At 44.4% G+C, this 52,661-nt stretch carries 50 protein-coding genes and 4 tRNA genes (1 of these 54 only partly in view); 16 read left to right on the top strand and 38 right to left on the bottom strand.

The window, feature by feature from the left end; all coding sequences use genetic code 11:
• Positions 1 to 179: 179 nt before the first annotated feature.
• The 4 genes from ACIFSR_RS25400 to ACIFSR_RS25385 all read right to left on the bottom strand — a co-directional run bounded on the left by ACIFSR_RS25400 (position 180) and on the right by ACIFSR_RS25385 (position 3,330).
• Complete coding sequence (locus tag ACIFSR_RS25400; protein ID WP_339208797.1) at positions 180 to 821, bottom strand: hypothetical protein; 642 nt, start codon at positions 819 to 821, stop codon at positions 180 to 182.
• A 137-nt stretch (positions 822 to 958) separates the two neighbouring features.
• A complete protein-coding gene (locus tag ACIFSR_RS25395; RefSeq protein ID WP_076268227.1) occupies positions 959 to 1,393 on the bottom strand; it encodes a CoA-binding protein in 435 nt (144 codons plus the stop codon).
• Positions 1,394 to 1,447: 54 nt separating this feature from the next.
• Positions 1,448 to 2,743, bottom strand: coding sequence for a 3-phosphoshikimate 1-carboxyvinyltransferase (gene aroA / locus ACIFSR_RS25390; RefSeq protein ID WP_339208794.1), 1,296 nt, complete (start codon positions 2,741 to 2,743; stop codon positions 1,448 to 1,450).
• A 77-nt stretch (positions 2,744 to 2,820) separates the two neighbouring features.
• Complete coding sequence (locus ACIFSR_RS25385) at positions 2,821 to 3,330, bottom strand: shikimate kinase (protein ID WP_339208792.1); 510 nt, start codon at positions 3,328 to 3,330, stop codon at positions 2,821 to 2,823.
• A gap of 160 nt (positions 3,331 to 3,490) precedes the next feature.
• Between ACIFSR_RS25385 and ACIFSR_RS25380 the strand changes: the two genes are divergently transcribed.
• The gene (locus ACIFSR_RS25380) at positions 3,491 to 3,814 is read left to right on the top strand and encodes a hypothetical protein (RefSeq protein WP_430060900.1); all 324 of its coding nucleotides are present in this window, start codon (positions 3,491 to 3,493) and stop codon (positions 3,812 to 3,814) included.
• Between the two features lie 12 nt (positions 3,815 to 3,826).
• Here the strand turns inward: ACIFSR_RS25380 and gndA are convergent, their stop codons facing one another.
• The 6 genes from gndA to ACIFSR_RS25350 all read right to left on the bottom strand — a co-directional run bounded on the left by gndA (position 3,827) and on the right by ACIFSR_RS25350 (position 11,700).
• Positions 3,827 to 5,239, bottom strand: a complete 1,413-nt coding sequence (gene gndA / locus ACIFSR_RS25375; protein ID WP_430060898.1) for an NADP-dependent phosphogluconate dehydrogenase — start codon at positions 5,237 to 5,239, stop codon at positions 3,827 to 3,829.
• A 284-nt stretch (positions 5,240 to 5,523) separates the two neighbouring features.
• On the bottom strand, positions 5,524 to 6,120 hold the full coding sequence (locus tag ACIFSR_RS25370; protein WP_076268222.1) for a hypothetical protein: 597 nt from the start codon (positions 6,118 to 6,120) through the stop codon (positions 5,524 to 5,526).
• 244 nt (positions 6,121 to 6,364) lie between these two features.
• Positions 6,365 to 8,068 carry a proline--tRNA ligase gene (locus ACIFSR_RS25365; protein WP_430060896.1) on the bottom strand — a complete coding sequence of 568 codons (1,704 nt, stop codon included), beginning with the start codon at positions 8,066 to 8,068 and terminating at the stop codon, positions 6,365 to 6,367.
• A gap of 364 nt (positions 8,069 to 8,432) precedes the next feature.
• Positions 8,433 to 9,587 (bottom strand): ABC transporter permease, encoded by a 1,155-nt coding sequence (locus ACIFSR_RS25360; RefSeq protein WP_430060894.1) that lies wholly within the window; start codon positions 9,585 to 9,587, stop codon positions 8,433 to 8,435.
• The gene (locus ACIFSR_RS25355; RefSeq protein WP_430060892.1) at positions 9,580 to 10,743 is read right to left on the bottom strand and encodes an ABC transporter permease; all 1,164 of its coding nucleotides are present in this window, start codon (positions 10,741 to 10,743) and stop codon (positions 9,580 to 9,582) included. The genes ACIFSR_RS25360 and ACIFSR_RS25355 overlap by 8 nt, the downstream gene beginning before the upstream one ends.
• A 12-nt stretch (positions 10,744 to 10,755) precedes the next feature.
• Positions 10,756 to 11,700: an ABC transporter ATP-binding protein gene (locus ACIFSR_RS25350; protein WP_339208784.1), complete on the bottom strand. Its 945-nt coding sequence runs from the start codon at positions 11,698 to 11,700 to the stop codon at positions 10,756 to 10,758.
• Positions 11,701 to 11,920: 220 nt separating this feature from the next.
• Here ACIFSR_RS25350 and ACIFSR_RS25345 point away from each other — a divergent pair, with 220 nt between their 5' ends.
• Genes ACIFSR_RS25345 through ACIFSR_RS25335 form a run of 3 tightly spaced genes read left to right on the top strand, consistent with a single transcriptional unit; the run spans position 11,921 to position 14,408 of the window.
• Entirely contained in the window at positions 11,921 to 13,051 is a 1,131-nt protein-coding gene (locus tag ACIFSR_RS25345) for a sensor histidine kinase (RefSeq protein WP_430060889.1), read from the top strand.
• A 41-nt stretch (positions 13,052 to 13,092) separates the two neighbouring features.
• A complete protein-coding gene (locus tag ACIFSR_RS25340) occupies positions 13,093 to 13,734 on the top strand; it encodes a response regulator transcription factor (RefSeq protein WP_339208782.1) in 642 nt (213 codons plus the stop codon).
• Positions 13,735 to 13,760: 26 nt separating this feature from the next.
• Positions 13,761 to 14,408, top strand: a complete 648-nt coding sequence (locus ACIFSR_RS25335) for a DUF1054 domain-containing protein (RefSeq protein WP_339208781.1) — start codon at positions 13,761 to 13,763, stop codon at positions 14,406 to 14,408.
• Between the two features lie 80 nt (positions 14,409 to 14,488).
• Here ACIFSR_RS25335 and ACIFSR_RS25330 read toward each other — a convergent pair whose 3' ends face one another.
• Complete coding sequence (locus tag ACIFSR_RS25330; protein ID WP_339208780.1) at positions 14,489 to 17,518, bottom strand: efflux RND transporter permease subunit; 3,030 nt, start codon at positions 17,516 to 17,518, stop codon at positions 14,489 to 14,491.
• Positions 17,519 to 17,772: 254 nt separating this feature from the next.
• On the opposite strand from ACIFSR_RS25330, the gene ACIFSR_RS25325 reads away from it, so the two are divergent.
• Genes ACIFSR_RS25325 through ACIFSR_RS25315 form a run of 3 tightly spaced genes read left to right on the top strand, consistent with a single transcriptional unit; the run spans position 17,773 to position 20,269 of the window.
• Complete coding sequence (locus tag ACIFSR_RS25325) at positions 17,773 to 18,534, top strand: ABC transporter ATP-binding protein (RefSeq protein ID WP_430060886.1); 762 nt, start codon at positions 17,773 to 17,775, stop codon at positions 18,532 to 18,534.
• Positions 18,531 to 19,550, top strand: coding sequence for an ABC transporter permease (locus tag ACIFSR_RS25320; RefSeq protein WP_430060884.1), 1,020 nt, complete (start codon positions 18,531 to 18,533; stop codon positions 19,548 to 19,550). Before ACIFSR_RS25325 ends, ACIFSR_RS25320 begins: the two co-directional genes overlap by 4 nt.
• Before the next feature lie 56 nt (positions 19,551 to 19,606).
• Positions 19,607 to 20,269: a TetR/AcrR family transcriptional regulator gene (locus tag ACIFSR_RS25315; RefSeq protein ID WP_430060882.1), complete on the top strand. Its 663-nt coding sequence runs from the start codon at positions 19,607 to 19,609 to the stop codon at positions 20,267 to 20,269.
• 60 nt (positions 20,270 to 20,329) lie between these two features.
• Here the strand turns inward: ACIFSR_RS25315 and ACIFSR_RS25310 are convergent, their stop codons facing one another.
• On the bottom strand, positions 20,330 to 21,523 hold the full coding sequence (locus tag ACIFSR_RS25310; RefSeq protein ID WP_339208775.1) for an MFS transporter: 1,194 nt from the start codon (positions 21,521 to 21,523) through the stop codon (positions 20,330 to 20,332).
• Between the two features lie 175 nt (positions 21,524 to 21,698).
• On the opposite strand from ACIFSR_RS25310, the gene ACIFSR_RS25305 reads away from it, so the two are divergent.
• Positions 21,699 to 23,168 (top strand): aminotransferase class I/II-fold pyridoxal phosphate-dependent enzyme, encoded by a 1,470-nt coding sequence (locus ACIFSR_RS25305; protein ID WP_339208774.1) that lies wholly within the window; start codon positions 21,699 to 21,701, stop codon positions 23,166 to 23,168.
• Between the two features lie 132 nt (positions 23,169 to 23,300).
• Entirely contained in the window at positions 23,301 to 23,717 is a 417-nt protein-coding gene (locus tag ACIFSR_RS25300; protein ID WP_076268208.1) for a DUF1885 family protein, read from the top strand.
• 79 nt (positions 23,718 to 23,796) lie between these two features.
• Here the strand turns inward: ACIFSR_RS25300 and ACIFSR_RS25295 are convergent, their stop codons facing one another.
• The 3 genes from ACIFSR_RS25295 to ACIFSR_RS25285 form a co-directional block, all read right to left on the bottom strand.
• A complete protein-coding gene (locus ACIFSR_RS25295; RefSeq protein ID WP_076268207.1) occupies positions 23,797 to 24,105 on the bottom strand; it encodes a DUF1292 domain-containing protein in 309 nt (102 codons plus the stop codon).
• A 120-nt stretch (positions 24,106 to 24,225) separates the two neighbouring features.
• Positions 24,226 to 24,789, bottom strand: coding sequence for a stalk domain-containing protein (locus ACIFSR_RS25290; protein ID WP_076268206.1), 564 nt, complete (start codon positions 24,787 to 24,789; stop codon positions 24,226 to 24,228).
• Positions 24,790 to 24,958: 169 nt separating this feature from the next.
• Positions 24,959 to 25,162: a hypothetical protein gene (locus tag ACIFSR_RS25285; protein ID WP_430060879.1), complete on the bottom strand. Its 204-nt coding sequence runs from the start codon at positions 25,160 to 25,162 to the stop codon at positions 24,959 to 24,961.
• 132 nt (positions 25,163 to 25,294) lie between these two features.
• Here ACIFSR_RS25285 and ACIFSR_RS25280 point away from each other — a divergent pair, with 132 nt between their 5' ends.
• Positions 25,295 to 26,023, top strand: coding sequence for an MBL fold metallo-hydrolase (locus ACIFSR_RS25280; protein WP_430060877.1), 729 nt, complete (start codon positions 25,295 to 25,297; stop codon positions 26,021 to 26,023).
• Positions 26,024 to 26,088: 65 nt separating this feature from the next.
• Here the strand turns inward: ACIFSR_RS25280 and ACIFSR_RS25275 are convergent, their stop codons facing one another.
• Together ACIFSR_RS25275 and ACIFSR_RS25270 are read right to left on the bottom strand one after the other, a co-directional pair.
• Positions 26,089 to 26,340 carry a DUF3892 domain-containing protein gene (locus ACIFSR_RS25275; RefSeq protein WP_076268203.1) on the bottom strand — a complete coding sequence of 84 codons (252 nt, stop codon included), beginning with the start codon at positions 26,338 to 26,340 and terminating at the stop codon, positions 26,089 to 26,091.
• A gap of 136 nt (positions 26,341 to 26,476) precedes the next feature.
• On the bottom strand, positions 26,477 to 26,644 hold the full coding sequence (locus ACIFSR_RS25270) for a hypothetical protein (RefSeq protein WP_430060875.1): 168 nt from the start codon (positions 26,642 to 26,644) through the stop codon (positions 26,477 to 26,479).
• Between the two features lie 190 nt (positions 26,645 to 26,834).
• Here ACIFSR_RS25270 and ACIFSR_RS25265 point away from each other — a divergent pair, with 190 nt between their 5' ends.
• A complete protein-coding gene (locus ACIFSR_RS25265) occupies positions 26,835 to 27,008 on the top strand; it encodes a YjfB family protein (RefSeq protein ID WP_076268202.1) in 174 nt (57 codons plus the stop codon).
• 207 nt (positions 27,009 to 27,215) lie between these two features.
• Complete coding sequence (locus ACIFSR_RS25260) at positions 27,216 to 27,386, top strand: aspartyl-phosphate phosphatase Spo0E family protein (RefSeq protein ID WP_339208765.1); 171 nt, start codon at positions 27,216 to 27,218, stop codon at positions 27,384 to 27,386.
• A gap of 361 nt (positions 27,387 to 27,747) precedes the next feature.
• Here the strand turns inward: ACIFSR_RS25260 and ACIFSR_RS25255 are convergent, their stop codons facing one another.
• A complete protein-coding gene (locus tag ACIFSR_RS25255) occupies positions 27,748 to 28,347 on the bottom strand; it encodes a DUF5067 domain-containing protein (RefSeq protein WP_430060873.1) in 600 nt (199 codons plus the stop codon).
• Between the two features lie 375 nt (positions 28,348 to 28,722).
• Here ACIFSR_RS25255 and ACIFSR_RS25250 point away from each other — a divergent pair, with 375 nt between their 5' ends.
• On the top strand, positions 28,723 to 29,097 hold the full coding sequence (locus ACIFSR_RS25250; RefSeq protein WP_430060871.1) for a winged helix-turn-helix transcriptional regulator: 375 nt from the start codon (positions 28,723 to 28,725) through the stop codon (positions 29,095 to 29,097).
• Positions 29,098 to 29,159: 62 nt separating this feature from the next.
• Here ACIFSR_RS25250 and ACIFSR_RS25245 read toward each other — a convergent pair whose 3' ends face one another.
• Together ACIFSR_RS25245 and ACIFSR_RS25240 are read right to left on the bottom strand one after the other, a co-directional pair.
• On the bottom strand, positions 29,160 to 29,702 hold the full coding sequence (locus ACIFSR_RS25245; RefSeq protein ID WP_430060869.1) for an NAD(P)H-dependent oxidoreductase: 543 nt from the start codon (positions 29,700 to 29,702) through the stop codon (positions 29,160 to 29,162).
• Positions 29,703 to 30,000: 298 nt separating this feature from the next.
• A tRNA-Val gene (locus tag ACIFSR_RS25240) sits at positions 30,001 to 30,076 on the bottom strand.
• Positions 30,077 to 30,276: 200 nt separating this feature from the next.
• Between ACIFSR_RS25240 and ACIFSR_RS25235 the strand changes: the two genes are divergently transcribed.
• Positions 30,277 to 31,239: an S-layer homology domain-containing protein gene (locus tag ACIFSR_RS25235; protein ID WP_430060867.1), complete on the top strand. Its 963-nt coding sequence runs from the start codon at positions 30,277 to 30,279 to the stop codon at positions 31,237 to 31,239.
• Positions 31,240 to 31,297: 58 nt separating this feature from the next.
• On the opposite strand, the gene ACIFSR_RS25230 is transcribed toward ACIFSR_RS25235, so the two are convergent.
• From ACIFSR_RS25230 to ACIFSR_RS25220, 3 genes are all read right to left on the bottom strand, one after another.
• Positions 31,298 to 31,990, bottom strand: coding sequence for a uracil-DNA glycosylase (locus ACIFSR_RS25230; protein WP_430060865.1), 693 nt, complete (start codon positions 31,988 to 31,990; stop codon positions 31,298 to 31,300).
• Between the two features lie 52 nt (positions 31,991 to 32,042).
• Positions 32,043 to 32,528, bottom strand: coding sequence for a hypothetical protein (locus ACIFSR_RS25225; protein WP_430060863.1), 486 nt, complete (start codon positions 32,526 to 32,528; stop codon positions 32,043 to 32,045).
• A gap of 171 nt (positions 32,529 to 32,699) precedes the next feature.
• The gene (locus ACIFSR_RS25220) at positions 32,700 to 33,095 is read right to left on the bottom strand and encodes an RDD family protein (protein WP_339208756.1); all 396 of its coding nucleotides are present in this window, start codon (positions 33,093 to 33,095) and stop codon (positions 32,700 to 32,702) included.
• 220 nt (positions 33,096 to 33,315) lie between these two features.
• On the opposite strand from ACIFSR_RS25220, the gene ACIFSR_RS25215 reads away from it, so the two are divergent.
• Positions 33,316 to 33,831, top strand: coding sequence for an RNase H family protein (locus ACIFSR_RS25215; protein ID WP_430060861.1), 516 nt, complete (start codon positions 33,316 to 33,318; stop codon positions 33,829 to 33,831).
• 199 nt (positions 33,832 to 34,030) lie between these two features.
• Here the strand turns inward: ACIFSR_RS25215 and ACIFSR_RS25210 are convergent.
• From ACIFSR_RS25210 to ACIFSR_RS25200, 3 genes are all read right to left on the bottom strand, one after another.
• Positions 34,031 to 34,116, bottom strand: a tRNA-Leu gene (locus ACIFSR_RS25210).
• 21 nt (positions 34,117 to 34,137) lie between these two features.
• Positions 34,138 to 34,214: transfer RNA gene (locus ACIFSR_RS25205), tRNA-Ile, on the bottom strand.
• A 37-nt stretch (positions 34,215 to 34,251) separates the two neighbouring features.
• Positions 34,252 to 34,328: transfer RNA gene (locus ACIFSR_RS25200), tRNA-Met, on the bottom strand.
• 415 nt (positions 34,329 to 34,743) lie between these two features.
• On the opposite strand from ACIFSR_RS25200, the gene ACIFSR_RS25195 reads away from it, so the two are divergent.
• Positions 34,744 to 35,256: a 2'-5' RNA ligase family protein gene (locus tag ACIFSR_RS25195; RefSeq protein ID WP_339208753.1), complete on the top strand. Its 513-nt coding sequence runs from the start codon at positions 34,744 to 34,746 to the stop codon at positions 35,254 to 35,256.
• A 67-nt stretch (positions 35,257 to 35,323) separates the two neighbouring features.
• Here the strand turns inward: ACIFSR_RS25195 and ACIFSR_RS25190 are convergent, their stop codons facing one another.
• From ACIFSR_RS25190 to ACIFSR_RS25135, 12 genes are all read right to left on the bottom strand, one after another.
• Positions 35,324 to 36,829, bottom strand: a complete 1,506-nt coding sequence (locus ACIFSR_RS25190) for an ABC transporter substrate-binding protein (RefSeq protein WP_430060859.1) — start codon at positions 36,827 to 36,829, stop codon at positions 35,324 to 35,326.
• A 6-nt stretch (positions 36,830 to 36,835) separates the two neighbouring features.
• A complete protein-coding gene (locus tag ACIFSR_RS25185) occupies positions 36,836 to 37,726 on the bottom strand; it encodes an ABC transporter ATP-binding protein (RefSeq protein WP_076268354.1) in 891 nt (296 codons plus the stop codon).
• 8 nt (positions 37,727 to 37,734) lie between these two features.
• Positions 37,735 to 40,665 carry an ABC transporter permease gene (locus ACIFSR_RS25180; protein ID WP_339208750.1) on the bottom strand — a complete coding sequence of 977 codons (2,931 nt, stop codon included), beginning with the start codon at positions 40,663 to 40,665 and terminating at the stop codon, positions 37,735 to 37,737.
• A 3-nt stretch (positions 40,666 to 40,668) separates the two neighbouring features.
• On the bottom strand, positions 40,669 to 41,733 hold the full coding sequence (locus ACIFSR_RS25175) for an efflux RND transporter periplasmic adaptor subunit (RefSeq protein WP_339209586.1): 1,065 nt from the start codon (positions 41,731 to 41,733) through the stop codon (positions 40,669 to 40,671).
• A complete protein-coding gene (locus ACIFSR_RS25170) occupies positions 41,705 to 42,436 on the bottom strand; it encodes an ABC transporter ATP-binding protein (RefSeq protein WP_430060857.1) in 732 nt (243 codons plus the stop codon). Before ACIFSR_RS25170 ends, ACIFSR_RS25175 begins: the two co-directional genes overlap by 29 nt.
• Positions 42,437 to 42,613: 177 nt before the next feature.
• Positions 42,614 to 44,341 carry a methyl-accepting chemotaxis protein gene (locus ACIFSR_RS25165; protein WP_430060855.1) on the bottom strand — a complete coding sequence of 576 codons (1,728 nt, stop codon included), beginning with the start codon at positions 44,339 to 44,341 and terminating at the stop codon, positions 42,614 to 42,616.
• 174 nt (positions 44,342 to 44,515) lie between these two features.
• Positions 44,516 to 45,163: an orotate phosphoribosyltransferase gene (gene pyrE / locus ACIFSR_RS25160; protein ID WP_430060853.1), complete on the bottom strand. Its 648-nt coding sequence runs from the start codon at positions 45,161 to 45,163 to the stop codon at positions 44,516 to 44,518.
• Positions 45,156 to 45,893, bottom strand: coding sequence for an orotidine-5'-phosphate decarboxylase (pyrF, locus tag ACIFSR_RS25155; protein WP_430060851.1), 738 nt, complete (start codon positions 45,891 to 45,893; stop codon positions 45,156 to 45,158). Before pyrF ends, pyrE begins: the two co-directional genes overlap by 8 nt.
• Positions 45,894 to 46,030: 137 nt before the next feature.
• Complete coding sequence (gene carB / locus ACIFSR_RS25150; protein WP_430060849.1) at positions 46,031 to 49,255, bottom strand: carbamoyl-phosphate synthase large subunit; 3,225 nt, start codon at positions 49,253 to 49,255, stop codon at positions 46,031 to 46,033.
• Positions 49,242 to 50,387, bottom strand: a complete 1,146-nt coding sequence (carA, locus tag ACIFSR_RS25145) for a glutamine-hydrolyzing carbamoyl-phosphate synthase small subunit (RefSeq protein ID WP_339208742.1) — start codon at positions 50,385 to 50,387, stop codon at positions 49,242 to 49,244. Before carA ends, carB begins: the two co-directional genes overlap by 14 nt.
• Before the next feature lie 60 nt (positions 50,388 to 50,447).
• Entirely contained in the window at positions 50,448 to 51,734 is a 1,287-nt protein-coding gene (locus ACIFSR_RS25140) for a dihydroorotase (protein ID WP_339208741.1), read from the bottom strand.
• A 40-nt stretch (positions 51,735 to 51,774) separates the two neighbouring features.
• Positions 51,775 to 52,661, bottom strand: the 3' portion of a protein-coding gene (locus ACIFSR_RS25135) for an aspartate carbamoyltransferase catalytic subunit (RefSeq protein ID WP_076268183.1). Its footprint extends 13 nt past the window's final position; 887 of the gene's 900 nt are visible here — the last part of the coding sequence; its start codon lies beyond the right edge, outside the window; its stop codon occupies positions 51,775 to 51,777.

Here is a 52,661-nt window from a genome sequence, read left to right as displayed (position 1 = left end):
GCAAAACTACTTCGTAAGCATAAGCTTCAAGTTTTGCAAAACAAAACTAACTCCGTAAGCATTATTCAACACATCTATATCGATGTTAAGCGTTTGCTGCGTTTTTGTCAAAGTAAAACGGCGAGCCTGTAAAGGCCCGCCGATGTTGATGATTCTTTTCTAATTGTATTAAAAAAGTGTTATCGATTACCGCCTGAATAAGGAGAAGAATTGACTGCACTCGTCGACTGCCAGCCTACATGAGAAATGACAGGCCCTGCGTTTTGATAAGCATTCGTTGCTTCATATACAGGGTGAAGCGACGTGTTTGAGTGCGTTTGTGTCATACCGCCATATCCATTTTGGAATTGAGATTGGCCGTAACCTCCATAATTGGATGCTGCATGCTGAGCATACTGCGCCCCATTATTCGAGGATGGCTGGTAGTAGGAATGTTGTTGGTTATGCTCAGAACCAGCTTGATAACCTACATGTGCGATAACCGGACCTACGTTGCCAAACGCCGTTGCTGGCGATTGCGCGTAGCTGTGAACCGGTTGATGCGACATGAATGAATTGTTCGTTCCCACCGGATGCGTCATATTCGAATAGTTGTTAGGAGCATAATGTTGTGTTTGTGCTCCTTGGCTATAAGCATTAGACGATTGGTAACCGCCTGGCGAGTTAGCAACAATTGAGTGCGTTTCTCTGCCAAAAGTCGGTTGGCTTAGCTGCCCTTGATAGTGCGATTGCACATGGCCAGATGGCTCAAAATGTGCATTTTGGTTAAGGTAGCTCTGTTGGCCTTGGTAATTACCCGGTTGTTGCGAAAACTGATTCACGTCGTGTCCTCCTTGAATTACAATCGTATTGTCTTCAAGTGAATGCCGCTTGTTTCGCTTTCTACATGCGAAAAACAAGTACGCAATCGCTCTTGAAGCTTTCTTATTGTGTAGGAGTGACCTGTTTTTTATAACTGTTATCTTTTGGGTTTCCCGTTCGGAAGCAAGATGGAATCCTCCACCTTGATACAACGATCCATTATAACCTCTAGACCGCCTGCTGCAGCAATCGCAGCCGCTTCCTCGTTTGCAATGCCAAGCTGCAGCCAGAAGGTTTTTGCGCCGATGGCAACCGCCTCTTCAGCTACAGGCGGCGTATGCTCGCTTCTGCGAAAAACATTTACGATATCTACTGGCACGGGAATATCTTTTAGAGAGGCATAACTTTTTTGTCCCAAGATTGAATCGGCGTTAGGATTAACAGGAATAATCGTATAGCCCTTCGCTTGCATCGCTTCAGATACCATATAGGATACGCGCTCTGGATTGTCTGACAAGCCTACAACAGCTACCGTCGTGCTATTCTCCAAAATACCCTTAATATGCTCGCGAGTTGGATTCTCAAATGCCATGATCATACCTCGATTCATTATTTTGTGAACAAGCTTCTAAACGTCAACTAATAATTAACCTTCAATCCATTCAACCTTAGCGCCTAAAGCTTGCAAATGATCGAAGAATATCGGATAGGACTTCGCTACATGATGTGCATCACGAATTCGAATAGGCTGTTTCGCACGCAATCCAACGACCGATAATGCCATGATGACACGATGGTCGTAATGCGCATTGATTTCGACACCGCCCTCTACACCTTCAGGACGTCCATGCACGATAATCTCAGCTTGGCGTTCTTCGACATTGGCTCCAGCTTTTCTTAATTCATTCAAATAATCGGTAATGCGGTCACACTCTTTGTAGCGCAAATTTTCTACATTATAAAATCTAGATGTGCCTTCAGCAAAAACAGCCGCTGCAACCATTGCAAGTACAGCATCCGTTGCATGATCGCCATCGAACTCGACTGCTTTGAGCTTGCCATTGCCCTTCACGTGGACAATGCCATTCTCATGCGTAAGCGGAACTTCCATCATTTTCAACACATCAACGACAGCGCGTTCGCCTTGCTTGCTCTTCTCTTCCAAACGGTGTACGATGACATCCGATTCCGTTACAGCCGCAGCTGCTAGAATGGCTGCAGACCCCGGGTAGTCGCCTTGCACAGAATAAGTTTTTGCTTCATAGCTTTGACCGCCTGGGATGCGGAACCGCATATAGTCCTCATCTGCATGGATAACAATACCCGCTTGCTCCAATACTTCTAGTGTCTGGCCAACTACTACTTTTGACTTCAAATCATGCAGCACTTCAATTTCACTGTCCTCTTCGAGAAGAGGCGTCAAAAACAGCAGCGCACTCAAAAATTGCGAGCTTATGTTGCCTGAAACTTGAATTTTGCCGCCCTTTGGAGCGCCGCCTTGAATTCGAATAGGCAGCTTGCCTTCATTATGCTCAATAGAAACGCCCATCGCTGTCAAAGATTCAATGAGGTCGCTATGAGGTCGTTTACCTAGAGAATCTGGATAACGATTAATAAAGGTTACGTCTGGGCAAAGTGCCGCGATGGCCATCAAAAACCGCAAAACCGCACCTGCGTTACCTACATCCAGCTGCTCAACTGGCTTAGGATTGCGGCCAAAACCGGTAATAACGATTTTCTCCTCGTCTTCCTCAACCGTTGCTCCCAAATCCCGAATGCAGCGGCGCATTGCATCGCTGTCTTCACTGTGGGCTGGGAAATAAATCGTACTCGTTCCTTCAGCTAGAGCGGCTACCAGAAGGTAGCGAGTGGTATAATTTTTTGAAGAAAGCGCTTGAAGTTCACCTTCAAGTCTTGGCGTTGGTGTCACTAAAACGTCCATAGTTCGTATGATCTCCCTTTACAATAATATATACACATCTACAGCTGATCGGCTGATTGAGGTGATGATGATCTCAGTTATTTATGAAGCGACCATTGCTCGAGTATTGCAGCAACAACTTCTTCCACACTCATATTTGTCGTATCGATCGTAAAATGAGCAAAATCGTAAGCATGCTCACGCTGTTTAAGCAGCAGATTAACTCGCTCCTCTGCATCGCCTTGAAGCAAAGGCCGCTCTGTGTCCGTCTTTACCCGAGCGATGATTTGATCTGGGCTCGCCTTTAAAGCTACGACAAAACCGTTTTTAAGCATTAGCTCACGATTAATGGGACTTAGCACTGCGCCGCCGCCTGTTGCAACCACACAGGTATCCTCGCGCTCCAAAATCGTTCCCAGCACTTTGGTTTCAATGATCCGGAATCCTGCTTCGCCATCCGATGCAAAAATATCAGAAACCCGCTTGTTTTCCAGCTTTTCGATTTCTTCATCGCCGTCGATGCGCGTGCAGCCCACCTTCTCGGAAAGCAGCTTGCTGACGGTTGATTTGCCGGTTCCCATAAACCCGATAAGCACTAATTTACTCAATTGTTGCCTTCCCATCGTAACCGTTTCACCCTTTTCGTTCTTGTTAAACCAATTTTTCTACAATATCATATCATTTTTTTGTAATACTAGGGTATAAAAAAGTTATATATGCCGTATGGATGATAAAGATGTTTATTCGAGAATAGGAGTGACATTAGCGATGAACAGTGAACTTCAGTTGCCTGATCAGAGTCCAACTCAAAAACGCTTCAATCGTATTCTCGATCCTGACCATACCCTTTGCCGGGAGGATGTGGTCTGGATGCTTGAATTTATTAAAAAAAAGGTGGCTGACGAAGATCCAGCCTTAAAGGATCTTACGCAGCCACGCTTATTGCAAAATTTTCATTTCTTTGCCGAAGCGGCCATGTCGCTCATCCATCGCAGACATTATTCCAATCAAGAGGCCGATCGGCTGCGCGACTGTTTGCGTCAAGCAGCTTATGGCTTAAATAAGGACAATCCTCGCGAGACGAGGAACTAATGGCTGATCTAATTAAGATTGCATCCAGTTAAAGTGGAAGCTTCCTTCTTTGTCTACACGTTTGAACGTGTGAGCACCGAAGTAGTCACGCTGCGCTTGAAGCAGGTTTGCAGGCAAACGCTCCGTACGGTAGCTGTCGAAGTAAGCAATTGCACTTGAGAATGCAGGAACCGGCACTCCGTTCGAAACTGCAGCGGAGATCACTTCACGCCAAGCCCCTTGGTACGACTCAACGATGTTTTGGAAATAAGAATCAAGCAAAAGGTTGCGCAGGTTAGGATCACGGTCGTAAGCGTCTTTGATATTTTGCAGGAAGCGAGCACGGATAATGCAGCCGCCGCGGAAGATCATAGCGATTTCGCCGTAGTTAAGATCCCAGTTAAATTCTTCAGAAGCTGCACGCATTTGAGCAAATCCTTGAGCGTACGAGCAAATTTTACTTGCGAACAATGCTTTGCGAACAGATTCGATAAATGCTGCTCTGTCACCTTGGAAAGGTGTTTTTGCAGGTCCGTTAAGTACTTTGCTTGCCGCAACGCGCTCTTCTTTCATAGCTGACAAGAAACGAGTAAATACGGATTCTGTAATGATTGAAAGCGGTACGCCAAGATCTAGCGAGCTTTGGCTTGTCCATTTTCCAGTACCTTTTTGACCAGCGGAATCCAAGATAACATCTACCATTGGCTTGCCTGTCTCAGGATCGTATTTGGAGAAGATATCTCTAGTAATTTCGATTAGATAGCTGTCAAGCTCGCCTTTATTCCACTCGGAGAAAATTTCGTGCAGCTCTTCAGCACTAACATCAAGTACGTTTTTAAGCAGATCATAAGCTTCGCAAATCAGCTGCATATCGCCGTATTCGATTCCGTTATGTACCATTTTCACATAATGACCGGCGCCATCTGGTCCGATATATGTGCAGCAAGCATCGTCTCCAACTTTAGCTGAAATAGCAGTAAGAATGGGTTCAACCAGCTCGTAAGCGGATTTTTGTCCACCCGGCATGATAGAAGGTCCTTTTAGTGCTCCCTCTTCGCCGCCAGAAACGCCAGTTCCGATAAAACGGAAGCCTTTAGCTTCAAGATCTTTGCTGCGACGAACAGTATCAGGGAAATAAGCGTTGCCGCCATCGATGATGATATCGCCTTCAGCCAAATGTGGAACAAGCGAATCAATCGTTGCGTCTGTTCCTGCACCTGCTTGTACCATAATCAAAATTTTGCGGGGAACTTCCAATGATTGAACAAATTCCTCGATTGTATAAGTAGGAACAAGATTTTTTCCAACTGCTTCTTGAACAAGATCATCAGTCTTCTCGCGGGAACGGTTGAACACCGATACCGTGAAGCCTCTGCTTTCAATGTTAAGGGCAAGGTTTTTACCCATTACGGCTAATCCAATTACACCAATTTGCTGTTTTGACATCTGGTTCTTCCATCCTTCATCATCTATTTTGGGTCACAATAGTTTCATTTTACTCTTTTTGCGGCAAGAAGAAAACTATCTGCAAGGAAAAATGTCGCAATAGTCGCATCAATTATATTGAGAGAACTAAAAAGTTTATCTTATATATACCGAAAAGCTTAGACATTTTTATAATAAAAGGAGTCTTTTTTAATGGTAAATGAACAACATAAAAACGATCAAATGCTGTTAGAAGGCAGCTTTTGATCGTTTTTATGTTTTCAAATGGGGGCTAGCATCTATCATCAGAGTTCCAATTGCAACATTTCCGAGCGAAGAGTATTCAGCCGCTCTTTAGACTCAGTAACCGCTTCCTCATCCTTGCTCTCTAACGCGTCAAACAGCATCGATAGCTCATAATCCAGCTCATAACGCAGTACAACCGCTCTTTCCTCAGCACGCTTTGATTGAAATGCTCTAATCATTTCTTCTATTGTAACGAAAGGCTTCTTCTGATAAATAATCCGATGTTCCATACCGGACACCTCCACGAGTCGTATAATCTCACCGAACATAATACTCTCAATGACGATTTGACGATCTTTAATGCGCTTCACAATCGCATGTCCACGTGTGTCATTAATCAGCTTTTCAATTAATTCTGACAGCTTCTCATCTTTAATAATGTAGTCCCCGACAATTTTGTAACGGTTCTTCATTCGCTGGAACTGAAGCTTAACGAGCTTGCGGCCAGTTCGAATGGATACAAGAAACTGCCCCTCCGTCTCACTCCAGTACAAGGAGTACCCTTCCTGAATAAGATCGCGGATGAGATTTTGGATTTGCCGCCGGTCAAATCGCAGCTCCAAATTGCAATATTCGACTTCATGGCTTTTGTTCACGGCAATCCCTCCCTTACCTCAGAATAGTTGACGAAATGTTCTGATAATTTGTTCTTACTTTTATCTTATACTCCATCTTATGTTATGGCAACTTGGATTATTGACTAATTTTACGCTTATAGCCGACTTATCTCAAAAAAGGGCGCGAGCGTCTTCATATGAAGCGGTCTCGCACCCTTTTGATCATATATTCCATAGGCCTTCATGGATTTTTCAAACCCATTTCATGCATATGTTTTCAACTTTAGCTACGCAAAGCAAAAGCGATAGCTTCTTCTAATTCTAGCTTTTGCGCTTCTAATTCGTTCCTTTGCTTAAGCTCTACGATTCCATCAGCAGCATGTTTCCCCACTACAATGCGCAGTGGTATGCCGATAAGATCGGAGTCCTTGAATTTGACGCCTGGGCGCTCGTCACGATCATCGAGCAGCGTATCTACCCCAGCCTCAAGCAATCTTGCTGTAATATGTGCAGCCAAATCCATTTGGACCTGATCCTTCGCTGATACAGGTACCACATGAACTTGGTAAGGTGCGATCGATTTAGGCCAAATGATGCCATTGCTATCGGAGTGCTGTTCAAGTACCGCGGAGAGCAAACGTGAAACTCCGATACCATAACAGCCCATTATTAACGGCTGTTCTGAGCCCGACGCATTTAAAAACTTAGCATTTAGCGCTTCACTGTATTTCGTTCCCAGCTTAAACACATGGCCAACCTCAATGCCGCGGTAAAATACCAAGCTGCCTGTCTCGCATCGCGGGCACCCGTCGCCTATTGCTGCATTTCGATAATCACCTGCCTGCACATCCTTCAAATGAATGCTTGGGATAACATTTCCGATATGATAATCCTGCTCATTCGCTCCTGCAATTCCTGATTTCATCGCAAGAACCGCATGGTCAGCATAAACGGGAATTTGCAAGCCGATCGGCCCAGCAAAGCCGGTAGGTGCGCCAGTTACCCGCTCTGTCGTAGCTTGATCCGCAAGCTCCAGATGTGCTACAGCAAGCGCATTTTTCACTTTTATTTCATTTACCTCATGGTCTCCCCGAACAACAACAGCAACCGGAGCACCGTCTGCAACATAAATCAGTGTTTTCATAAAAGCATCTGCCCCTTGGCCAAAAGCCTCCACAAGCTGGTCAATCTTCTTGATATCCGGTGTATGATGACGCACTAACGCAGCATCATTATTCTGCACTGTATCCGTTGGTTGTTCCGACAGCTTGTATTCAGCTTTTTCCAAATTCGCCGCATAGTCGCATGAATTGCACACAGCAATCGTGTCTTCACCAATATCAGCGAGTGCCATAAATTCATGTGTTCCGCCTTCTCCGCCAATTGAACCTGCATCAGCTTCAACCGGACGGTAATTTAGACCACAGCGTGTGAAGATGCGATTATAAGCCTCGTACATGCTCGTATAGCTGCGATGAAGCCCATCAAAGTCCTCATCAAAGGAATAAGCATCTTTCATTAAAAACTCTCTGCCGCGGAGCAAGCCATAGCGCGGACGCTTCTCGTCGCGGAATTTAGTTTGAATCTGATACAATGTCATTGGCAGCTGTCGATAAGAGCTTACCTCGCTGCGCACCAGAGCTGTAATCACTTCTTCATGCGTTGGTCCAAGCGTAAACTCGCGATCATGGCGATCTCGCAGCCGCATAAGCTCAGGTCCGTACACCTCATATCGACCCGATTGCTGCCACAGCTCTGCCGGCTGCATAGAGGGCATTAATACCTCTTGAGCTCCGGCTTGATCCATTTCTTCTCTTACGATTTGCTCGAGTTTTCTGAGCACGCGCCTGCCAAGCGGCAAATACGTATAAATACCTGCGGCAAGCTGTCTAATAAGACCTGCACGCAGCATTAATTGATGGCTGGCTGCTTCCGCTTCTGACGGCGCCTCGCGCAAGGTAGGCATTAAAAGCTTACTTTGTCTCATGATAGATAACCCTCCGATGATTAGATTTAAGCCATAAAAACAAAAAAACGCATTCGTAAGGGACGAATGCGTTCGTGGTACCACCCTCAAATAGCCGCCAAATGATCTGGACGACTCTCAATAGATAACGGAATGAATATTCCGGCAGCGGAAGAAGCATTAGCTTCCCGCTGCAGCTCGCAAGATAGGGATTAATCAATCGTTCATAGAAGCCTTCCAGCCTTCGGGCTTCCTCTCTGATAGAAACGTTTGCTGATTAACATAGTCTTGGTCGACGCTGTTGCGATGTCATTAACTTTTGACAAATTTACAATACAACGATGATGAAGTCAAGCCAATTTTCAAGTGATTGCTGCTTAGCATTTTAGCTTATGCGATTTGGTCTGAGCACGGCCGAACCAAAGGCAATCAGCACAGCAGCGAATAAAAGCAGGATAAGAAGCGGAAGCAAGACGTCACTAAAGCTGCCCCCGCCGCCTAGACGATCAATTGCTGTAAGCGCCCATTTTTGCGGAAAGAAATTAGCAAGCTTTTGCATAAAATCAGGTAGCATGGAAAGTGGAAAGAAACAACCGCTGATCATGCAGGACGGAGCGATGATAATGTTGTTGATTTGAGACAGCTGCGTGCTATTTCGCACCAGACCCGCTACTGCTGAAGCAAGGCCGACAATTGCAAGCAAGAAGAATTCCAATACGAGCAGCATCCATCCAAACGAGATACCAGGTGAATAGTCAAATACAAAATAAGTTAAGCCTAGAACAATGACAAGTTGAATCGTGCCCACAAGCATGCTGCCCAAAAAATTTCCAAAAGCAATATCAAGCGAGCGAAGCGGCGCTGTGTACATCCTTGCCATGGTGCGCTGCTCTCGATCTTCCATAATGAAACCGATAGACTGGCTGACAAGCAGCATAACAAACATAAGGATGAGACCGATCATCGTTGGATCGGATACAATTTTGCCAAGCTCCATTTCCGTATTTACAAGGACAGCTTTAGGTGAGGCTTGCGCTTCCAGCAAAGCGGTCAGCTTAGATAAATCCACTGGAGATTTAGGGTCAGTCCCTCTTACAAGAGCGGCAGAGGAAGACAGCTTCTGAGCTTCTGTCTGAAGTGTCGCTTCAAGCGAAGCATTCCAAAGCTGCGTATTCATTCGGTAAAGCTGAGCTGATGAAGGGCCTCCCTCCATCATTTTTGCTGAGAAATCCGAAGGAATATAGATGGCAGCATCCGCTTTGCCCTCTAGGACTCGATCCTTTAATTGCTGTTCATTCATCGCCGGCTCCGAATGAATCTCATACAATGGCTCTTTCTGTAACGATGAGGCCAAATATTCGCCTAATATTCCTGTGTCAGCATTATTCACGATAATAATAGCCTTATCTCTATTCGTACTAGCGAACAACCCTGCCATAATTGATAAAATAATCGCTGGGACAAGAACATTCATAATCAATCCGCGACGGGAACCCATGGTGCGTCGTACGAGATGCGCAGCAATTTGCAAACTAGGCATGCTGTCTCACCACCTTTGGCAGTCTAATGACTGCGATTATTGTTATACCTAATGCGATCGCTCCAAGAACACCGATTCCATTCCAAACCGTTGCTGAAGCTTCACCGTTCATGATGGCGCGAAGTGCATCATTTGCCCAATAATTAAGCGTCCACTTATCGAGACCTCCTACAATCTTCTCAATGTCTGGAATCATTCCGCCGCTAATAAAGGTCATGCTAAATACAATGATGCTGAACAGCGTTTGTGTCGTTTTTTTGGATCGTACGAAGGATGAGACCGTAATAGCAAGTGCAGCCCCAGCAGCAGTCGTAAGAAGACAAGCCAGCGCAATAGCTCCAAAGTTATTTCCCCAATCAACGCCATATACAAATGCTGTAAATGCGATAATCACTGCCGCCTGCAGTGCTGCAAGCATGAGTCCTCCTAAAATAATGCCAAATACAATGGCTCTAAATGAGCCTGGAATTGCGTACATACGCTGCAAGGTTCCCGCTTCCCTCTGATTGAGCAGCGCGATCGTCGCCGTCATGCCGCCATAGAGCAAAAACATAATTAAGTAGGCCACAGAATAGTATTGCATCGCTGATTCTTTGCCAAAGGCTTGATTATCTCCTGAGCTCAAATTTTTCGTCTCAATATGTGATTGTCCTGCTGGCGCTTGACTTTGAGCTGCACCCGCACTTAGCTCTGGTCCAAGGATTTGCAAAGCTGCGGCTTGCAAATTTACAGCAGCCATATATTTATTGATAAAAGCAGAAGCAGCAATATTTTTTTCTTCATAGCGCCCTTCAAACGTTGACCAATTCGCCGTTTCCCCTGAGCTTAACTCACTGGAGAAGTTTTTCTGAATCGATACGCCATAATCAGCAACACCCTCGCGTATCCAGTCCTTTACCTCCTTCTCTGACTTTGCCTCTAGAACCTTCACATATGGTTTTACTGCTTCATTGCTCCAGAAAGCATCGATGCTAGCTCGCATTTCCCCCTGATCCGCATTATATAGGGCAATTTTAGCCGGCTTTATTTCTGTGTCAAATGCGCTGCCAAGCAGCAAAATCAACAATAAGGGCAAACCGATTAAAATAATAAGAACGGAACGCATCCGTGTATATTTTATAAGCTCATAATAAGCAGCTGTCCACCATGCTGGCATCACCATCATCTCCTATTCGTCACGTAATGTGCGTCCGGTCATTTGCAAGAATAGAGATTCGAGATTCGGCTCTTCCCGCGTCAGCTTGCGAATATTAATATCATGCTTCTGAAGGATAAACAATAAATCCTGTAATATAGACAGAGATTCCTTCACCGTCACTTCAAGCGTCAAGCTATTATCTCGTTCTGCAAGCTGAAGCACGCCTGGATGCTCAGCCATCTCTGTCATTGCCGGCGCCGATTTTTTATCAATTTCAAAAATCAGCTTCTCTTCTTGGCCAACCTGACGTTTTAATTCATCCTTCGTCCCGCATGCAATAAGCTTGCCTTTATCAAGAATGCCGATTCTTGTGCAAATCGCTTCTACCTCTTCCATGTAATGGCTGGTGTAAATGACGGTAGAGCCTAACTTATTTAATTCCCTTACGGACTCCAAGATATGGTTCCGTGACTGAGGGTCGATTCCAACCGTTGGCTCATCCATAATGATCAGCTTTGGGCGGTGCATGATGGCGCAAGCAATGTTCAGTCTCCGCTTCATACCACCTGAGAATGTGCTTGGTTTATCCTTCGATTTGTCCAGCAACCCTACGAATTGCAGCGCCTCATCCACACGATCGCGAAGCAGCGAACCTCTGAGACCGTAAAGCTTTGCAAAAAAAGTAACATTTTCGCGAGCGGTCAACGTCTCATAGATAGCCAGCTCCTGCGGCACTAAACCAATCCGTTTCTTCACTTCAAGCGGATGCTTGCGAATTGAAAAACCTTCGACCAAAATATCTCCGCCGTTTGGCTTCAGCAAACCAGCCAACATATGAATCGTTGTACTTTTTCCCGCTCCATTTGGACCAAGTAAACCAAAAATTTCACCCTGATCAATATTGAAGCTAAGATGATTAACCGTTATCGTTGTGTCGTATTTTTTGACAACCTCGCGAAATGTAACTAGATTCATATTTATTCATCCTTTCAGTTCGTTTCTGATAAACCAATTGTACGTCATGAAAGGCAACGAAACAGGTCTAAAAAGTCATCTTATGAAGGTGACTAAAGTCATCTCTTTGTAAAATGGCTTCTATCCGCATGAAGGTTGGATGAAAAGCGGTTTCAGTCTCGTTCGCTCATTAAACAATGTGCTATAATAAATCAAATTCAGCTGCAGGAGCTGCTCGGATATGAAGAAACAATTGAATCAAATTCGTTCCTTGTTAGTAGCGATTCCTTCTATTATTAGTATCGTTCATGTCGAAGCAGGTTTATATGCTCATTACACCGCCTCTGTACTCCTTGCTCTGCTCCTAACGAAAGCTGGCTCCATGTATCCTAAATATCGAATTTTATTGCTGGTGCTGGAGTTAATCGCTTTTTCATGGTTTTCCTATTCGTACGGCGGAGTACTGTTTCTATTGCTTTTCTCCACCCTTATTGCCTCATTTCAACAAAGGCCGACTCGCATGGTAAGCACAGCTTGGACCATCGCTGGCTTAGCTGCTTTATTGACAGGTATGTATGGCAGAGAACCCGAAATCATATTTGCCGTATCGGTACTATGGATAACTACAGCAGCCGTCCTCTATGCTTCCAACGAGTTTGAGGACAAACATCATCAAATAGAAGATTTATACGGAGCACTTGCTGCCAGCCATGCAGAGCTTGACTCAGCCAGGCGCAGAATGCAGGATTACGCTTTGCAGGTTGAGTATCAAGCCCAGATCGAAGAGCGAAACCGCATCGCCAAAGATATTCATGATGATTTGGGGCACCGCCTCATTCGCGTCAAAATGATGTCCGAAGCGGCTTTGCATTTATTCGATGCAGATACCGCAAGAGCTCGCAGCACGGTTGAGCAAATGCGTGATCAGCTGCAGGACAGCATGGAGCTGATGCGCAGAACGGTACGAAGACTTGCATCAGATGCGGAAAAGGACGTTAGGCAATATGCCCTCGACCGTCTGGTTGAAGAATCCGCTTCTGCTCTAGGCATATTCGTAAGCTTCCATGTAACGGGTCATCCCAGACCGCTTTACCCCAGCATCGAGCTCATTTTATTCAAAAATGCCCAAGAAGCGATTACGAATGCTGTTCGGCATGGAAAAGCGACGTCGGTTTCGGTTACTTTAAATTTTTTAACTGCGTACGTAGCGCTGACTGTATCCAATAACGGCAGCTTGCCCGACGAGCCTATCGAAGCTGGACTTGGCATGAAGGGGATGCGAGAGCGGATTGCCTTAATTGGGGGCCAAATGGACTGGCAGAAGGCCGATCAGTTCTCAATAACGACAACACTTCCGCTGCTTGGCGGTTAACGACGATTCTGCTCTTTTTAGAAATGGAGAGATTTGAGCAAATGATTGAAGTGCTGATAGTGGATGATGATCCTTTTATTCGAGAGAGCATGAACGTTATTTTAGGATTGGATAACGAATTGCATGTCGCTGGCGTTTGTGCAAACGGTCTGGAGGCTGAACAATTTGCCCGCCAACATCCCGTCGATGTCGTGCTAATGGATATTCGAATGCCGCTCTGCGATGGTGTGGAAGGAACGAAGCTGCTTCGCGCACTTGATCCCCCACCTGCCGTGCTTATTTTGACGACATTTGATGATGACGAGTACATCGCGCAAGCCATCCGAAACGGAGCCAACGGCTATTTGCTCAAAAATGTACCGCCAAGCCGTATTATAAGCGGCATAAAGACTGTTCATGAGGGTTCTGTGCTGATCCATCCCGACATCGCCCGTAAATTGGCTGGGATGCTGGAGACGCCACGAGCCGATTCAACCAAATCAGTAATGATTTCAGGACTTACACAAGCTGAGGTACAAATTGTTCGTCTGATTGCGGACGGTCAATCCAATAAAGAAATTGCCGCTACCCTTTTCTTAAGCGAAGGTACAATTAAAAATTATATTACTGAAATACTTAATAAACTCGAGCTTCGAGACCGAACGCAAATCGCCATTTTTTATTTGAAATTATTGCACCAATAATTGTTTGATTGAAGGAGATTAATTTAATGACAACACAGACTACTTCTACCCAGCTTGTTGGCTTTACACAAGCCGATTTCGATGTTTTTGCGCTTCAAGGGCTTGAGGAGCGTATGGCTGCTATCCAAAATCAGATTCAGCCTAAATTCCGAGCGATCGGCGAGCAGCTCAGCGTCGATGCAGCTGTTCATGCCGGCAATGAAATGTACTTGCATGTTGCAAGGCATGCTCGTCGTAAAGTGAATCCGCCAAAGGATACTTGGCTCGCCATTTGCGCTAGCAAACGCGGCTACAAGGCACATCCGCATTTTCAGCTTGGATTGTTTGATGATCATCTATTTATGTGGTTTGCACTCATTTACGAGGTTCCTCATAAATCCAATATCGCAACGGCCTTTCTGAACCAAATTGATGAAGTTATTGCAAATGTACCTAAGGATTATGTGCTTTCACTTGATCATATGAAAAAAGAGTCCACCGCTGTCAGTACGATGTCAAAACAAGATTGGAACGATGCGCTCGTTCGTTTCCGTGATGTTCAGAAAGCTGAACTGCTTATCGGCCGTCATGTGCAAGCGAGCGATCCGATTCTCAAAGACGGCGATGCACTGCTTGAGCTTACTTCCTCCACTTATAAAACGCTTATGCCGTTATACCATATGGCTAATGTATAAGAATGGATTTAATATCTATTCAAAAAAGGCAGTACCTTTAGGTCCATTCTGACCTAAAAGTACTGCCTTTTGTCGTTTAATTACACTTGCTGTGATGCAGCCGCTTCCGCATGGGCGGAGGAAGCCAAATTGCGACGTTGCTTGCGTGAAGTACGGAAAAATAACAGCTCATAGACACAAGGAACGATAATTAGCGTGAGCAGCGTAGCCGCAACTAGCCCGCCAATAACGACGATCGCTAAACTTTGGGAGACGATGCTGCCCGATTCATGCGAACCGAATACGAGTGGCAGCATCGCGGACACTGTCGCCACCGCAGTCATTACGATTGGACGCATCCGTGTCGTAGCCGCTTCAATCAACGCTTCACGAATCGGCATCGTCAGCTCGTTTTGCTTCACACGATCAATTAATACGATAGCATTCGTGACGACAATTCCGATAAGCATCAGCGCTCCGAACATGGCTGTGAAATCCGGCGTTACGCCTGATACGAGCAAGCCTGTTACTGCACCGATTGCTGCAAGCGGCAAGGAGATCATAATCGCCAGCGGAGCACGAAGCGTCTTGAACGTCAATACCATGATCAGATAAACAATACCGATGGAGATAAGCGCTGTTAAGCCCAAATCTGCAAAGTCGCTCGATTGGTCAGCCGACGCTCCGCCTACTGCAAGGCTGACGCCATCAGGAAGCTTGAGATCCTTTGTTGCTTTTGATATTTCATCGCCGACGACCGATAGTTCTTTTGGTTCGGCGCTCGCTGTGACGCGGATATACGTTTTGCCTTCTTTATGATAGTACAAAGATGGCTCCTCAGTACGAACCAACTCCGCTACCTTCGACATCGGTGTTGGACCAGACTCTGTCATTACGGTTAATTTCTCTAGTTCTGCCTTTGAATCTGGGTTTACAACAGGCAGCATAATAACCGGAATTTCACTGCCTTCTTGCTGGATCGAACCTATCGGCAATGGATTAAGCATGCTTTGCAGCTGCATGGCTACCTCTTGGCCTTTGGCAAGGGTAGGATCAACATGGAAGGAATAAACCGACTTTTTCTCCTCTTGATTGCTCTCAACCTTGAGCACACCGTCGATAGGTTTAATCGCTGCGATCAACTGGTCTGCGGTTGTAGAGAGCTGCTCCAAGTTTTCACCAGAGACATCAATGTAAATTTGCGATGATCCGCCGCCCATAATTAGATCGGCCGCATCAACCGTCAAGGTTGCGTCCTTATAATTATCCTTCTGAGTCTTGATATTATCCATCAAGAGTTCTGCGTCAACGCCTTCCTTCAAATCTACCATATAAGTAATGAGCGTTGGCGAAGTCACCGAGCCATACTTAGCCGCATCTGCACTATTGCCAAGCATCATCATGACCCATTCAATATCTGGATTTGCAGTTAGATAGGATTCGAATTTCTTCCCTGCTTCGAGTATTTGATCCGCAGGTGTATCGCTCGGATATTGCAGTGCTACATTTAAATTCCCCGCGCTCGAGGAATCAAGCGCTCCTTTTGGCATGAACATATAAGCGCCGATCGATCCTGCAAACAGCAATACCGCAATGATTAACGGCACTAATTTATGAGCAAGATTCCAACGAATGAAGGAAGCGAATTTTGGAGAACCAGCATGCTCCTTCTCCTTTGTGCCGCGAAGCAATATTGCACTTAAAAGAGGTACAACCGTCAGCGCTACAAGTAGAGAAGCGAGCAATGAGTAAGCGACTGTCAGCGCGAATGGGAGAAGAAATGCTTGCAATGAACCGCGCAGAAGGCCCATTGGCAAAAATACTGCGACTGTAACGAGCGTTGACGAGGTAATGGCCGAAGCCACTTCCTTCGTTGCATCCGTAATTAGCTTAATAGAGAAGGACTCCTTCTGCAGCCTTCTATAAATATTTTCAATAACGACGATACTATCATCGACGAGCCTTCCAACCGCGACGGCTACGCCTCCAAGTGTAATAATGTTAAGTGACACACCAGAGAGCTGGAGCAGATACAGCGTTATGCCGAGCGACAACGGAATCGAAACAATCGTCACGAGCGTTGCTTTAAAGTTGCGCATGAACAATAAAATGACGATGGTTGCGAACAATGCGCCAAGCAAAACCTCTCGCAGCATACTATTAACAGAAGATACGACCGAATCAGATGTGCTCAAAATGATGGAAGCATCGATTCCTTCCACATCTGCATTTAAACGATCAATCGTTTCTTTGATTGCTTTGCCTACATTCACAGCATTCGCATCAGCAGATTTAGAGACCGTGAACATAATCGCATCTTTGCCGTTCATACGGCTTATGCTTTCTTGGTCTTTGGCGAGTTCAACCGCTGCAACATCCCCAAGCTTCACACCTGCTGCAACAGGAAGCTTGCGCAGTGTTTCCACATCAGATACTTGATCGTACACGTTAATATTGCCATCTGCGCCATCCAACGTGCGTTCCCCGAGTGAAACCGACGCTCCCCTGCCTTGAAGCACGCCCATTAACGCTTGTACCGAAATTCCTGCCTGTGCAAGCTTCTCCGTATCTGGTACGACATGAACCGATGGCGACGATTTGCCGCTAATGCTAACCTCGCCCGCACCCTCGGTCTTTTTAAGCTCCGCCGTTACTTCTTTCAGCTTTGCGTCTTTTTGCTGCTCAGATAATCCTTCATCAAAGGTCAACGTCACCCATGAGATTGGAATCATTGAAGTATTCAATTGCAAGACGAAAGGCTTCATTACATTTGCCGGAAGCTGTACCTGAGCGACCAATTGCTCGACTTCCGTCTTCGCTTCCTTCATATTCGTCTTCGAATTGAAATTCAAGCTGATTTGAGCATAACCATCACCTGATGTAGAGAACATATCCGTTTTTCCTTTAACGAGCGTTACAGCTTCTTCCAAAGGATTTGTGACCATCTGCTCCATCGTCTTCGCGTCATTCCCCGGCCCTATTGCCGTGACCATGACCTGTGGATTATCTGCAGCAGGCAGAAACTCCATCGGCAGCCTCAGATAGCTGATTACCCCCATCACTAAAGCCATAATGACGATCAGTATAATAGCCGCCTTATTTCGGAACGACCATTCCGTCAATTTACTCATTTGTTTCCGACTCCTTCTCCGATTACGGATTTCTTTTTTTGTCTTTTCTAATCATAGAGGGAAAGTATGATTACCAAAAACGTCCAGAGAAGGTAATTGGTTCACGGCTTTAGTCTTAATTCATCTACGACCAGAGACTGAGGAGGTGGACAGCCTGGAAGAAAAATGAGTAAGTACTCACTTTTATTTATGGCATTCTCTGTATATAATTGGGGGAGTGATTACTCATTTGAGAAAGTGGAGCGTGATCGAAGATGACTAACAGTCCAGCAATATTAGCTGAAACAACCTTCGCCGTAGAATTGCAAGACATTAACCGTTCATTTGGGGATCGTACCGTTCTTGATGGCATTACACTTTCTATTCCGCGAGGTGAACTATTTGGTTTATTAGGTCCTTCGGGCTCGGGAAAAACAACGTTGATCAAGGTCATGACTGGAATAGACAGGGCAAATGCCGGATCGGTCCGAATGCTTGGCGAGCCCATGCCGCAGTTGAAAATGCTGCAAGCCTTTGGGTATATGGCTCAATCAGACGCTTTGTATAGTGAATTGACTGGCAAGCAAAACTTAGCGTTTTCTGGGGCCATGTTTGGATTAAAGGGAGCCATACTGCAAGATCGAATTCAAACGGTCTCCAAGCTTGTTGCGCTAACCGATCATCTTCATAAGCAAACGGTTGCTTATTCTGGCGGCATGAAACGCCGGCTTTCGCTAGCAATTGCGCTATTGCATGAGCCTGAGCTTCTCGTACTCGATGAACCAACCGTTGGCATTGATCCTGTTTTACGCCAATCGATTTGGAAAGAGCTATCTGCACTGAGCAAACAAGGCGTGACCATTATTATAACAACCCATGTCATGGACGAGGCCGAGAAATGTGATCGGTTAGGGCTCATACGAAGCGGAAAACTTACAGCCATCGATACGCCTGAAGCACTGAAGCAGCAAGCAGGCTGCGCCACACTCGAAGAGGCGTTCATTGCGCTTGGTCAAAGCAAAGGAGCGGAACAATGAGAATACGTGCGCTCGCCATTCGAATTATTAATCAATTTTTGCGTGACAAACGAACGCTTGCCTTATTATTTCTTGCTCCCCTGCTCATCTTAACTTTAATGAAATTAGTTTTTGATGGGCAAGCTGTCTCTCCAGCAATCGGAATGGTTAATGTGCCTGCAGCTTTAACAGAAAAGTTTGAGCAGCTTAATGCTGAAATCACACTTTATGATGAAAGTGCTGCTGCTCAAGCTGCTTTACAAGACGGCAAGCTCGACGCGATATTGGAAGCGAGCGGCGGCATGCCTAAACTAACGCTTGAGGGCAGCGATCCCTCCATCAATAGAGCGGTAATATTGCTTATTCAAAGCGTGATGCAACAAGGCTTAGATAAATCCGCCCCAGCTATATCATACTTGCACGGCGGTCCTGACATGGCTCCATTCGACTCCTTTGGGCCTGTCTTAATAGGCTTCTTCTCGTTTTTCTTTGTTTTCTTACTTGCAGGTGTCTCCTTCCTGCGCGAGCGAACGAGCGGTACTTTGGAGCGCTTATTAGCAACGCCAATTAGGCGAAGCGAAATCGTAGTCGGTTATTTAGCCGGTTTCGGAATTTTCACCCTAATTCAAGCCTGCTTGATCGCCTGGTATTCCGTTCAAGTTCTTGGGATGTACATGGAGGGCAGCATTTTGTATATGCTGGTCATTAATTTATTATTATCATTAACAGCGTTAACACTCGGAACACTGTTGTCTTCTTTTGCAAGCAGTGAATTTCAGATTATACAGTTCATTCCTATTGTCATCGTGCCGCAAGCCTTCTTCTCAGGGTTGTTTAACCTTGATGCCATGAACCCCTGGCTGCAAAAGCTAAGTTACCTAATGCCTCTTTACTATGGTGCAGATGCTATGCAGGGAATAATGATACGCGGCGAGAGCTGGGGTGATTTTCAGGTAAATGTATATGTGTTGGCGGGATTTTCCTTATTGTTTGCAGTATTGAATGTACTGGCTCTAAAGAAGCACCGCCGTATGTAGACAATAGAACAACTGGTATAATCAAAGGAATGGGTTAACGCGAAGGAGTGTCTTGCATGTCAGAACCGGTCGATCAATGGCTGCAGAAGCTATTGCAACTAGATAATGAAGAAGAAAAAATGACGGAAAAACAATTGAAAATCGTGCAGGCTGCCTCCGAAATCTTTGCTGAGAAGGGCTTTGCCGCCTCTTCTACAAGTGAAATCGCCCAGCGAGCCGGTGTGGCAGAAGGAACTATTTTTCGTCATTATAAAACCAAAAAGGATTTGCTTTTCTCGATTGTTGCGCCTGTTATGGCAAAGTTAATCGCTCCTTTTGTACTTCGCGATTTCTACAAGGTTCTCGAGAGCCGCTTTGACACATTAGATCTTATGCTGCGCGCAATTATAGAAAATCGCATTGCATTTGTTGAGCGTCATGTTCAGGTGTTGAAAATTTTTGTTCAAGAGATTCCTTTTCATCCCGAACTGCTGGACCAATTCCAGAAGCTCATCCTCTCAAAAGTGGTACAAAAATTCAGTATTAGTATTACGCAATTTCAGCAGCAAGGCGTAATCGTTAATTGGGCCCCATTTACTGTCATTCGATTAATCGCCTCATCCTTAATCGGTTATGTCCTTAGCCGTACGTTCATCGGAAAAACAGATGGCATTCACTGGGATGATGATTTAGAGAAAGAGGCGACTATTACTTTTATTATAAAAGGGCTTGCCTCTTAAGCTCCAAAAGAAAACAAGCCGGTCACCCATCGCAAAATGAGGAACCGGCTTGTTTTCATTTTATTTTGCAGCGTTAACTTCTGTTTCCGAGGCGCTAGTTTTGTCCATTTGACGGAAACGAAACAATAGCAGCAGTGCAGCTAGACATAGTATGCCCCCGAGCAAGTATGGTAGTCCCATTTCTATCGTGAAGAAAAATGAACCTAGCAGCGGGCCGGCAATACGTCCCAAACTGTCCATCGAAGAGCTTAGACCGGATGCTACCCCTTTGCCAACAGTCGTCTTCTGAGTGATGAGCGAGGTGACACATGGCCTAATTAAGGCATTGCCGATTCCGAATACAGCAAGTGACAACGTAGCCCACCAAAGGGAATGTGCGCCTAGAAGCATAAAAAAACCAAGTGCCGAGATGACAAGTCCGATCGCAATATATTTCGGCTCCTCGCCTGTCTTAATTCTCCGTCGCACAACTCCGCCTTGAACGAGTGCTCCCACAAAGCCGCAAACAAAAAATAAGATTCCGACCTGAAATGGAGTCACATCAAAACGCCGCATGCCAAAAAACTGCAGGGTCGCTTCCATTCCAGCGAGAGTGAATGTTACAAAAAAGGCTAACACATACAAATATTTAAGCGGTCCTGTAAACGCAGCCCAGCGTGATACACGCTTCTCTGATTGGCTGCTCCGCTGCTCAGGCGTTAGTGATTCCTTGAGCTTTGATGCAGCCAAGATGAACGTTAACAGTGCTAACGCTGATGCTGCATAAAATGGCGTTTCCAGTGAGATCACGCTTAATAAACCGCCAACGCCAGGACCGATCGTAAAGCCTAGCCCGATGGACATCCCAACGAGCCCCATCCCCTTAGTTCTTTCCTCAGGCGATGTAATATCAGCGACATACGCTACAATAACGGAAGCAACCGCCCCCGAGAACAAGCCCCCTAGCACCCTTGAGAGGTACATGAGCGTTAAGTTTCCTGACGATAAACCAAATAACAAGAAACTTGCGGCGAAGCCAAGAATACCTATTAAAATAATCGGCCGTCTGCCGATACGGTCGGACAAGCTTCCCCAAAATGGTGATAAGAAAAAGGAAACTGCAGAATAAACAGCAAGCATCCAACCTGTATGGAGTTCCGCTTTGCTCGGATCTGCGGCTTGAATAATTTCTGGCATAACCGGGATGATAATGCCGAACCCTATAAATGTTGTCATTAAAGTAGCCATTACAATTAGCATTCGTTTATCTTTCATAATACAACCCCTCCACCAACCTATGTTACCATATCCATTTATCACACATGTATGAACAATTGAAGAACAAATTGAAAATGATGCTCCTATCTCAAAAATGAAGCTTGCATTCCCCCCTGTATTTGCTATACTCAACTTTGTTTGTAAACTTTAAAGAAAGGCAGGGATGAAAGCGATGGATCACAATTTAACCCCGCTCTTCACCGCGCTTCGTAAGCATGCGGAGCAGGATCCCGTTCAGTTTCATATTCCCGGACATAAAAAGGGATTAGGCAGCGATTCCGAATTTCGCGAATTTATCGGCGATAACGCGTTGTCGATCGATTTAATCAATATAGCACCGCTTGATGACCTGCATCAGCCAACCGGCGTTATTGAGGAAGCGCAGAAGCTAGCTGCTGACGCTTTCGGAGCAGACTATACTTATTTCTCTGTACAAGGAACAAGCGGCGCAATTATGACGATGATTTTAACCGTATGTGCCCCGGGAGACAAAATCATAGTGCCCCGTAATGTTCACAAATCCATTATGGCCGCTATTATTTTTGCAGGTGCCAGACCAGTATTCATCTCACCAGCCCGTGACAATACGCTTGGTATTGATCATGGCATAACGACCCGCTCCGTCCGTAAAGCGCTTGAGCGCCATCCGGATGCAAAGGCCGTGCTTGTCATTAACCCAACCTATTTCGGTATTTGCGCCAATCTTAAGGAGATCGTTGATCTCGTTCATAGCTTTGATATCCCTGTTCTCGTGGATGAAGCACATGGCGTACTCATTCATTTCCATGAGAAGCTGCCAATGTCAGCGATGCAAGCAGGCGCGGATATGGCTGCGACAAGTGTTCATAAGCTCGGCGGTTCTATGACGCAAAGCTCGGTTCTTAATGTGCGCAAAGGAAGAGTTAACCCGCATCGTATTCAAACCGTTATCAGCATGCTTACCACAACGTCGACTTCGTATATTTTGTTAGGCTCGCTTGATACGTCTAGACGCAACCTTGCTTTGAACGGACATGCAATCGCTGAGCGCGCGATTGAGCTTGCTCAATCCGCACGCAAACAAATCAATGAAATCCCAGGTCTTTATTGCTTCGGAGAAGAAATTCTCGGCGATGAGGCTACTTATGATTTCGATCCTACTAAAGTTTCCGTTCATGTTCGCCACCTTGGCATCACAGGATATGAAACGGAGAACTGGCTTCGCGACAACTATAATGTGGAAATTGAAATGAGCGATATGTATAACATTCTTTGCTTAGTTACGCCTGGAGATACCTCTGATTCCGTGTCTAAATTGTTAACTGCCCTGCGTGGATTGTCTGAACATTTCCATGAAGGCGCTGAAGCACGTGAATTAGTGGTCAAAATTCCAGATATTCCACAGCTGTCCTTAACGCCTCGTGATGCTTTTTACGGTGAGACAGAAGTTCTTCCGTTCAAAGAATCAGCTGGCCGAATCATTGCTGAATTCATTTATGTATACCCGCCAGGCATCCCGATTCTGCTGCCAGGCGAAGTCATTACCCAAAAAAATATCGATTATATCGTGGATCATGTCCAAGTTGGATTGCCTGTCAAGGGGCCGGAAGATCGCAGCATCGAGTTCGTTAAAGTAATCGTTGAAGAAACAGCCATTTCATAATAAATAATAAAACCGATCTTCAGGAATCTTATAGAAATCCTGAGGTCGGTTTTTTTCTAATTATTTTTACGGAATACCACTTATTGTCAACCTATTTCGAGCATGCTATGATGTTGGCAGAGGTGAGATGCGATGAGTCAAAGCGCTTATATCAAATTTGTGCAAGGATCATCCGTGGAGAAACTGACGCTGCAAGAAATTAAGAACGAGCTTATAGGTTACCGGGAGCAAACAAGCCTTACCGGCTCGCAATTGGATTGGGACTATGCCGAAGCCGCATTTCCTTATACGATCGAATCGAAGGATGATGATCGTTGGTTTTATTTAAAGGGTATTAACCACCTTTATAAGCATATCATCTTTGGACCCGGCGAAACGGCAAGCGCAGCAGGCCAAAACGTCCCTTGCGTTCAAGTCGTGTTACCAGAGGAAGCTACGCACGGAGACAAATCGAAAGCAAATGAACTATGCAAATATATAGCGAAGCAGTTGAAGGCAGAACTGACCATGTTTAATGGAAGAACGATTTATTTTAATCCACGCAAATAAGTTAATAAAAAAAAAACGATCCGCAAGCGAAACTCGCAGATCGTTTTTTTAGTACTTGATCGTTTAAAGCTTAAGAGAACTAGTTCTCTTCGCTTTCCGTACGAGCAATTTCTTCGTAAATCGCTGTTACGCGATCCCATTCCGCATCATCTTCGATGCCAACTAGGAAGGACTCATCGTTTTCTTCTTCAATACGGAAGATAACGCCGTCTGCTTCTGGATCGTTGCGATCCAGCAATACAGCGTAAACTTGGCTTTCGGATTCAAACGTATAAACCATGACCATTTCACGTTCCTGGCCCTCGTCGTCAGTCACGATAAAGACATGCTCTTCATGCTCGTGGTCTTCACCACAGCCGCAATCATCGCCATGCTGATGTTCGCTCATGTTATTACCCCATTTCAATAATGTTTACAGACTATCGTATATTAACATGACACTCTATCAACGGTCAAACGAAGACGCCCCTATGAAGAAAAGGAGCGCCTTAGGTAGACCATTTGATTACTACAAAGAAGAAATTAGTTTTTCTGAAACAACAGTCCACTCATCTGAGCCCTTAAGCTTAAGGTAAAAACGAATCGGATATTTCCCGCTAGATTCGAATTTATATGAGATATCTTCTGTAGCGAACCAGAAATTATCTTTTGATGTTTTGACACTTTCCGTTTGAATCACTTTCTCTTTACCATTCGGATCGAAAATGGAAACCTTGACGGCTACAATATCCGTCATCAAGTTATCGATCTGGGCAAACACTTTAAACTTCGCTTGATAGCCTTTTGCTACGTTTCCGAATACCGCATTATTTTGGAACAGAAACATATGCACGTTAGGTTTATAAACGGTCGCTTTTTTCGTTTGATTGTCCCATTCCACAATGGCCTGCATAGATGTGGCTAATTGACGAAGCGGCAAATAAGTTTTGCCATCGGTCATTATTCCACCGTCATCCTGATCATCTCCGTTAATGAGAACGCGAACCTTCTGTATAGCCGAGTCTGCGAACATCATCGATCCACCCCAAAGAGATAGCAGCAGAAGCAGAATAACGATTTTTCTGATTTTCATAGTTGTAAGCCCTCCATCCGATAGCCTGGATGAAAGGTTATACTCGTCAACCCGAGCAAAGTTGCGCGATTTATGAAACATTTTTAATCCCATACTACAACTTAACCATTATTGTCAAATGCTGTTGAAACCTGCGCTTGCCTGGGAAATATTAATGTGGAAATAATAATTACCCATACGTTCTTGTTAAAATGCAAGGAACACCTTTGCCGACTGTACCAGGATTTTTCATTCTTGCAAGGTATGCCATCCCTCTTGTACACGGTGTTTTACATACTGCACAGGTATCCGAAAGTACAAGTTTATAATTATACTGTTTCCGATCGCTTGCCGGCTGTTTCTTCTTTATAACTTTGCCTTTTCCTTTGCTCATCACTTGTTCGCCTCCACTGTACGTATCGCTTTAGCATTGTATGTAGACACGGGCGAATGTGCATCTTTATTTGTCAGATATATTTTAAATTTGGTACATTAAACAATATAGAAAGCTGAGGAGGTGTGATTCATGAAAATAAAAATGATTGGGACAGGCAGTGCCTTTGCCAAAAAATACGATAATAATAACGCTATTATTGAAGTGAATGGCTTCCGATTGCTCGTAGACTGCGGAATCACTTTACCGAAGGCTTTACATCAACAAGGACTTGCCTTCTCTGACCTGGATGCTGTTCTCATCAGTCACATTCATGGGGACCATGTAGGTGGATTAGAAGAATACGCCTTTCAAATGATGTTTAAATATAATCGAAAGCCTGTCCTATACATAGCAGAGTCGTTAGTTGAACCGCTTTGGGAGCAAACGCTTCGCGGAGGTTTAACGCAGGATCCTTTAACCAAGCTTGAAGATTTTTTCGAGGTCCATCCGATTCAGCCAAATAACGTATTTGAGATTCATCCTGGTTTGACTGTTAAGCTGTTGCAAACGAAGCATATTCCTAATAAGCCAAGCTATTCCTTTATTTTTAACAACAGCTTCTTCTACTCTGCCGACATGCGATTTGATCCAGAGCTGCTTCAGCAATTAGTTGATGATGGCGTAACGACTATTTACCATGATTGCCAGCTTGAAGCGCCAGCTGTTGTTCACGCAAGCCTGGAGGAGCTTCTAAGCCTTCCTGAATCTATTCAAAGTAAAATATGGCTTATGCATTACGGGGACACCATAGAGCAATATGAAGGTCTAACCGGCCATATGCGAATCGTTAGGCAGCATGAAAGCTATGAGATCAACTAAATACAAAAAAGGCGCCGACATCTAAGAAGTGCGGCGCCTTTTTATTAATGTTGTTAACATTTCATTTAGAACATTGGAAGCTGATCCAAATTGTTTGTTGGATCTCCATCTGCGTCGCCTCGAATATAGATGTCGCCATCTTTTCCTTTAAAGGCATTTACCCCTGCAATATGACCTGCTTGTACCTCTTGAAGTGCCGTTGCATAGTCAAGCACTCGGCCGCTATTCGTTTTGAATGCGGTAAGATCACCGTCTCCATCCTTTTGTACGGCAACAATTTGCTCCCTAGTATCTTGTCCGCCAACCTCGTGACTCATCTTTGTTAGCCCCTCTCAACTTATAAGAATGTACAGCCAATTTATATCATGCCTTGCGTGTGCAATAATTATGCACAATCGCTTACAAAAAAAATCCAGCGCTATCGCATGAGGAGCGAATGCTGGATTTTTGTTTTTATTTTCTTTTGATTGCGTCAGCTGGAAGTTCCCTTCGCCAAACAAACTGCTCGTCATGCGACAAGGAATCATGTATTGCGAAATTTGCTACAGAACCAATAACAATGCCAATAATTCCAAACATCCCCAATAGCCAAATGGCTAAATAGGCATACTCTGCTGCCAACAGCAACCGCCTCCTGCGCGCTTTCTATCATCGTATGCTGAAAATCATGCCTTTAGTATTGTTTAAATTAAATACACAATTAGGTCGCATGAATTAGCTTTATGCAGCATATCAGCGCAGATCCAGCGAGCAACGATTTATTGTAAAGAAGTTGATCGTTTTTGCCGATAATGGAATAAGGAGGTGTTTTATGGATATAGCAGCAGCATCTATTGCGATGAATCAGAACAGCTTAGCACTTGCAGCGAGCATCCGAGTGATGTCTTTAGCAAAGGAACAAGCTACTCAGCAAGCCCAGGATATGGTTCAAATGATGAAACAAGCACAACCTCATTTAGGCCAAAGCATCGATATACAAGTTTAAACTAAACCCCCAAAGGCATGAATCGCTACTTGGGGGTTTTCCATCTTGAAACTGTTTCAAATGAAACGGATATGTTTAGTAAATCTAATACGAAGGCCTGCTTATTTGAGATTGTTCAGAAAACTAACATTATCCTAATCTCATTGTTAAAAAATTCTAACAACCTTCGTTTATCCTTAATTTAACAAATGAAAAGTTGGAGGGATTATGATGAACATTTGCTTTTATCAACAAAGAATTGAAGAAGTACGAGCTGAAATGGTTGAAATATTTGGCGCATGCAATAATTTTACAGATCAAGCTGTTCTCAAAATTAGCCAAGAACTGGATTATCTCTTAAATCAATATTCTGGATGTTTAACAAATCATTCAAATTAGCCCTTTCACATGAAGAGGTTTTCTTATATGGCATGAACGAATATGAAATTACGTTTTGGAGGTTTGATTGTGGAGATAAAATAAAAAGGACCCTTGCTATGCAAGGGTTCTGAACGTGCACCTAGCTTATCCAAATTTTGCAGCATTCTCCTCTTCACCTCATAAGGCTCACGATCCTAACTGCCACAACGACATTCGATTTCCCTGTTTTGATTTTCCCTCCTGCTTCCTCTAATTAACTACTTTACCTTGCCATGTTCGGCGCAGCTCTCTCTTAAAAAAATGGAACAATCAACAGCCGCGATTAAAGTTAGCTTATTCGGGATAAAAAAACACCCACAATAATGGGTGCTTGTTTCTACTATTTTAAAACGATTTGAGCTTTTTTCCCATCATCTTCAAGCTTAATTATAAGACTTTCATTGGAACTAGCTACCGAGTCTGGAACTTCGATTACAACAAAACCTTTTTTGCTCGCTAATGGTTTAATACTATTTTGACTCAAGTCTCCATCGATCATAGTTACAGTGTAATCATATTCATACTCGCCTTTAAAAATAGCTTTCATTCGAATACCATTTATCATTGCAGTAAAATCATTTGCCTCTTTGCCATTATTGGTAACATTATAATTTAATACAATAAATTTATTGCCTTCATCAGCGCTTGAGGAAAACATATCACTACTCACTTTTTGATTAAACTCAAATGATTCAAGGGTAATTTCCCAAGTGCCTAATTTGAATTTATCACCTGGCTTGAAGGATGCTTCTTTCGGTTCCTCCGTAGGCGGAGTTTCCGTTTCTTTGGGTGTTTCAGTAGCCTCAGTCTCCTTGCTATCCACCGTGCTTGCTTGATTGTTATTCGAAGATTTGGCTGCATTATTTGTTTGTGATCCCCCGCATGCTGATAAAACAAGCAATATGAGTGCGAGTAATGTAAAGATTTGAACTTTTTTCATCAAACTTTCCCCCTTCAACAATTTTCTACATATTACCACAAATTATAAGGATTGTCTTAGAAATATTTGTCATACTACGTCAATTCTTTTTCAAGTAATTGATACCTATAATAGATTGCTAAAAAATACTTTTAATAATTGCTCCATTTAATATCCATAAAATGGTAGTTGTTGATGTTTCTCATTTGCTATATCAAGCACCTTTTTACTGCCAGAGTGTTTTGAACTAATCGTTTCGAAATGGTATAGTAAGTTTATTGCTCCCAAGTTGACTTTTCAGCGAATTGTCAATTTCAGAAAAAGCGAATTCTTAGCATAGAGACGCGGCAGCACCTGCCTTTTTCGTCGAATATCTCAAAAGGAGGATAACAGCCCATGCAGGTTGAAAACTGTGTACCATCTGGCATTCAACCCAAAGACACTGGCTTCGGCTACACATTGTCTGTTATTGGCGGCAAATATAAAATGACCATACTGTACTGGCTCTCCGAAAACAAGGTCATGCGTTTCAATGAGCTGCAACGGAGAATCGGCACTATATCCTTTAAAACATTAAGCGTGATGTTAAAAGAGTTGGAGACAGACGGCATTGTCAGTCGCGAGGAATTCCCACAAATCCCTCCCAAAGTTGAGTATTCCTTGACCGAGTTGGGGCAAACGATTATTCCGGTACTGGATATCATGTGCCAATGGGGAGAAAAAAACGGCATACCAGCCGCGCAGGCGGCGACAATCCCGCTTTCGATATAAACACTCAAGAAGAAAAGCAGCATTTCCATGGATGGAAATGCTGCTTTTCGTTTCACCACTAATTAAAGACTATCAATAAAATCAACATAACCCTGCGCGCTAATATCTAATTTCCTTAAGTAATCTGGATTTCCTTCCGTCTCGTATTCTGCGCCATAGAAGGCATAGAAGGAACGATAATCGGCGCCGCAATACAAAAATGTCGTGTCAAAGGGAGATAGGAGTTGGTCAAGTCCGTAACGGAGTTTCCCTTCTTCGGTAAAGTCTTTTTCCCTTCCACCGGCGGTTACAGCTAGAGTGGTTTTTCGATTTCTTAATTTATCGCCCGTTGACCCGTATGCCCACCCGTAAGTTAGCACCTCGTCAAGCCATTGTTTAAGCAGCGGTGGAGAACTGAACCAGTAAACAGGGAACTGCAAAACTAAATTGCTATGCGCTTCAATCAATTGTTGTTCCTTTTCCACGTCGATTTTTCCGTCGGGATAGGCTCTGTGCAAATCGTGAACCGTATATTTGTCGGGATATTTACGAAGCTCTTCCGCCCAGCGTTTATTGACGATGGATGCTTCCATGTTTGGATGTGTAATGATAACAAGTGTTTTCAATGTATTGCCCTCCTTGAGCGGTATTTGTTTCTGAACTAGAGTATAGATCGCATCGCCGCATTGCGGAAGTATGCACTTTTAGTTCACCTACTTACCATAAGGTAAGTACTGTACCGAACAGCTAGTTCCAAATGTTAATCGAATCTTTTAAAAAATCTTTACTGATTTGAATCGGAAATGGAATGCTTAATGTGGTCAAGGAGAGAATGTTGAGGAGAATCTGAGGGTTAAGGTATCGCAGTTTTGATTATAAAAACAAAAAAAGCCTTGATTATCAAGGCTTCCGAAGTTTAAGTTATGGTGATCTGAACAGGGTTCGAACCTGTGACCCCTACCCTGTCAAGATAGTGCTCTCCCAGCTGAGCTACCAGATCATGTTAGCGACAATTAATAATATATCAGGTGCAAGACGCCAAGTCAACATATTTCTTTACAGATTTTTCTGACTCTCCACTCTCATCGCGATGTCTCCACAAAAGTGGAATCGGTCATAATGATTGTATAATAATTGCAACAATTTGTCTTTTAACGACGTCAAGTAAGTGCTGCAGCAAATAAAAGAAGAGGTGACCGTATGAAAAGACGATTGATACTGACAATGACACTGGTTGCAATGATGCTCTTCACTCTTGGACAATCCGTATGGGCATTCAAGGACGTTAAAAATGACGTAAACGAGTCTAAAATTAACGAGCTTAAGAAGATGGGCATTATAAGCGGAGATAAACATGACAAGTTTAATCCTAAGGGCAAGCTCACTTATGCCGAAGGCGTTTCTTTGATCGTTAAAGGGCTAGATATTAATATCAACCACATCCGCTTCATTAAAGAACCTAAAGCAAGCGACTATTTTACAAACATAAAAGACAACGCTTGGTATTCGCAAGCTTTTATCATCGCGAGCATTAATGGTCTAGAAATTCCAAAAACGGTCAAAGCTAACGACATCATGACCCGCGAGCAATTTGCTCATCATTTGTTTAAAGCTATGATGACGAAAGGCGATTACGCCTTTATTGAAATTTTCATGCAGTTGGAAGATGCGGCTGATGTGAACAAAACCTATATGGACAGCATTCAAAAGCTTCTCATAAGCAAAATCGTCACATTGGATAGTGCGAACAAGTTTTATCCTAAAAAAGCTATTTTGCGCGGTGAAGCAGCAGGCTGGCTTTATGACGCCATTACATTTGTAAAGGAGACGGCTCCAATTCCAACTAAGCCTGAGCAACCGAGCCTCGACCTGAAGCTTTCAATTGAGGCGGTAAACCCGCAAGTCAATAAAGTAACCGTAAGCACTCAAGTCGGACATCCCGGTTATGGTTTCCGTATTACTTCTATTGCTTTCGAAGGAGATCAAGCTTTCATCAATGTAGAATTGGTCATGCCTGATCCTGATAAAATGTATCCTCAAGTTATTACAGACGTATCCGCCTCCACTTATATTGATGCTAAGCTAAAGCCAGTACTCACCCAATCCTCGCAATCTACGGGATCAAGTGAATCATCAACAGGCAAAGCGATCATCATCAATTAGAACAAAAAAGACTTCTCTACCTGTCTTATAACCATCAGACAGTTGAGAAGTCTTTTTTTTATTTGCTTTCAAGCTCATTCAGCATCGGAATCGACCAGTCAATCGGCTCGCTTCCAATCGATTCTAGGAAACGATTTGTCCTGGAAAATGGTTTGCTTCCAAAAAAACCTTTGCGAGCTGCAAATGGGCTCGGATGCGGTGAAATAATTAAATGATGCTTGTCCCCATTAATATGCTTCGCTTTCGCTTCTGCATTCTTGCCCCAAAGTATAAATACCACGGGCTTCTCCCTATCGTTTAGAGCGGCAATAATCTGATCGGTAAATTGCTCCCACCCTATCCCTTGATGGGAATTAGGATTGCCATCCTCCACCGTAAGCACTGTATTAAGAAGCAGCACTCCTTGCTTAGCCCATGAAAGCAAGCTTCCATGGTCAGGCACAGTGGCCCCTACATCCGACTCCAGCTCTTTGTAAATGTTTTTTAATGAAGGAGGTACCTTTAATCCTGGCTGCACGGAGAAGCTAAGCCCATGCGCCTGCTTTGGTCCATGATAAGGGTCTTGTCCTAAAATGACCACTTTCGTCTGCTCATAGGATGTATGATGAAGTGCATTGTATATATTTTCTGCTTCCGGATAAACCGTGGCCGTTTTATATTTCTCTGCCAATATGGCAAAAAGTTCTTGCATGTAAGGCGCTTCAAGCTCACTTTGCAATTTCTGCGCCCAATCATTTGCTAATGTATTCATAATCATTAATATCCCCTTCAAACGCAATCGTTTGTTGAATAAGCAGCCTTTATTAGCTCTGCTTATCAAACCAATTATAAAAAACTTGATTAATATATTGTCCAGTAAGCAAATATGGAACCGTCTCTTCTTCTACAAACGACTCTTTTCCTTGAATACTAAAATAAAGCCATAAAGCGATTCCTTCGGAGAATGAATCAGGCTGGTAATCAGCTTCATTTAATAAGCCTGAAATGACAGACATACAGTCCTCTATCGCTGCCTCCCCTTCAGAATGATACGTTTTAAGCTTTATTTTCAAATAGGAATAGACATAAGGAAACTCCTTGTTTCCGCCCAGAGAAGAGCTGTAGAGCGCTGTAGAGATCGCAGCTGCCATTATGCCGGTTTTCCACTGCTCCGCTTTTTCCGTGAGTGAAACATCATCCTTAAACCGATGTAGAAGATCATTGTAAAGCGTGTCCTTTAAAGAGAATATCTCCGCATAGAGTCGACGCGCGCTTAGCTTAAGTGAATTCTCCTCGTTCTTGTGCTGCATCAACCATCCACCAACTTCCCTTATTGCTCAGGTATTTCAATACAACTCTTAGTTTACTTCATTCAAAATAGAGAAAGCAAAAAAAGTTCCCGCATTAAATCTCGTGGCAAATGCCAAAAATATAATAAAAAAAGCCCGCTGCATGATATCGCAACGAGCTCATAAGACAGCTTAATCAGAATGCACCACTTCTGTTCCTGCTATAAAATCATGAATCGCTCTTTTGTCCTCTCGTAAACCGACCATAAAGGCGCTGACGATCACAGCAATACCTAATGTTAATCCATAAACGAGTCCACCGACAACATTACGCAATAACATGGTGCCTATACCTGGAGGTGAGCCATCCAGCTTTCTAATCTGTACGCCGCATATCCTTTTCCCAATGGTATAGCCGCTCCAAAATACCGGAACCAGTAACGAGTAAAGGAATGAGACCACATCTGTAAAATAATCTCTACCTTCATTACCTCCTGTAAATAATAATGAAATAATGGCTAATGGAATGCCAATAATAATGCCATCCAGCAACGAAGCTCCTAATCGAATCCAAAAACCTGCGTTCATGCCGAGTCCCCTCCAGTATTACATCATTAATGTTACTCCCTTATTCAGACACATTCCTATTAAAACTTACGCTTATCAGCTCCGATGTATACCTTAATCCATTCGCCTATCCTTAAAGTAAAAAATATTTCGAGGCATTCCCGTTTGAAGACTAACCCATCTCTTTTTTGACGATGATTAAAATAATGAAAGAAGGAATATAATCTGGAGGATAGATTTTGTGGATACTACAACAGAATTGCTAATAAAAAGAGCATATGCCAATCCCCGTTTAAGACAAAACATTGTGAACAAGAGTATGATTTGTTTGTATTGTGACTACTCCGGTTTCGTTGCGCAAAATAATCATGGAGCTGCTTGTTGTTTTGTCTTCAATAGAACAATACGCGTTACCGCCAAAAAAATTATGATGGAATATATTGAAGGTTCCAATTACGGTGAATTGCTTGCTGTTCGTTACAGTCTAGAAATACTTGCAAGTGCGCTGACGGAGTATGAGCCGAAGTTCGCTATTATCTATACTGATTGCAGTCAAATCGCAAACATTTTATCAAAAGATTATTTTTCTCATTCACACTATAAAGATGCTAGAGATGAAATATTGGCAGTTCTACATCATTTAAATAATATGTATCCCAACGTTCACATACAAATAAAATACATAAGCAAGCACAAGAAAAACAATACACTCCATAGGTTAGCCCATAATGCTGCGAGACAAGCTGCTATAAATTAATTACTGCCAGCCTATAATTTACTTAACAGCTTTAGAAATTAACATATTAAATTAAATTGCTAGATATTAAGTACCTAACGATAAAAAAACCTCCTTTGCTTAGAACTGACAAGTCAGATTCTATAAAGGAGGTTCTTTTATCGTTTGTACATCTTATGTACTTCGTGAAAACCATTGACTCGTCAATGTCTTCGAGGTATGCCGAGGACGGGAATCGAACCCGTACGGTGGTCACCCACCGCAGGATTTTAAGTCCTGTGCGTCTGCCAGTTCCGCCACCCCGGCATGTTGTAAAGGTTTTGCTTATGGTGGGCCCTGAGGGACTCGAACCCCCGACCAATCGGTTATGAGCCGACCGCTCTAACCAACTGAGCTAAGGGCCCTCGAAAAACGTATATTTCAACGTATTCATCGAAAGGTTGGTTGCGGGGGCAGGATTTGAACCTGCGGCCTTCGGGTTATGAGCCCGACGAGCTACCGGGCTGCTCCACCCCGCGACGTATATCCATTTGAGCAAAGCCAGTTGAATTGGCGACATAAAATAATATACTATATAGGTGTGTTTTAAGTCAAGCAAAATATTCTAATTTATTTTCTTTTTATTTTTTATGGTATAAACCTCACTCCGTATCGCCCTTTTCGGGATCGAAATACCTCTACCTCATGCGGAGTTTCATAGCCATACATCCAACCGTCATTCTCCATTCTCCTAACCAAACAACCCGCTTGAAATTTGGTTTCATATAGGCGAACCCAATATACCCATCTCATGTCATCCCTCCACTATCTTATTGGAGAAGCTGATGCTTATCACTCCAATAAAAGCTGTATACATTAGAATACCCCAAAATTGGGATCATACATGCAAATGGGGTATACTCAAAATAGGTCATTTCGAAGGAGCTGAAGACCATGTTATATGGAATTGTTGTTTTCCCCGAAAAGCATGTACAGGACTTCGCTAATAGCTGGCGAAGACGCCATGATCCGCATTACACAGCTGTGCCTGCTCATTTGACAGTACGATACGCAGAAGATTGGTCAGACGATGAATTGCAGCTTGCAGTCGCTCATTTAGAGCAAACAACATCTAAGCTGCCTGCTTTCTCTATCCATTTGAACCGTGTATCTACTTTTTTCCCTGTAAGTCATGTGCTCTATTTAGCGCTTGAAGACACCGTTTCCATGCAGAAGCTCCAGGAGAGCGTATGCAGCGGTCCGCTGGCCATTGTCGAGCCCAAATATGTTTTCACGCCACATGTCACGATAGGGCAAGAAATCTCAGCTGATGAGCTGCATGATTTATTCGGAAATCTGCGCATGCAGTCCATTGATCTTACTTCGAGAATTGATCGCATACACCTGATGTATCAGACCGAGAACGGCTCTTGGACCGCTTACCAGTCCTTTCTATTACGAGGTTAGACAAATATTAAGGAAAAAGCCCGCAAACGACGCAGAGGTCGATTACGGGCTTCTTTCTTATTTCAAATTATCTTGGCATTGGCATAATTTCGACTCCGCCGCCGTTGCCTTCTCCAGTTGGATTGTTTTTAATTTTTTCCAAAACCGCGTTTCCACGTGTTTCCCACTCAGCTAGCGCTTCACGAGCAGATTTTTTCTTCTCGATTACAGCCTGGAACAATTCATAGCCAGGTTGTTGAGCTTCCCATACGCCTGGTTTCTCACGGAAGATTTTGTCCGTATCTACAGCCGGCATTGGCTTAAGTGAAGTAAATGCGTCAATATTGTATTGCAAACCGCCGATTGGCGTCAAAAATTCCTTACGTGCAACCATTTCATATAGACTTCTTGATTTCAGCTTAGCCCATTCCTTGCTATTGGAGAACTTGATGAAATCCCAAGCGTCTTTATCGTTTTGAGCTTTGTTGTTAATACCCATCAACTGGCTCAATGAAATACTGCTGCCTACTTCTGGATCGCTTGGAGAAACGGGAACTGTCACAACGTCCCAATCAACAGCTTCAAAATCTTTAATTTTCGAAGCGTTGTCCGAAGCTCTCTTAAGCTCATTGATATAACCATAATCACCGATCGTCATCGCAATTTTGCCTTTGATGAACAAATCACCATAGAATGGGTCATTGCCGCCTTCGGAATTTTGCTTTTCATACATTTTATTCATAAATTCTTGTGTAGGAATCACTTCTTCTTGATACAGCGATGCAACAGTGCTCCATACATTTTCCCACTGATCGCTATTGACGAGCATTTTCTCGCCTTTGTCATCCCACATTTTTAGCTGCAATGCTTGGCTATAAGACTGCGCATTGCTAAAGCCGTCATTGGACCAACGATTGAAAGAGAATCCAAATTTACGGTCCACGCCTTCACCTTTAGCGACTTGACGTGCCAGGTTAAGAACTTCAGTCCACTCCATTTTGTTTGTCGGAGGAGTTACACCAGCTTCAGTAAACATTTTTTTGTTGTAGTAAAGTGCAGAAGAGTTGAACGTTGGCGTCAATGCATACAATCCGCCGTCACCAGCAGCTTTAATGCCTTCAACAACAGTTGGAACATAATCCGACAAGTCGAATTTATCTTGTGCTACTAGCGGATCCAGCGGTTGCAGCAAGTTGTCTTGTGTCATCCGACGAAGCATATTGTAATCCAGAACAACCACATCGACTGGATTTGATCCAGTTAGCATTTCTTTCATTTTTTCATACGGATCTGGCTGCTTTGTTGGCTTTGCAGGATCTTGCTGTTCAAAGCGTTGATCATCATAGTTGATTGCGCCTACGATTTGGAACTCAATGTTAGGATGAGACATTTCATACATATCCGTGTATTGCTGACGGAAATACGGCTCATTATCCGCACCGCCATAAAGCACGCCAATACGTAAAACCCGTTTTTCTGTAGAGCTGTCTGAGCCGCTGCTGCACGCTGCAAGCAGGCCAATAAGCAGGGTAAGTGTTAACGATACTAAAGTAAATTTGCGAATTCGCTTGCCTGACAATCTTTTATTATTCATTTGGTTTTAACCCCCTAGTGATTTAGGCGGAGTAATAATAATCCGCTCGCCGTCAAATTCCATCGTTGCTTTGTCTTTAATATTAAGAGCAGATAAATATTCCTTAGGCACTTGTAAACGTCCAACGCGATCTACCACGACATAGGCTTCATGCACAGACTGCAGTCCGCTGCTAACAGCTGGAAGCTCTGCCTCACCTCCATCAAGATTAATATTCGGATTGCGTTTAATAAACTCGGTGCTCGTCAAGCCATCGCGAATGGCAACCACTCGGTCTACCTTGCCTGCAAGCGTCAAGTCATGCGTTACAATGACGATGGTAATACCGATCTCGCGATTCAACCTGCGGAAAATACCCATAATCAAATCGGAGGTAGCCGTATCAACCGAACCTGTCGGTTCATCCGCAAGCAGAAGCTTCGGGCGATTCGACAATGAAATGGCAATGGCAACCCTTTGCTGCTCACCGCCTGACAATTGATGGAGCTTGTTATGCATTCGCTCCTTCAAACCAACCCATTCAAGCAGCTGCTTCGCATATGCGCGATCAACCTTCCCCGAAAGCATCATCGGCATTTCTACATTTTCGAGGGCAGTAAGATAAGGCAGCAGGTTTCTGGCATTATTTTGCCAAATAAATCCTACCGTCTCCCTCTTGTATTTCACTAGATCCTCTTCGGAAATCTTCAGAAGATCCCATGGACCTACATGCACCTGGCCGGCTGAAGGGCGGTCAAGACCGCCCAGCGTATTCAGAAGCGTCGATTTCCCGCTGCCGCTGTTGCCGATGATAGCCATTAGCTCGCCTTCGTTTACTTTTAGGTTCAAGCCTTGCAGGGCAACGACCTCTAGATCGTCTGTCTTGTAAATTTTCACTAGACCTTCGCAATCGATCATCGCTGTTGTCATCGTTCTTCTCCCATCTTGACCGCTTGATGCACTCTAAGCCTGCGTATGTGCAGGAAGAGGAGCAATGCGCCGGTCAGCATCATAAATCCGACAACTATGAACAATTGGTTCGTATCGCTAGACTCGAATATGACTCGGAAAGGCGGTACTGTTTCTGCAACGTTTTCTGTCGTTTGCAAGAATGGAAGAAAGAGCAAGCTCACTCCTTTACCTATTAACACGCCAAGTCCAATCGCAAGTCCTGCTGTAAATAGCTGCTCCAGAAGCAGCATCCCTGTAAGCTGTCTTCGCGATAATCCCATCGCCCGCAATACCCCGAATTGGACAACGCGCCCTGAGAGATTGAAGAACCAGAATAGTACGTAGCCAGCTAATGTGATGATGACCGAAACAAGGAAACCTAAGCTCAATATTCCGAATACGCCGCCTCTAGTTGGAAGCTTCGATTGAATGATTAGCTCGCTTCTCACATCTTTAATAGCTGCTATCTCCACCCCAGCCTTTTGCAGCGCTTCAACGATCGGAGCTACTTTAGCATCAGGCTTCATCTTCAGCCAAACCTCATAAGGAATAAGCGGAAGCTGGTCATAAATATAATCTAAATTCGTGATAATAAACGGAGATTTATCCGGATATTGGCTAGGCCAATAAGGCAAAATGCCAACGACCATAAAATCCACTTTACCTTCGGCGAATCCAACTGACACGGGATCTCCGATTTTTAATTGATATTTCTCTGCTACTTTCGAAGGAATAAGTGCCGCATGCTCATATTTACCCAAGTTATTTAAATAATAATTCGGATGAACTGGGTACAAATCATTGCGGAACCAGCCGACCTTGGCAAAGTCGACATTATCAATTCCCATTACGGTTCCTTGACCAATCGATTTGCCTGAAATGACCACGCTGCCCTTCGTCTGTAGTACACGAGCAGCCGCTTCTACGCCTTCAAGGGAACGGAATAGCTCAAATGGCGGTTCACTGAACAACATCTTTGAAGGTATGGTTTGACCGCCACCGCCTCCGCCGCCTGAACCACCGCCGTTGCCTCCTCCTCCATTTCCGCCGTTTCCACCGCCGCCAGAACCGCCGCCATTGCCTCCACTGCCGCCGTTACCACCATTTCCGCCGTTGTTGCCAGGCGTCGTGGTAATTTCCGGAGAGCCTTCCCATACCGTTTGAATGGTTACGTCTGCTCCGTATTTATACAGCGTACGTTCCGTGGAGTTCAAATCAATCGTTCTAGCTGCCGATGCGTTATAAACACCAAGCCCCAGCGTCAGCACCAATAGAATCATCAAAGGGTAATACCCTTTAGATGAACGTGAAAGCTGAGTCAGCGTCAAATAAAGCGGAACCGGTAAAAATTTGCGTCCTAGCCATGTAAACACCTTCAATAGCCATGGGAATAATCTTAAGAAAAACAACCCAAATGCAAAGATTGATAAGGCAGGAACAAAAAATAAAAATGGCTGTACGTTTAATTGATCCGTTGTCATGCCTGTTTTGAATGTCAACATTTGGCGCTCATTGAACATATACCAGCCATAACCAGCAGCGGCAATTAACAAGACATCAAGATACCAACGCTGCCAAACTGGCTTGCGATCAGAACGCGCCAGATCCTGCTTATAACTAACGATTGAAGATCTTGCATAAATAACAGCTGGAATAATGGTCGCCATAAGCGCTAGAAAGACTGCAGCTCCACCAGCAATAATGGCCTCAGTAGAGAAGCCAACCGGTATGGACTTCCGATTAACGAAAGAAAGGAAGCCATTGGCTGATCCGATACTCTTCGCCATGAACCAACCTATAAACGGACCGCTTCCAAGCGCGATACCTCCAAGCAGTAGTCCTTCGAGCAAATAAATCCATATGATTTGCCGTGTGCCGGCCCCCCTGCTTCGAAGCACTGCAATGTCGCTTCGCTGCTTATCCAGTGACTGCCTTGCATTCATGGCAATGAAGAAAAACACCATCGCAAGCATTGGAGCAGCTAGCGTAAACAGCAATGTTTGCAGCTGCAGGCTTTGTTTCTTAAATTCGGTAAGCGTGGATGCAAAAGAAATTTCTACTCTTGTGTCCTTAAGACGCTGATACAGCTCAATATTCAAGCGTTCTAGCGTCTTGCTTAACGGTGTTAATTGACTCGTTTTTACTTCTGATAAATCAAATGCGTAGTACCAGCTTGCATTATGCAGCGGTATTTTTTTATTCGCTAACAGCGTCTTTTCGAATGCTGCTTTGCTTATTTGAAACGTGTTCAGCAAGCTTTCCATCCCTTGATACCAGTATGAACTCGTATCAGTAAGCGGTTTGACTGCTCCGACAATTTTCACTCGCAATGTCAGATCCAGTCCACCGTATATCGGATATTCAAAAACATCGCCGATATGTACATCATTTCTATACATTGCTTCCTCGAACATGACTGCTTCGAGTATGTCTCCATCCCCTTCGGTGTTTGAAAACCATTTACCTTGGGTCAGCTCTGTATTTTTTTCAAGTTCTGACAAGTTCATAATCGTCAGTTGACGGTTTCGTCCTGCGTCTACTTTGCTTGAATCCTCAGGAACGACCTCTGCACCGCGAATGGAATAGCTGTTTACATACGTACCAAATGGAAATCCAATTTCCTTCGGTATTCCATCTTTAATATACTTTTCAAGCTCCGACAGCGCTGCTAAATCCGTTTTCCCGCCAGCAGGTGATTGATATCTCATGAGAAGCGAGCCCGCAGGTAATCCGGTACTCTTCTGTTGCAGTGATTCGGCTACTACTCTCTTGAGTGCACCATCTGCATACATAGGGATACTCGTTGCAAATGCAACCGCCAGAGTTAGCCCAGCCAGCGTGCTTAAGGTTAGCCAGCGCGTGTTCCACATTTTGCGGAACAAAAAACGAAACAGCGGAATTCCCATTGGCTATCGACCTACAACTTTCTGCCCCGGTTTCAACCCTTTGAGGATCTCGATATTCGTCGAGGTTTGTTGGCCGACCTCTACGTCAACTTCGCGCTTAACTTCGCCTTCAATGACCTGCACGTACGTACGAGATCCAATAGAACGAAGCGTAGAAGGAGGAATAACAATAGCATTTTCAGTGCGCTTCGTAATGACTTTAATCGAAAGCGGCATGCCGCGATTCAAGTTTTTAGGCAAATCCTTAAGATCAACGATTAAGAAGTCTTCGGGTTTTTCCGGTTTCTCTACGCCAGAACCACCACCGCCGCCGCCGTTGTTCTGTTCCTCCGTTTTGTAAGGGAGCTGCTTGATCTTGCCTTTAAATTTACCAACGCTCGTAATATCAGCCGTTACTTCCATGCCAACGCCTAATTTTTCTAGCTCTGACTTAGAAATTTTGGCTGCAGCTGTAATCTTGCTCGTATCGGCTACAATTGCAATTGGAGCATAGGCTTTAATCAAATCGCCCTTCTGCACGTTAAGCGATACAATCGTTCCGGCAAATGGAGCTTTTAATGTCGCTTTCCCGATTTCCTCTTCCATATCGACTAGCTTCTGCTTCTGTTCTTCAAAAGCAATCAGCTTACCTTCGAATTCAATCGGATCCATTTCATCACGCTGGCGAAGCGTGTCTTTCATCTCATTTTCGATTTTCCTAAATGAAAGCCGCTCTTGCCGTAAGCTTTTGACCAGTACATCAACGTCCAGCTGACCAATCACTTGACCGGCTTTTACAGTTGTTCCTACTTTCACATTCAACTCTTTCAAATTCTTGCCGTCCAATGTGAAAAACATCGTCTCTTCTTCCAAAGAGATAAGCTTGCCGATCAGCGGTATCGACGTTTCTAATGTCGTCGTCGTTACCTCATACTCGGGCTTTTTGGATATTTGTGCAGGGGCAATCTCAGGAATAACCTCTTCTTCATCTTCTGCGGGAAGCAAGGAGCACCCGCTTGAAAGCACCAAAGAAGCACTTAATACAACAACCATTGAACGCTTAAATAAATTTTCCGTCCACCATTTCATAGACAATGTCAGCAACCTCCAAAATCGTAGGATCATGTGTAGTCATACAAATAGATACTTGTTCAGTGCGAATAATATTTTGGAAAACCGCCATAATTTGAGCTGACATGCCAGTATCAAGCTCTGCCGTCGGTTCGTCAGCAAGCAGCAGCATTGGCTTATGGGCGATCGCCTTAGCAATTGCGACCCGCTGCTGCTCACCGCCGGAAAGCTCGAAGGGACGATGATTCATTCGGCGCTCCAAACCAACCAGTTCAAGACATTGCGTAACTCTATCCTTCCATTCCGCTCGTGGTACACCAGCCATCCGAAGAGACAGCTCCACATTCTCACGTGCGGACAATAGCGGCATAAGTGCGAAGGCTTGAAATATAAAGCCCATGTGCTTTCGCCTAACTAAAGTGCGTTGGTCATCGCTCATGCTGTGAAACTTCAAACCGTTAAACAAAATCTCTCCTTTGCTTGGCGTATCGAGCCCGCCCAAGCAATTCAGCAGCGTCGTCTTGCCAGAGCCTGATCTGCCTCTAAGCATGACTAATTGGCGCTCTTTAAGCTCCATATTGATGCCCTTGAGTACAGGCAGCGGAGTTCCTCCAACTTGGAACGTTCGCTCTACATCAATAACTTTAAGCAGATCGCGTCTTTCCTCAGTCGTTTCAAACTGCTCTTCTACCTTCTGTTCTTCTTCCTGCGGAATGGCCATTAGCGCTTCCGATCCCTCCTCAACCAACTTTCATAATTCTCATCTTACATGATAGACGTAGGACATGCTCAAAAAGTTACGTCAAATTTAAACAACTTTTTAAAACCTTTTTCGAACAAAAAAAGCTGCTTTTTGCGAAGGCTTAAACTCCGCATAAAAAACAGCTTTTACATTATCTTACTTCACCTTGAAATGAGAAATAGCAAGGTCCAAATCGCGTACAATTTCCTCTAAATGAACAGCTGCTGAAGAAATGTTATCCATCAAAGCGAGCTGTTCTTCCGTTGCGGCAGCAACATTTTCTGTCTTCTCCAGATTAACGGCAGCTGTAGCAGCCGTTTGCTGCATTGAGGCGCTTACCTGCTCCGAGCTGGCTGACATTTGCTGAGTAATTGCAGAATTTTCATGAATCTGCTCACTCATCTGTGTAATAGAAGCAACGATGACATCCAAGTTCTGACGAACCTCGCCTACCCGCGCGCTGCCTCGCTCCATTTCCAGAACCGTTTGCGACATGTAAGCCGAGGCTCCTGCGATTTCACTTCGGGTAATGTCCACCAGTTGATGTATCCCGTCAGCAGATGCAAGGGATCCCGCTGCCAGCTTCCGAATCTCTCCTGCAACGACCGCAAAACCTCTGCCGTGTTCGCCTGCACGAGCTGCTTCTATTGATGCGTTCAGCGACAAAATATTCGTTTGGTTTGAAAAACTTGTTATATTCTCGGCAATTGCACCTATCTCCTTGGAACGATGCTCAAGCGTTTCAATTGTATTCGATAGTTTTCCAGTTACTGAGGTCACCTCGCTCATTTGATCAATTAACCGGAGCAGCGCTTCATGACCAAGTTCAGCCTGCTTAGAGGTTGAAGATGATTTATCGGCAATTGAGGCTGTATTTTCTGCGATTCGTTGAATGCCTATCGTCATCTCTTCGATCGCTCTAGAAGTTTCCTCCGCACCTCTTGCTTGTACTTCTGAGCCACTCGCTACTTCCTGAATATTTTGAGCGACATGCTCTGCTGCATCTGCAGATTCCTTAGATGCAGTCGTTAACTGATCAGTTGACTTGGTCACTTCAGCTGCATTGCTAGCAATACCGCTAATCAGCTGCTTTGTAGCTTCAATCATATGATCCACCGATTGCGAAATACGGCCAAGCTCATCCTTGCTGTATTTCTGATCCGGAAGAACCGTTAAATCCCCTTCTGCTACTCGCTGTGTCTTAAATACAACGCTCTTGATTGTCTTCATTATATGACGCACTGTAAAGTACATAGCAATTAATATAACTAATGTAACCGCAATGATGCAGATTAAGAGAGTAAGCTGCGTTTTTCTAAGCTCATTTGTAATATCAGTAATCGTGGTTTGTGCATAAATATTAATATTTTGACCGATTTCATCAATCCCTGTACGGCTTGTTAAGAAGCTATTATCGATCTGTTTATTTTGAAAATTGTTCTTTCCATCCGCTGCTGCTTTTACCGCAGCAACTGACCAGAAATTAAAATTAGCCTTAAACTCAATTAAAATTTGGTTTATGCTGCGCTCAGTTTCTCCTTCTGCTAAGTTCTGAAGTCCTTTCTCATATAAAATGGCTTGCGCTTCTCCTACCCTGTCTTCAACTTGTTTTATATTTTCGGCTAACTCCGCTCGAGCAGCGTCTGCATTTACTTGATCCAAAGTACCGGATTCCACTCTCAAGTAAGCTTGATAGGCCTGATACATATCCCTATCCGCGTTTAATACTAATGTGTCTACTTGATTAGAAGTTTCATAAATACGATCTGTCATGTCATTCAACACACGCCATTGCTCATTGAGCAAATAAATCCCTGTAAATGCGTAAAACATAAGTGGAACCAACGACAACAAGACCAGCCTAACACGTAAAGACAATTTCATTAAAACCCCGCCCCTCAATTCATGACTATACTCTATAATTATTTATCGGAGACAAATAGCTATTAAGAAGAGTCCCTTTCAAAAAAAATTAAATTTTAGTGTCGAATTATGAACAATTTTGTCACAAAAAAAGCGAGCTCTCATGGAAAGAGCACGCTTTTTTTATTTCAGTAATTATTTTCCAAACGATTGAGGATCTTGTCTCCAAGCTTGCAAAGCAGCTACATCTTCAGGAGCAACTTTTCCAAGCTCTACAGCTGTTTGAATAAGTGCACTATAGCTAGACAATGTAACAAGAGGCATTTGCTCTGATGCAAAGGCTTGAATCGCTGAATCAAATTCGTAAGTGAATATAGCAAGCACCGCCAACACTTCTGCGCCTGCTTCTCTAACTGCAAGACCAGCTTTAAGCGAGCTTCCGCCTGTCGAGATCAAATCCTCGATCACGACGACCTTTTGACCAGGTAGAACACGGCCCTCGATTTGATTCTGCTTGCCATGACCTTTCGCCTTATCGCGAATATAAGCCATCGGCAGATTTAGCTTCTGTGCAACCCAAGCTGCATGGGGAATACCGGCTGTTGAAGTGCCCGCAATAACCTCTGCATCCGGATAACGCTCACGAATGATCGTTGCGAAACCTTCTGCAACAAGATCGCGAATCGCCGGGTATGTCATCGTAAGGCGGTTGTCACAATAGATTGGTGATTTAATGCCTGATGTCCATGTGAATGGCTCATTAGGGCGAAGTGCTACAGCTTCGATTTCTAGCAGGCTTTTAGCAATTTGATTAGGCAATTCAGTTAAAGTAATTTTACTCATAGGAAATCAGCTCCTCAATAATAGATTCTAATGCTGCACGCGGGCTTGGTGCTGCTGTAATCGGGCGACCGATTACCATATAATCAGTTCCTTTGCGCAGCGCCTCACTTGGCGTCATGATGCGTGATTGATCATTAACATCCGCTCCAATGGGACGAATGCCTGGCGTTACGGTTTTGAAAGAGCTGCCGCATAGCGCTTTAATAGCTTCAACCTCTGAAGGTGATGCGACAACACCGTCCAAACCCGCTTTTTTGGTAAGCTCTGCATAACGAAGCACTGCCGCTTCTACGGTTCCGCTAATACCGATCTGCTCATTGAGCATCGACTGGCTCGTACTTGTTAAATGGGTTACCGCGATTACCGTTGGCTTGCGAATGCTGCTGCCTGTTAATGCAATATCTACGCCTTCAAGCGCAGCCTCCATCATATCACTGCCCCCTGCTGCATGGACGTTAAACATGTCAACTCCCAATTTCGTTACGCTATTAGAGCCGCCTTTGACTGTGTTCGGAATATCATGCATTTTCACATCAAGAAATACGTAGTAACCACGCTCTTTCAAGCTTTGCACGAAGGAAGGACCGGCAGCATAAAACAACTGCATGCCCACCTTCATAAAACAGGGAATGCCTTGCAGTTCGGCAATTAAACGTTCAGCCGCTGCTGCATCTGGATAATCAAGGGCTACCATAATCCGTCCTGCTGCTTGCTCTTTAGTCAATTTCATCCGAAATCGCTCCATTTCTCTGTTCATTTGCAAAATAAACGGCCATACGTTTGCTTCAAGCTATCCACCTTGAGACTAACGTCTTAAGGTAGATAACGAAGCAATAAACGCTGGCCGTACTTTTAAGCTCAGAGAGCTTATTTGTTTTGTAGCGCTACTGGCATTGAACGGGAGGAGAAGTTCAACGTTTCGAGCATAACAAGCAATGCACGAACTGTATCAAGCGATGTCATACAAACGACGCCATTCTCAACCGCTTCACGACGAATTCTGAATCCATCACGTTCAGGAGCTTTTCCTTTAGTCAACGTATTGACTACAAATTGCGCTTGCCCTTCACGTACTAGATCAAGAATATTCGGCGAGCCTTCGCTAAGCTTATTAACCGTCGTAACGATAAGGCCGGCTTCTTCGAGTGCTTTCGCCGTTCCGCCTGTAGCAATAATTTTGTAGCCTAGGTTAAAGAATCCGCGAAGCAACTCTGTTGCTTCCTCTTTATCTTTATCCGCAACTGTAGCAATGATAGCGCCTGATGTAGGAATTTTCATACCTGCGCCAATGAGACCTTTATAAAGGGCTTTCGCATATTGAACGTCGCGGCCCATTACTTCGCCTGTTGATTTCATTTCCGGCGTTAGCGTTGGGTCAACCCGGCGCAGCTTCGCGAAGGAGAAGACAGGAACTTTTACCGAAACATATTCATCCTCAGGCCACAAGCCTTCAACATAACCAAGATCAGCAAGCTTCGTACCGAGAATTGCTTTAGTAGCTAAGTTTGCCATCGGAATATTCGTAACTTTACTTAGGAAAGGTACGGTACGCGATGAACGCGGATTAACTTCTATCACATATACTTTTTCTTGGTGAATGACGAACTGGATGTTAACAAGTCCAATTACGTTAAGAGCTTTAGTAATGCTAATCGTGATGTCAACGATTTGCTGTTTAATTTCTTCCGAAAGTGATTGTGGTGGATATACCGCAATGGAGTCGCCTGAGTGAACGCCTGCGCGCTCAACATGCTCCATAATCCCTGGAATAACTACGGTCTCGCCATCACATATTGCGTCTACTTCAGCTTCTTTACCTAGCATATAACGGTCGATTAGAACCGGGTGCTCAGGGTTGATTTTCACTGCAACTTCCATATAGTTAAGCAATTCTTCGTCCGAGTACACAATTTCCATTGCGCGTCCGCCAAGTACATAGGAAGGACGAACGAGTACCGGATAACCAAGTCCTTGTGCCGTAACTACCGCTTCATCAACAGAGATAACCGTTTTGCCGTCAGGCTGTGCGATGTTCAGGCTGCGAAGCAATGCTTCGAATTTCTTGCGATCCTCTGCTGCATCGATGCTCTCAAGGCTGGAGCCTAGAATGCGTACGCCAGCTTTGGAAAGCGGAGCTGCAAGGTTGATTGCCGTTTGACCGCCGAATTGTACGATTACGCCAATCGGATTTTCTTGCTCAATAACATTCATTACATCTTCAAAGAACAATGGCTCAAAGTAGAGTCTGTCCGAAGTGCTGAAGTCTGTTGAAACCGTCTCTGGGTTATTATTAATAATAACAGCTTCATAACCTGCATTTTGAATTGCCCATACCGCATGAACCGTCGAGTAATCGAACTCGATGCCTTGACCGATACGAATTGGTCCAGAGCCAAGGACTAGAACCTTCTGTTTGTCCGTAACTGTTACTTCATTCTCTACTTCATAAGTGGAGTAGTAATATGGTGTCGAAGCTTCAAATTCAGCTGCGCATGTATCAACCATTTTGTATACCGGCTTTAAGTTAAGCTGTTCGCGAAGTGCACGCACGTCAGCTTCCGTTGTGTGACTGCCATTCGGGAAACCTTCTTGACGAATTTCAGCAATAGAGCGATCTGAGAAGCCTTTGCGTTTAGCTTCATACAACGTTTGTTGATTCAACGTTGATTCGCTGCGCATACGATCCTCGAATGCTACGATAGACTGAATTTTATCAAGGAACCACCAGTCGATGTTTGTAATGTCTTGGATTTCTTGAAGCTGATAGCCCCGGCGGAACGCTTCTGCTACGAGGAACATACGCTCATCATCCGGCTTCTCTAGACGTGCGCGAAGCACTGCATCTTCTAAAGAAGAAGCTTCTTTCAAGTGAATGCGGTGAGCGCCAATTTCCAGTGAACGAACCGCTTTATGAATGGATTCCTCAAACGTACGGCCGATAGCCATAACTTCGCCAGTTGCTTTCATTTGCGTACCAAGTTTACGGTTCGCGTTTACGAATTTATCAAACGGCCAGCGTGGAATTTTCGATACGATATAATCAAGTGTTGGCTCGAAGCAAGCATACGTTTGTCCTGTAACAGGGTTTACAAGCTCATCGAGTGTGTAGCCGACAGCGATTTTTGCTGCCATTTTGGCAATTGGGTAGCCTGTTGCTTTCGACGCTAGTGCCGATGAACGGCTTACGCGCGGATTTACTTCAATGACATAATATTGATAGCTTTGTGGATCAAGTGCGAACTGTACGTTACAGCCGCCCTCGATGTTCAGCGCACGAATAATTTTTAGGGAAGCTGAACGAAGCATTTGATACTCGCGATCAGACAAGGTTTGGCTTGGCGCTACGACGATGCTATCGCCTGTATGTACGCCAACCGGGTCAAAGTTTTCCATGTTGCAGACAACGATACAGTTATCGTTCGCATCACGCATAACTTCATATTCGACTTCCTTCATGCCTGCGATCGATTTCTCGATCAAGCACTGGCTAATCGGGCTATAACGGATTCCAGAAGCAACCGTTTCGCGCAGTTCTTCTTCATTCGCACAAATACCGCCGCCTGTTCCGCCCAGTGTATAAGCAGGACGAACGATGATTGGGTAACCGATCGTGTTAGCGAAGTTAACTGCATCTTCTACTGTAGTCACGATGTCACTGTCTGGTACTGGCTGTTCCAGCTCACGCATAAGGTCACGGAATAAGTCGCGATCCTCCGCTTTCTCAATAGCTGTCAGTTGTGTTCCAAGCAATTTTACATTCTCGCGTTCAAGAACGCCTGCGCGTGCAAGCTCAACCGCCATATTAAGGCCTGTCTGGCCGCCAAGCGTCGGAAGAAGTCCATCTGGACGTTCTTGACGAATGATTTGTGATACAAAATCTAAAGTAATAGGCTCGATGTATACTTTGTCAGCCATGTTCGTGTCTGTCATGATTGTTGCTGGGTTACTGTTTATAAGAACAACCTCATAGCCCTCTTCTTTGAGCGCTTGGCAGGCTTGAGTACCGGCATAGTCGAATTCCGCCGCTTGTCCGATGACAATTGGACCGGAACCGATCACGAGAATTTTTTTGAGTTCATTATTTTTGGGCATACTGAAGCTCTCCTTTCAACGTCTCCGACAACACAGCTTGACGAGGTTTTTGTGGGTTATTTTTCTTGTGCGTACGGATCATTTCTAGGAACTCATCAAACAAATAGCTGGAGTCATACGGTCCAGGCGCAGCTTCTGGGTGATATTGAACCGAGAAAGCTGGGAATGTATTATGTTTAAGTCCTTCGATCGTGCGGTCATTGTTATTGATATGTGTTACTACAAGCGGCGTGTTCGCTACTGATTCTTCAAGCACCGTGTAGCCATGGTTTTGTGAAGTAATGTAGCAGCGGTTAGTTGCCAATTCTTTAACCGGGTGGTTTCCGCCGCGATGTCCGAATTTAAGCTTCGTTGTTTCTGCTCCGCAAGCTAATGCGAACAGCTGGTGGCCTAAGCAAATTCCGAAGATCGGATATTCGCCGAGCAGCTCAGAAATCATTTTTACAGCATAAGGTGCATCTTGCGGGTCCCCAGGGCCATTGGACAATTGAATGCCGTCTGGAGCTAGGCGACGAATTTGGTCTGCTGTTGTATCGTGAGGAACAACGACTACATCGCAGCCGCGCTTAGTAAGCTCGCGCAAAATACCGCTTTTTGCACCAAAGTCAACAAGTACGATACGCTCGCCTTGACCCGGGCTTGAGAATACATGAGATGTAGAAGTGCGTGCAACTTGATCCGTCATTAGCTTCGAGATATTAAGACGTTCAGCAAGTTCTTCTACACGCTCATTGCCTGTTGTAATTAGGCCTTTCATTGTACCGTAGTTACGAAGCTTGCGAGTAAGCATACGTGTATCGATGTCGCTGATGCCCGGGATGCCGTATTCTTTAAGAAGTTGTCCTAGTGAATATTGAGCACGCCAGTTGCTTGGCACTTCTTCATGACGACGAACGACAAAGCCATGAATAAATGGACGCATCGACTCAAAATCATCACGTGTAATGCCGTAGTTGCCGATTAGCGGATAGGTCATCGTTACGATTTGTCCGCAGTAGGACGGATCGGACAAAACTTCTTGATAACCAGTAATTCCAGTATTAAATACAACCTCGCCCATCATTTGTGCTTCTGCACCGAACGAAAGTCCTGTGAACAATGTACCGTCTTCCAATAATAATCTTGCTTGCATCCGTATCACTCCTCAGGTGTTGATTGTCCCCATATATTGGCTTTAGTTAGTAAAAGTTATTTATTCTGACCAAACAACTGCGCCTTCAACGATCGTCGTTACAGGCCAGCCGCTAAGCTTCCAGCCGCCGAATGGCGTGTTGTTGCTTTTGGATGCGAATGTGCTCGGATCAACCGAACGCTCGTTGTCCAAATCAACGATTGTAATATCAGCAGGAGCGCCTTGCTCTAAACGCCCCGTTGGAAGCCGGAAAACACGTGCCGGATCCGCAGTCATGCGCTGCAGCAGGAAGCCAAGCGTCCACTTGCCGGTTTGAACAAATTTTGTGTACAAGAGCGGGAAAGCAGTCTCGAAGCCAACGATGCCAAAAGGTGCAAGTTGAACGCCGCGAGCTTTCTCTTCCGCGCTATGCGGTGCATGATCCGTAACGACCATATCGATCGTTCCGTCTTCAATCGCCTCGATAACCGCTTGAACGTCACGCGGCGTACGAAGCGGAGGATTCATTTTCCAATTTGCATCATCAAGGCCCGGAATATCCTCATCAGAAAGCAGCAAGTGATGCGGGCAAACCTCAGCAGTTACGCGAACTCCGATTTGCTTAGCTAGGCGAATTAACCGTACCGATTGCTCAGTGCTAACGTGGCATACATGATAATGAACGCCCGTCGCTTCCGCCAATAGAACGTCTCTGCCTACATGAATCGCTTCGGATTCATTTGGGATAGCTTTCAAGCCGTGCTTGCGGGAAAACTCGCCTTCCGATGCCCAAGCGCCTTCAACCAATGAATCATCTTCGCAGTGAGCGATGATCGGCATATCCATGGAATGAGCAAGCGCCATCGCGTTTTTCATCATTTGCGCGTTCTGGACACCTACACCGTCATCCGTAAAGCCAATTGCACCCGCTTCTTTTAATGAAGCAAAATCCGTCAACTCGCGGCCAAGCTCGTTTTTAGTGATGGATGCGTATGGCAATACTTTGACAACGCCGACTTGAGCCGCCTTGTTCGTAATGTAGCGTACCGTTTCAGCAGTATCCGTTACAGGACGAGTGTTGGGCATACATGCAATCGTTGTAAATCCGCCTTTTGCCGCAGAGCGTGTGCCTGTTGCGATATCTTCTTTATATTCAAAGCCCGGATCGCGCAAATGAACGTGCATATCGATAAAGCCTGGCGATACCAGCTTGCCCTTTGCATCAATGACTTCTGCGCTTCCTGTATCTACTGTCTCGGAACCGTCTATAATAGCTTCGATCTTGTTATTTTCAATCCGAATATGCTTACTTTCTAAGCTGCCCGAAGTTTCATTCCATACGTTACCGTTTATAATCCATAATGACATTGTCGTTTCACCCTCCGGATTTAGGTCTATGTTGCTAAAGTTAGCTGAGCGCACGCTCTACTACCGCCATGCGGATAGGAACCCCGTTTTCCATTTGCGGGAAAATGCGAGATTGTGGATGCTCAACCAGTTCATCGTCTATTTCTACGTTGCGGTTGATTGGAGCAGGATGCATAATGATCGCGTGATTAGCCAGCTTGCTGGCTCTCTCTACCGTCAAGCCGTAATGTTCGCGGTAACTTTCAGCAGAGTTCAGCATTCCGCTTTCATGGCGTTCCAGCTGGACGCGCAGCATCATGACAACATCTGATTTTAAAGCTTCATCTATAGAGACATAAGAGACGTCAAGTTCAGAAGCTTGCATATTTGGCGGTGAGCAAAAGTTCACATTAACTCCGAATTTTTGCAAAGCCCATAGATTCGATCTTGCAACGCGGCTATGCAGCACATCTCCAACAATCGAGACCGTTAAGCCTTTGAGTTGTCCAAAATGCTTGCGCATCGTATACATATCCAGCAGCGCTTGTGTCGGGTGCTCGTTATTGCCATCGCCGGCATTAATGAGGGGCACCTTGATCTTCGTTGCCAGTTCTGCAAGAACGCCGATCGGCTTTAAGCGAATGATGCCAACGTCAATTCCCATTGACTCAAGTGTGCGTACTGTATCGTAGATTGACTCGCCCTTTTGTACACTTGAAACCGCAGCGGAGAAATTCAGCACTTCTGTACCTAGTCGTTTCTCTGCTACTTCAAATGAAAAGCGAGTACGCGTGCTGTTCTCGAAAAACATATTGGCTGCAAATCTGCCTTGCATCGTCGTGTGCACTTTGTTTGAATGATTCTCCCAATAAGCAGCACGATCTAGTATCGATTCAATCTCTTCTTGGCTTAAATCTTTTAATCCGAGCAAACTCCGTTGTTTAAGCT

The organism is Paenibacillus sp. NRS-1760, assembly GCF_050467785.1.
Taxonomy (GTDB): Bacteria; Bacillota; Bacilli; order Paenibacillales; family Paenibacillaceae; genus Pristimantibacillus.
The sequence above is the reverse complement of the archived record's forward strand: the minus strand, read 5'-3'. Positions and strand labels throughout refer to the sequence as shown.

What these genes read in the sequence shown, in the direction of transcription:
- carA (WP_339208742.1), bottom strand. Translation starts at nt 50,387, where the DNA reads ATGCAAGCAAGATTATTATTGGAAGACGGTACATTGTTCACAGGACTT.
- ACIFSR_RS25265 (WP_076268202.1), top strand. Translation starts at nt 26,835, where the DNA reads ATGGATATAGCAGCAGCATCTATTGCGATGAATCAGAACAGCTTAGCA.
- ACIFSR_RS25340 (WP_339208782.1), top strand. Translation starts at nt 13,093, where the DNA reads ATGATTGAAGTGCTGATAGTGGATGATGATCCTTTTATTCGAGAGAGC.
- carB (WP_430060849.1), bottom strand. Translation starts at nt 49,255, where the DNA reads ATGCCCAAAAATAATGAACTCAAAAAAATTCTCGTGATCGGTTCCGGT.
- ACIFSR_RS25300 (WP_076268208.1), top strand. Translation starts at nt 23,301, where the DNA reads ATGAGTCAAAGCGCTTATATCAAATTTGTGCAAGGATCATCCGTGGAG.
- ACIFSR_RS25285 (WP_430060879.1), bottom strand. Translation starts at nt 25,162, where the DNA reads ATGAGCAAAGGAAAAGGCAAAGTTATAAAGAAGAAACAGCCGGCAAGC.
- pyrE (WP_430060853.1), bottom strand. Translation starts at nt 45,163, where the DNA reads ATGAGTAAAATTACTTTAACTGAATTGCCTAATCAAATTGCTAAAAGC.
- ACIFSR_RS25350 (WP_339208784.1), bottom strand. Translation starts at nt 11,700, where the DNA reads ATGAATCTAGTTACATTTCGCGAGGTTGTCAAAAAATACGACACAACG.
- ACIFSR_RS25330 (WP_339208780.1), bottom strand. Translation starts at nt 17,518, where the DNA reads ATGAGTAAATTGACGGAATGGTCGTTCCGAAATAAGGCGGCTATTATA.
- ACIFSR_RS25230 (WP_430060865.1), bottom strand. Translation starts at nt 31,990, where the DNA reads ATGAATACATTAGCAAATGATTGGGCGCAGAAATTGCAAAGTGAGCTT.
- ACIFSR_RS25255 (WP_430060873.1), bottom strand. Translation starts at nt 28,347, where the DNA reads ATGAAAAAAGTTCAAATCTTTACATTACTCGCACTCATATTGCTTGTT.
- ACIFSR_RS25185 (WP_076268354.1), bottom strand. Translation starts at nt 37,726, where the DNA reads ATGATCGATTGCGAAGGTCTAGTGAAAATTTACAAGACAGACGATCTA.
- ACIFSR_RS25190 (WP_430060859.1), bottom strand. Translation starts at nt 36,829, where the DNA reads ATGAATAATAAAAGATTGTCAGGCAAGCGAATTCGCAAATTTACTTTA.
- ACIFSR_RS25320 (WP_430060884.1), top strand. Translation starts at nt 18,531, where the DNA reads ATGAGAATACGTGCGCTCGCCATTCGAATTATTAATCAATTTTTGCGT.
- ACIFSR_RS25180 (WP_339208750.1), bottom strand. Translation starts at nt 40,665, where the DNA reads ATGGGAATTCCGCTGTTTCGTTTTTTGTTCCGCAAAATGTGGAACACG.
- ACIFSR_RS25315 (WP_430060882.1), top strand. Translation starts at nt 19,607, where the DNA reads ATGTCAGAACCGGTCGATCAATGGCTGCAGAAGCTATTGCAACTAGAT.
- ACIFSR_RS25325 (WP_430060886.1), top strand. Translation starts at nt 17,773, where the DNA reads ATGACTAACAGTCCAGCAATATTAGCTGAAACAACCTTCGCCGTAGAA.
- ACIFSR_RS25280 (WP_430060877.1), top strand. Translation starts at nt 25,295, where the DNA reads ATGAAAATAAAAATGATTGGGACAGGCAGTGCCTTTGCCAAAAAATAC.
- ACIFSR_RS25380 (WP_430060900.1), top strand. Translation starts at nt 3,491, where the DNA reads ATGAACAGTGAACTTCAGTTGCCTGATCAGAGTCCAACTCAAAAACGC.
- ACIFSR_RS25140 (WP_339208741.1), bottom strand. Translation starts at nt 51,734, where the DNA reads ATGTCATTATGGATTATAAACGGTAACGTATGGAATGAAACTTCGGGC.
- ACIFSR_RS25335 (WP_339208781.1), top strand. Translation starts at nt 13,761, where the DNA reads ATGACAACACAGACTACTTCTACCCAGCTTGTTGGCTTTACACAAGCC.
- ACIFSR_RS25355 (WP_430060892.1), bottom strand. Translation starts at nt 10,743, where the DNA reads ATGCCAGCATGGTGGACAGCTGCTTATTATGAGCTTATAAAATATACA.
- ACIFSR_RS25290 (WP_076268206.1), bottom strand. Translation starts at nt 24,789, where the DNA reads ATGAAAATCAGAAAAATCGTTATTCTGCTTCTGCTGCTATCTCTTTGG.
- ACIFSR_RS25310 (WP_339208775.1), bottom strand. Translation starts at nt 21,523, where the DNA reads ATGAAAGATAAACGAATGCTAATTGTAATGGCTACTTTAATGACAACA.
- ACIFSR_RS25225 (WP_430060863.1), bottom strand. Translation starts at nt 32,528, where the DNA reads ATGCAGCACAAGAACGAGGAGAATTCACTTAAGCTAAGCGCGCGTCGA.
- gndA (WP_430060898.1), bottom strand. Translation starts at nt 5,239, where the DNA reads ATGTCAAAACAGCAAATTGGTGTAATTGGATTAGCCGTAATGGGTAAA.
- ACIFSR_RS25305 (WP_339208774.1), top strand. Translation starts at nt 21,699, where the DNA reads ATGGATCACAATTTAACCCCGCTCTTCACCGCGCTTCGTAAGCATGCG.
- ACIFSR_RS25220 (WP_339208756.1), bottom strand. Translation starts at nt 33,095, where the DNA reads ATGAACGCAGGTTTTTGGATTCGATTAGGAGCTTCGTTGCTGGATGGC.
- ACIFSR_RS25295 (WP_076268207.1), bottom strand. Translation starts at nt 24,105, where the DNA reads ATGAGCGAACATCAGCATGGCGATGATTGCGGCTGTGGTGAAGACCAC.
- ACIFSR_RS25260 (WP_339208765.1), top strand. Translation starts at nt 27,216, where the DNA reads ATGATGAACATTTGCTTTTATCAACAAAGAATTGAAGAAGTACGAGCT.
- ACIFSR_RS25345 (WP_430060889.1), top strand. Translation starts at nt 11,921, where the DNA reads ATGAAGAAACAATTGAATCAAATTCGTTCCTTGTTAGTAGCGATTCCT.
- ACIFSR_RS25195 (WP_339208753.1), top strand. Translation starts at nt 34,744, where the DNA reads ATGTTATATGGAATTGTTGTTTTCCCCGAAAAGCATGTACAGGACTTC.
- ACIFSR_RS25175 (WP_339209586.1), bottom strand. Translation starts at nt 41,733, where the DNA reads ATGAAATGGTGGACGGAAAATTTATTTAAGCGTTCAATGGTTGTTGTA.
- ACIFSR_RS25360 (WP_430060894.1), bottom strand. Translation starts at nt 9,587, where the DNA reads ATGCCTAGTTTGCAAATTGCTGCGCATCTCGTACGACGCACCATGGGT.
- ACIFSR_RS25250 (WP_430060871.1), top strand. Translation starts at nt 28,723, where the DNA reads ATGCAGGTTGAAAACTGTGTACCATCTGGCATTCAACCCAAAGACACT.
- ACIFSR_RS25365 (WP_430060896.1), bottom strand. Translation starts at nt 8,068, where the DNA reads ATGAGACAAAGTAAGCTTTTAATGCCTACCTTGCGCGAGGCGCCGTCA.
- ACIFSR_RS25395 (WP_076268227.1), bottom strand. Translation starts at nt 1,393, where the DNA reads ATGGCATTTGAGAATCCAACTCGCGAGCATATTAAGGGTATTTTGGAG.
- ACIFSR_RS25275 (WP_076268203.1), bottom strand. Translation starts at nt 26,340, where the DNA reads ATGAGTCACGAGGTTGGCGGACAAGATACTAGGGAGCAAATTGTTGCC.
- aroA (WP_339208794.1), bottom strand. Translation starts at nt 2,743, where the DNA reads ATGGACGTTTTAGTGACACCAACGCCAAGACTTGAAGGTGAACTTCAA.
- pyrF (WP_430060851.1), bottom strand. Translation starts at nt 45,893, where the DNA reads ATGAAATTGACTAAAGAGCAAGCAGCAGGACGGATTATGGTAGCCCTT.
- ACIFSR_RS25170 (WP_430060857.1), bottom strand. Translation starts at nt 42,436, where the DNA reads ATGGCCATTCCGCAGGAAGAAGAACAGAAGGTAGAAGAGCAGTTTGAA.
- ACIFSR_RS25235 (WP_430060867.1), top strand. Translation starts at nt 30,277, where the DNA reads ATGAAAAGACGATTGATACTGACAATGACACTGGTTGCAATGATGCTC.
- ACIFSR_RS25165 (WP_430060855.1), bottom strand. Translation starts at nt 44,341, where the DNA reads ATGAAATTGTCTTTACGTGTTAGGCTGGTCTTGTTGTCGTTGGTTCCA.